Genomic DNA, 56,490 nt, shown 5'->3' with positions numbered 1-56,490 from the left:
GCCGACCGCGTCTACCGGGCGACGTACGCGCGCATGGCGGCCCGCAACGCCGAGTACTTCGACCGGTACCCGGCCGACCGGGCGGCGCTGGACCGCGTCGTCGGGCACGTGCGGTCCGGCCACGCGGAATCGCTGCCGGACGGGCGTCCCGTCACCGTGGGCGTGGTCCAAATGCTGGGCCAATACCTCGGCGGCAACCTGCGCATCGACACCCTGCACCACGTGCTCGAGTCCGCGTTCGTCGACACCCCGGCAGGGCCCCGGCTCTCGGACGCGTTCCTCGCGGCCCTGCAAGCGCAGGCCTCCCGGCTCGCCAACCCCCTCTACGCCCTGATGCACGAATCCATCTACGCCCAGCACGCCGCGACCGGCTGGGCGGCCGCCCGCCTCCTGGACGAGTTCCCGGGGTTCTCCCCCACCGCCGAGCAGCCGCTGCTCACCGGGGAAATGGTCTACCCCTGGTACTTCGACGAGGATCCGGCCCTGCGGCCCCTGCGCGGGACGGCGCACCTGCTCGCCCAGCGCGCCGACTGGCCGGACCTGTACGACCCGGAGCGGCTCGGCGCGAACACCGTGCCCGTCGCCGCCGCCGTGTACGCGGACGACGTCTACGTGGACCGGGCGCTCTCGATGGAGACCGCCGGGCGGGTGCGCGGGCTGCGCGCCTGGGAGACCCCGGAGTTCCACCACGACGGGCTCGCGGAGGACGGCGCCGGGATCTTCGCGCGGCTCCTGGCCCTGTCGGGCTTCCACGAGGAGGCGCGGGGGCGCTAGCGCCGGCTGCCTCACCGGCACGGCACGCGCCGCCGGCGGCCCCGGAGGCAACGAAGCGGCGCAGCGGCCCCGGGTGGGGTGCGCTGCGCCGCTCCGTCGTGCTCCGCGTCCGGCCCGCCCGGCGGGACGGGCGGGCGGGCTACTCGGCGTCCGTGTGCGCCCGGCGCTCGTCGTCCAGCAGGCGCTGGTCGACGGCGGCCCGCTTGCCGGCGGGGCTGAGCAGGCTCGCGACGGTGGCGATGACGATCGTCGCGAGGATCACGCCCAGGGACAGCTGGGTCGAGATCACGGGGACCCACTCGATATGCTGGCCGCCGTTGATGAACGGCAGCTCGTTCTCGTGCATCGCGTGGAAGACCAGCTTGACGCCGATGAAGGCGAGGATGACGGACAGGCCGTGCTTGAGGTAGACGAGGCGGTCCATGAGGCCGCCCAGCAGGAAGTACAGCTGCCGCAGGCCCATCAGGGCGAAGATGTTGGCCGTGAACACGATGAACGCGCTCTGGGTGAGGCCGAAGATCGCGGGGATGGAGTCGACGGCGAACAGCAGGTCGGTCATGCCGATGGTGATGAAGACCATGACCATCGGGGTGAAGACCTTGCGGCCGTCCACGACGGTGCGCAGCTTGTTGCCGTCGTACGCGTCGCTGACCGGCAGGCGCTTGGTGAGGCGGGCGATGAGGCCGTTGTTCGAGCCCTCCTCCTCGTCCTCGCCGGAGTCGGTGGCCTGCTTCCAGGCGGTCCACAGCAGGAACGCGCCGAAGACGTAGAAGACCCAGCTGAAGTTCTCGATGATGGCGGCGCCGACGAGGATGAAGATGCCGCGCAGGACCAGGGCGATGATGATGCCGAACATCAACACTTCCTGCTGGTACTTCCGGGGCACCGAGAACCGCGCCATGATCACGATGAACACGAACAGGTTGTCCACGCTGAGGCTGTATTCGGTGATCCAGCCCGCCAGGAACTCCTGGCCGTAGTCGGGGCCCGCCTGCCAGAACATCAGTCCCGCGAAGACGAGGGCGAGGAACACGTAGAAGCCGACCCAGAGGCCGGCCTCCTTCATGGACGGCTCGTGCGGCCGCTTGACCACATAGAGCAGGTCGAAGAGCAGGACAAGGCCGAGGACGACGAACGTCACGACCTCGAATTGCAGGGTCAGCTGATCAGACACCTAGGTCCTTTCGCGTGGCGGCGCCGGGAAGGGCGACCGCGGTGGGGTACGGGTCGAGCCGCAAGTCTCTCCGCCGCCCGGTCCGGGATCGGCCACTGCGCCCGGCCCGGCCCCGTTGCCCGGCGTGCTGACGTCCACAGTGTTTGGGATACTCCCCTACGCTCGGACCAGTGTACCGCAGCGGGGGTCCCGGACCGCCCGTGGCGGGGCCCCGCCGTCGCGCCCCTAGGCGTGTCCCGCCTGCTGCATCTGGCGCAGCTCCTTCTTCAGGTCGGCGACCTCGTCGCGCAGCCGGGCAGCGAGCTCGAACTGCAGTTCGGCGGCCGCGCCGTGCATCTGCTCGGTCATTTGCTCGATCAGGCCGACCAGGTCCTCGGCCGGCGCTGCGGCCAGGCCGTCGCGCCGGACGGTGTCCTCGGCCTTGCGCACCGTGGAGGTGCGCCGGCCCCCCTTGGCCATCCGGTTGTTCTCCAGCAGCTGCCGCGTGTCCTCGTCCTCGCGGGCGAGCTGGTCCGTGATGTCCGCGATCCGCTTGCGCAGGGGCTGCGGGTCGATGCCGTGCTTGAGGTTGTGGGCGACCTGGATCTCGCGGCGCCGGTTCGTCTCGTCGATCGCGTGGGCCATGGAGTCGGTGATCCGGTCCGCGTACATGTGCACCTGCCCGGACACGTTGCGGGCGGCGCGGCCGATGGTCTGGATCAGCGACGTCCCGGAGCGCAGGAAGCCCTCCTTGTCGGCGTCCAGGATGGCCACCAGGGACACCTCCGGCAGGTCGAGGCCCTCGCGGAGCAGGTTGATGCCGACCAGCACGTCGAAGACGCCCAGGCGCAGCTCGCGCAGCAGCTCGACGCGGCGCAGGGTGTCGACGTCGGAATGCAGGTACTGCACCTTGACGCCGTGCTCCGTGAGGTAGTCGGTGAGGTCCTCGGCCATGCGCTTGGTCAGCGTGGTGACGAGGACGCGCTCGTCGCGCTCGGTGCGGACCCTGATCTCGTCGAGCAGGTCGTCGATCTGCCCCTTCGTCGGCTTCACGACGATCTCCGGGTCGACCAGGCCCGTCGGGCGGATGATCTGCTGGACGACGCCGTCGGACTTCGACAGTTCGTACTTGCCCGGCGTCGCCGACAGGTACACGGTCTGCCCGATCCGCTCCAGGAACTCGTCCCACTTCAGCGGGCGGTTGTCCATGGCGGACGGGAGGCGGAAGCCGTGCTCCACGAGCGTGCGCTTCCGCGACATGTCGCCCTCGTACATCGCACCGATCTGCGGGATCGTCACGTGGGACTCGTCCACGACCAGCATGAAGTCGTCGGGGAAGTAGTCGAGCAGGCAGTGCGGGGCCGTGCCGGGCCCGCGCCCGTCGATGTGCCGCGAGTAGTTCTCGATGCCGTTGCAGAAGCCCATCTGCTGCATCATCTCGAGGTCGTACGTCGTGCGCATGCGCAGGCGCTGGGCCTCGACGAGCTTGTTCTGGTCCTCGAGCTCCTGCAGGCGCTCCCGCAGCTCGTCCTCGATCGCCGTGATCGCCCGGTTCATGCGTTCGGGGCCGGCGACGTAGTGGCTCGCGGGGAAGACGTACATCTCCTGCTCCTCGCGCACGATCTCGCCGGTGAGCGGGTGGAGCGTGTGGATCCGTTCGATCTCGTCGCCGAAGAACTCGACGCGCACCGCCTGCTCCTCGTACATGGGGATGATCTCGACGGTGTCGCCGCGGACGCGGAACGTCCCGCGGTGGAAGTCGGTGTCGTTGCGCGTGTACTGCATGGCCACGAACTGGCGCAGCATGTCGTCGCGGTTGAGCTCCATGCCCTGGCGGAGCGTCACCATGCCCGCCACGTACTCCTCCGGCGTCCCGAGGCCGTAGATGCAGGACACCGTGGCCACGACGATGACGTCGCGGCGGGTGAGCAGCGCGTTCGTGGCCGAGTGCCGCAGCCGCTCGACCTCCTCGTTGATGGAGGAGTCCTTCTCGATGAACGTGTCCGTCTGCGGGACGTAGGCCTCCGGCTGGTAGTAGTCGTAGTACGAGACGAAGTACTCGACGGCGTTGTTCGGCAGCAGCTCCCTGAACTCGTTCGCCAGCTGGGCCGCCAGCGTCTTGTTCTGCACCAGCACCAGGGTGGGGCGCTGCACCTGCTCGACCAGCCAGGCGGTGGTCGCGGACTTGCCGGTGCCGGTGGCGCCCAGCAGCACGACGTCCTTCTCCCCGGCCTTGATGCGCGTGGCCAGCTCCGCGATGGCCTGCGGCTGGTCGCCGGCGGGCTGGAACTCGCTGACGACCTGGAACGGGGCAACGACGCGCTTGATGTCCTGGGCAAGGCTCATGGGTCTAGGCTACGCCGAGCCCCGGGGCGAGTCGCCGCCGGTCGCCGACGGCTTAATCCGGGCCTCCGCGCCGCAGGAGCGGCCCGCCCGCGGCCCGGCCGAGCAGGGCGTGCGCCAGCGCGCGCAGGAAGAAGACCGACGCGGCCAGGCCCGCGGCGATGCCGGCGAGGCCCAGCCACGCGGGGATCCAGACGGCCGCGCCGTACGGGCCGTCCCCGCCGACGAACTCGGCGCGCCCGCCGCAGCCGAGCCAGACGCCGACCGCGGCGGCCCAGAGCGCGGCCATCGCCAGGAACAGCCACCGCGCCGTCCGCAGCCCGGGGCCGAACGCGAAGGGCACGGCGGGGCGGCGGTCCGTCCCGTGCCGGTTCCCGGACGGTCCCCGCGGCGGGCCCGGGGTGCTCACGACCGGTCGGCCCCGTCGCGGAACCCGCCCGCCTGGCCGTCGCGGGCGGCGCGCAGCGGGTCCACGCGCGCGGACCAGAAGCGGTCGACGGCGGCGCGCAGGTCCTCGCGGCTGCCCGCGTTGTGGAGGACCGCGTCGGCGGCCGCGGCGCGCTCCGCGTCGCTGGCCTGGGCGGCGATCCTCGCGCGCGCGTCGGCCTCGTCCATCCCGCGGTCCTCGACCATGCGCCGCACCCGCTCCCCGAGCGGGGCCTCGACGACGAGCACGAGGTCGAACCGGCCGGCCTGGCCGGTCTCGACGAGCAGGGGGATGTCCTCGACCAGCACCCCGTCCGCCGGGGCCTCGGCGGCGAGGCGCTCGGCCTCGGCCCGGACGAGCGGGTGGACGATCCCGTTGAGCCGCTCGCGCTGGGCGGGGTCCGCGAAGACGAGGGCGCCGAGGGCGGGGCGGTCGAGCGCGCCGTCGGGAGTGAGGATGCCGGGTCCGAACGCCTCGACGACGGCGGCCAGGCCGGGCGTGCCCGGCTCGACGACGCGCCGCGCGATCGCGTCGGCGTCGACCAGCGTGGCGCCGAGCTCGACGAGCCGGCGCGCGGCCAGCGATTTCCCCGCGGCGATGCCGCCTGTCAGACCGATGGTGAGCACCCGACCAGTCTAGACAGGCGCGGGTTCCCTAGACTGTCTCGGGTGACTGACAGCCCCGGCGGGCCCACCCGCTACACCACGCTGGCCGCCGACCACCGCCACGAGACCGAGGTCAAGCGGTCGCGGTTCATCGCCGTGCTGCGCCGCGTCGAGTCGGAGGAGGCGGCCCGGGCGCTCGTGGCGGAACTCCGCCGCGAGTTCCACGACGCCCGGCACCACTGCAGCGCCTTCGTCATCGGCCCGGACCGCTCCCTGCAGCGCTCGAACGACGACGGCGAGCCCTCCGGCACGGCGGGCCTGCCGATGCTGGAGGCGCTCGTCAAGCGGGAGACCGTGCCCGGGGCGGCGGACCTCAGCGACACGGCCGCCGTCGTCGTCCGCTACTTCGGCGGCGTCCTGCTCGGGGCCGGCGGACTGGTCCGCGCGTACTCGGAGTCGGTGGCGCGGGCCCTGGACACGGCCCGGACCCTGCAGCGCCGCCGGCTGCGCCTGTTCGCGGTCCCGGCCGGCCACGCGGAGGCCGGGAGGCTGGAGAACGACCTGCGGGCGGCGGGCACCACGGTGCTGGGAACGGACTACGGTGCCGGCGGCGCCGACATCCGGGTGGCGCTGGACGACGACGCCGACGTTGTCGACCGGTTCCGGCACCAACTGGCGGCCCTGACCTCGGGCGGCGCCGAGGCCGCCCCGCTGGGGACGGAGTGGGTCGATGTCCCCTGACGCGACGCCGCTGGACCTGTCCGCGCTGCGCCGGTGGCCGGACGTGGAGGCGCCGAACCTGTTCGCGGCCGACGCCGCGGACCGGCTCCTGCTCGACACGGCCGCCGGCCTGTGGACGGGCCTCGATGGCGGAGACATCGCCGTCGTCAACGACCACTACGGCGCGCTGGCCCTCGGGATCGCCGCAACGGGGCGCCGGGGCGTGCGCGTGCACCAGGACCCTCTGGTCGCCGAGCTGGCCCTGGAGCACAACGCGGCCGCCCTCGGCCTCGGCGGGCACCGGAGCCTGCCGCTGGGACCGGGGCTGTTCGACGGCGTCCGCCTGGTCCTGATGCAGCTCCCGCGCTCCCTCGACGCCCTGGAGGAGACCGCGCACCACATCGCCGCCGCCGCGGCCCCCGACGTCACCGTCCTCGCCGGCGGCCGGGTGAAGCACATGGCGCGGGCCATGAACGACGCCCTGGGCACCGCGTTCGACACGGTCGCCGCCGGGCTCGCGCGGCAGAAGGCCCGCGTGCTCACGGCCACCGGCCCGCTCCCCGTGGGGACGTCGAGGTTCCCCCTGGCCGCGGCGCACGACGTCGGGCTGCCGGCCCCGCTGCGGCTGCGCGCGTACGGGGCGACGTTCGGCGGGCCCCGCCTGGATCCGGGGACGCGGTTCCTGCTCCCCCACCTGGCCGGCGCCCCGGACGCCGACCGGGCCGTGGACCTCGGCTGCGGCAACGGCACCGTGGCCGCCTACCTGGCCCTCGCCCGGCCCCGGCTGCGGGTGTTGGCCACGGACCAGTCGGCCTCCGCCATCGAGTCCACACGGGCCACGGCCGCGGCCAACGGCGTCGCGGACCGCATCGAGGCCCGACGCGCCGACGGCCTGGCCGGCCTGCCGGACGCGTCCGAGCGGCTCGTCGTGCTCAACCCGCCGTTCCACATCGGCAACGCCGTGCACACCGGGGCGGCGCACCGCCTGTTCGCCGACGCCGGCCGCGTGCTGGCCCCCGGCGGCGAGCTGTGGGCCGTGTGGAACAGCCACCTGGCGTACAAGCCGGAGCTGCGGCGCCTCGTGGGGCCCACGCGCGAGGTCGCCCGCAACCCGAAGTTCACGGTCACGGTCTCCACGCGCCGCTGAGGACCAGGCGGCGCGCGCCTCCCGGAAACGACGGAACCCCGCCCCTCCCGTGGGAGGCGCGGGGTTCCGTGCGGTGGCGGCCCGTCGCCGGGCCGCCGGTGGCGGCTAGTTGCCGGTCAGCTTCTCGCGCAGTGCGGCGAGGGCCTCGTCGGAGGCCAGCGTGCCGGCGTCCGTGGCCGGGGCCTCGGAGGAGTAGCTGGTCGGGACCGACGCGGCCGTGGCGCCGCTGGCGGCCTCGGTGTCCTCGTTGATCGCCTGGGAGACCTGCTTCTTGTGCGACTCCCAGCGGGCCTGGGCCTCGGCGTACTGCTGCTCCCACGCGGCGCGCTGCGTCTCGTAGCCCTCGAGCCACTCGTTCGCCTCCGGGTCGAAGCCCTCGGGGTACTTGTAGTTGCCCTCCTCGTCGTACTCGGCGGCCATGCCGTACAGCGCCGGGTCGAACTCGGTGCCCTCGGGGTCGACGCCCTCGTTGGCCTGCTTCAGGGACAGCGAGATGCGGCGGCGCTCCAGGTCGATGTCGATGACCTTCACGAACAGCTCGTCGCCCACGGAGACGACCTGCTCGGCCAGCTCGACGTGGCGCTGCGCCAGCTCGGAGATGTGCACCAGGCCCTCGATGCCGTCCTCGACGCGGACGAACGCGCCGAAGGGCACCAGCTTGGTGACCTTACCCGGAACGACCTGGCCCAGCGCGTGCGTGCGGGCGAAGGTCTGCCACGGGTCCTCCTGCGTGGCCTTGAGCGACAGGGAGACGCGCTCGCGCTCCAGGTCGACCTCGAGGACCTCGACCGTGACCTCCTGGCCGACCTCGACAACCTCGTTCGGGTGGTCGATGTGCTTCCAGGACAGCTCGGAGACGTGCACCAGGCCGTCGACGCCGCCCAGGTCCACGAAGGCACCGAAGTTGACGATGGAGGAGACGACGCCCGGACGGACCTGGCCCTTCTCCAGCTTGTTGAGGAAGGAGGAGCGGACCTCGGACTGGGTCTGCTCGAGCCAGGCGCGGCGGGACAGGACCACGTTGTTGCGGTTCTTGTCCAGCTCGATGATCTTCGCCTCGAGCTCCTGGCCGATGTACGGGGCCAGGTCGCGCACGCGGCGCATCTCGACGAGAGAGGCCGGGAGGAAGCCGCGCAGGCCGATGTCCAGGATGAGGCCGCCCTTGACGACCTCGATGACGGTGCCGGTGACGACGCCGTCCTCTTCCTTGATCTTCTCGATGTCGCCCCAGGCGCGCTCGTACTGCGCGCGCTTCTTGGAGAGGATCAGGCGGCCTTCCTTGTCCTCCTTGGTGAGGACGAGGGCCTCGACGTTGTCGCCTACGGCCACCACCTCGCCGGGATCGACATCGTGCTTGATCGACAGCTCGCGCGAGGGGATGACGCCCTCGGTCTTGTAGCCGATGTCGAGGAGGACTTCGTCGCGGTCGACCTTGACGACGGTGCCCTCGACGAGGTCCCCATCGTTGAAGTACTTGATGGTGGCGTCGACGGCGGCGAGGAAGTCTTCAGCGGTACCGATGTCGTTGATCGCGACCTGCGGGGTACCGGTCTTCTCGTGGGAGGTGATGGTCATGTAGTAGGGGCTCCGATGTGGATTGTTTTCTAGGTCGGGCCACCGGAAGTCCCGGCACGCCCGAAGGTGTTCATTGGCGCGTTTCCGGGCACGATAGTGCCACGGACACGCCGTACTAGTTTAGGCACCCGCGCGGCACCCGGTCAAAGCCGGTGGCGTGTCGCGTGTCGCGCCCGTCGGGGGCGCGGGGCCCCGGGGCGGGAGGGCCGCCCCGGCGCCCTCAGAAGACCGTGCGGCAGTAGGGCGCGCGCGACGTCGCGAAGAGCCGGGCCGCCGCCTCGACCGCCGCGGGCCGCCCGTGGATGCGCCCGGCCGCGGCCAGCACCGCGGCGGACGTCCCGCCCAGGTACAGCTCGGCCAGCGCGGAGACACCGAGGCCGATCCGCGGCAGGCCGGCCGGGGCGGGGCCGCCGTCGAGCGCCGTCGCGGTCGCGGAGCCGCCGGCGGCGGAGAGCAGCACGGGGCCGCCGGCCAGGCCGCCCGGGTCGTCGACGTCGAGCAGGAGGGTCCCGTCGCCCGTGTAGGTCCGCGCGGCGAGGGCGGCCGGCGCGTCCAGGATCCGCAGCCACAGCGAGTCGGCGGTGCCGGTGGTCTCGAGGCGGCGGGCGTCCCGCAGGGCCGCGGGCAGCTCCGAGTCGACCGGCTCGTGGTCCCACTCGACGCGCCCGATCAGGTCGTGGTCGGCCAGGTTCGCCCACAGGGCGATCCGCGCCCCGGGCGTGGCGGCCAGCAGGTCGCGGACGCGCAGGGCGGGCGGCTCGCTCCCCCATCCGCCGAACTCGTACGTCGCGAACCCGTCCGCGCGCCCGTCGGCGTCGAGGTGGACCACCGCGCGCAGCGCCGGGTTCGGCTTCGGCCCGTCGAAGGACCAGACGCCGGTGGCCCGGAGGCGGTAGGCGGCCTGCCGGCCGATGGACCCGTGCCCCGCCGCGTGGAACGCGGCGAAGACGGCATCGTGGGTGTCCCCGAGCGCGGCGGGGTCGACGGCGACGACGCTGCCGGTGGGCCGCTCCCGGAGCCCGGAGCCGTCCCGCGCGTCGAGGCGCACCTTCGCCTCGCGGGCCGCGATCCCGAACCCGAAGCGCCCGTAGATCGTCGCCTCGGAGGCCATGAGGGCCGCCACGGGCACGCCCGCGTCGCGCGCGGCCCGCAGGTCCTCCCCCATCATCCGGCTCAGGACCCCGCGGCGCCGGTGCGACGTGCGGACGGTGACGGCGGTGACGAGGTGGGCGGGCACCTGGGCGCCGCCGGGCACGGTCAGCGGCTTGCGGAAGGTGGCGTACGTGGCGACCGGGAGGTCCGCCGGCAGCGATGCGTCCGGCTGCGCGTCGTCGTACACCGCGGTCGCGGTCCGGCCGTCTGCGGCGTAGACGCGAACCATCTCGTCGATCCGCTCCGGGGACGGCGCGTCGTAGAAGCCGTGCCCGACGGCGCGCATCCACGCCGTCGCGCGGGCGTCGGGGGCGCCGTCGGGGCCGGACCCGAGCGGGAACCGCTCGAGCCGCAGGCCGTCGGCGCCCCGCGTCATCAGTGCCCGGCCTCGTGCCAGCTGGCCCCGGTTCCCACCTGGACGTCCAGCGGCACGGCGAGTTCCGCGGCCGCGCCCATCCGCTCGCGCACCAGGTGCTCCATGGCGTCGAGCTCGCCGGGGGCGACCTCGAACACGAGCTCGTCGTGGACCTGGAGCAGCATCCGGGAGCGGAACCCGCCCTCGCGCAGGCCGGCGTCGACGCCGATCATGGCGCGCTTGATGATGTCGGCGGCCGACCCCTGGATGGGGGCGTTCAGCGCCGCCCGCTCGGCCATCTCGCGGAGCTGCCGGTTGTCGCTGGCCAGGTCCGGCAGGTAGCGCCGGCGGCCCTCGATGGTGGACGTGTAGCCGTCGCGGCGGGCCTGTTCGACCACGCCGCGCAGGTAGTCGCGCACGGCGCCGAACCGGGCGAAGTAGTCCTTCATGAGGGTGCGGGCCTCGTCCACCGGGATCTTCAGCTGCTTGGAGAGCCCGAACGAGCTGAGCCCGTAGGCCAGCCCGTAGGACATCGCCTTGACCTTGGCCCGCATCTCGCCCGTCACGTCCTCCGGGGCCACGCCGAACACGTGCGAGCCGACGAACCGGTGCAGGTCCTCGCCGTCGCGGTACGCCTGGATCAGCCCGGGGTCGCCGGACAGGTGGGCCATGATCCGCATCTCGATCTGCGAGTAGTCGGCCGTCAGGAGCGTCTCGTAGCCGGGGCCGACGACGAAGGCCTCGCGGATCCGCCGGCCCGCCTCGGAACGGATCGGGATGTTCTGCAGGTTGGGGTTGAGGCTGGAGAGCCGGCCCGTGGCGGCGACGGTTTGGGCGTAGGTCGTGTGGATCCGCCCGTCGGGGGCGACCGACTTGCTGAGCCCCTCCACCGTCTGGCGCAGCTTGGACGCGTCCCGGTGGGCCATGAGGTTCGCCAGGAAAGGGTGGTCGGTCCGCTCCAGCAGGTCCGCCAGCGAGTCCGCGTCCGTGGTGTATCCGGTCTTGATCTTCTTGGTCTTCGGCAGCCCGAGCTCCTCGAACAGCACGACCTGCAGCTGCTTGGGCGAGCCGAGGTTCACCTCGTGGCCGATCGCGGCGTACGCGTTGCCGGTCGCCGCGTCGATCGTGGCCGTGAAGTCGTCCATCAGCGTCTGCAGGGAGGCGGAGTCGACGGCGATGCCCGTGCGCTCCATCCCGGCCAGGATCTCCGCCAGCGGGAGCTCCATGTCCCCCAGCAGGGTCGAGGCCCCGCGCTCGAGGACCTGGCCGGTGAGGTGGTTGCTCAGCAGCCGCACCACGTGGGCGGTCCGCGCGCACGTGGCGGCGCCGTCGACGTCCAGCGGCAGCTGCCCGGAGTCCGGGGCCCCCTCCCCGAGCGCGATCCGCAGGTGGTGCTGGGCGACGTCGGCCAGCTCGTGGCTGCGCCGGTCCGGCTGGATCAGGTAGGCCGAGACCATGGTGTCGTCGACGACGCCCCCGAGTTCCAAGCCCCGGTCCGCGAGCAGCTTGTAGCCGGCCTTGACGTCGTGCAGGGCCTTCTTCAGGTCGTCGGAGGCCAGCGCGTCCGCCAGGACACGCTCGGTCTCCTCGCCCAGCGCGGAGAGGTCCGCGTACGCCGTGGCCCCCTCGGAGGCGAACGCGACCCCGTCGGCCTCCACCCCGCCGGCGGCGGCGGGAACCGTGTGCAGGGCGACACCGAGCGTGTGCGTGCCGTGGTCGGCGAACCAGGCCGCGACGGCCTCCGGGGTCTCGAGGCGGGTGGGGTCCGGGAGCTCGAGTTCGGGGGCCTCCGGCCCCTCCTCCTCGCCGAAGAGGTCGAAGAGGCGCTTGCGCAGCGTATTGAACTGCAGCGCGTCGAACAGCTCCTCGACCGCGTCCCGGTTCGGGTGCTCGAGTTCGAGGGCCTCGAGCGTGACGGGCAGGTCGAGGTTGCGCAGGAGCCGGTTGAGCCGGCGGTTGCGCTCGACGTTGGCCAGGTTCTCCCGCAGCGAGTCCCCCACCTTGCCCTTGATGGCGTCGGCGTTCCGCAGGATCCCCTCGAGGCCCCCGTACTGGGTGATCCACTTCGCGGCGGTCTTGGGCCCCACCCCCGGAACGCCGGGCAGGTTGTCCGCGGACTCCCCCACGAGGGCGGCGAGGTCCGGGTAGAACTCCGGCCGGACGAAGTACTTGGCCTCGACGGCGTCCCCGTCCATGGGCGGGATGTCGGAAACGCCCTTCTTCGGGTAGAGGACCCGGGTGCGGTCGCTGATGAGCTGGAACGCGTCGCGGTCGCCGGACACGACGAGCACGTCCCAGCCGGCGCCCTCCCCGCGGGCGGCCAGGGTCGCGATGATGTCGTCGGCCTCGTACCCGTCCACCGTGATGGAGGGGATGTTCATGGCCTCCATCACCTTCTGGATCAGGTCGATCTGGCCGTGGAACTCCTCCGGGGTCTTGTTCCGCCCGGCCTTGTACTCGGTGTACTCCTCGGAGCGGAACGTGGGGGTGTCCAGGTCGAAGGCCACGCCGACGTGCGTCGGGCCGTGGTCGACGATCATGCGGATCAGCATGGAGACGAACCCGTACACGGCGTTGGTGTGCTGTCCCGTGTCGGTGGCGAAGTTCTCCGCGGGCAGCGCGTAGAAGGCGCGGAACGCCATGGAGTGGCCGTCGATGACAAGCAGGCGCCCGGCGTCGCCGGACGTTTTGGTGGATTCGCTCACGGGTGCCAGCCTAATGGCCATGACTGACAATTCCACAAGCACGCAGGCCCCCGCGGGGGCGCCCGGGGCGGGGCCCGCGGGGACCGCCGGGGCGGCGGCCGGGGCCGCCGGCCAGGCCGCGAACCCCTACGCCGCGGAGCTCGCCGCGCACGGCGTCCCGGAGGACCTGCACCCCCGCTTCGCCTCGCACGGGCTCGGCCCGCTCGCGGTCAAGCTCGGGATCGTGTTCACGGAGCTGTCGGCGGAGCGGGTCGTCGCCACCATGCCGGTGGAGGGGAACCAGCAGGTCGCCGGGATCCTGCACGGAGGCGCCTCCGTCGCCCTCGCCGAGACCCTGGGCTCGGTCGCGGCCGCGCTGCACGGCGGCGAGGCCAAGAAGCCGGTCGGCGTGGACATCTCGGCCACGCACCACCGTGCCGGCGTGTCCGGGCTCGTGACCGGGGTGTGCCTGCCCCTGCACCTGGGCCGGAAGGTGACCACGCACGAGATCGCCATCACCGACGAGGCCGGCCGCCGACTCTGCTCGGCGCGGATCACCAACATGCTGCTGGACGCGTAGCCGCGCGGGCGCCGCCGTCGTCCGCCGCGGGCACCCGGGGCCGCCCCGGAAACCTGGGGCCGCGCGGTCAGTGCACGCGGTCGGAGCGCGGCGGCGGGAGCACGGCGTAGCGCGTCTCGCGCACGCCTCGCCCGAACTCGCGGCTCCCCAGCGACTCGAGCCCCAGGTGCCCGACCATCGCGAAGAGGGGCCGCCCCCCGGCGAGCAGGACGGGCACCGTGGTCAGGATCAGCTCGTCCAGGTGCCCGCCCTCGGCCAGCTGCCCCGCGAGGGAGCCGCCGCCGAGGACCCAGACGTTGCGGGCGCCGGCGTCGGCCGCGATGTCCTGGACCCACTCGGAGACCTCCCCGCGGATGAACGTCACGTCGGCGCCGGGCGCGGCCGGCAGCTCGCGGTGCGTGAAGACCCAGGTGGGGATCGTCCCGTAGGGCCACTGCCCCCGCTGGTGCCGCCGCAGCCACGAGTACGTGTCGGCGCCCATGACGATGGACCCCACGGACTCGGTGAACTCCGCGATCGCCTCCGCGACGCCCTCGGCGTCGTCGAAGGCCGTCAGCCAGTCCAGGGAGTCGTGCTCGTCCGCGATGTACCCGTCCACCGAGGCGGCCACGTAGTAGAGGAAGCGTGCCATGCGGCCCATCCTAGGCACGGCCCCGGGGAATGCCACCCGCTCCAGCGGGGCACCAGGCACGCCAAAGGCCCCGCACCCCTGGTGCTCCAGGGGCGGGGGCCTTGGTGGTGCCCGAAGTGGGACTCGAACCCACACGGTTTTACCCGCCGCATTTTGAGTGCGGTGCGTCTGCCAATTCCGCCATTCGGGCCGGGCGTGCCGCCCGTCCGGGCACCCGGCGGGCGCCAGTGGCGCCTTCACACTCTACCTGCCGCTAGGCTGGGTGCGGAATTCCCCCGCCAGACCGACGCCCGGGACGACCGGGCAGCAGGAGCCGCGCATGACCCCCGAAAACACCACGGACGCCCCGCGCCCGGAGCCGGCGGACGCCGCCACCGCTCCCGCCCGCCGGGTCGTCGTGGCCGAGGACGAGACCCTGATCCGCCTGGACATCGTCGAGATCCTCCGCGGCGAGGGCTTCGACGTCGTCGGCGAGGCCGACAACGGGGAGCGGGCCCTCGAGCTGGCCCGCGACCTGCGCCCGGACCTGGTCCTCATGGACGTGAAGATGCCGGTCATGGACGGCATCACCGCCGCCGAGACCATCGCGAAGGAGCGCATCGCGCCCGTGGTGCTGCTGACCGCCTTCAGCCAGAAGGAGCTCGTCGAGCGCGCCCGCGAGGCCGGCGCCATGGCCTACGTCGTCAAGCCGTTCGGCCCCAACGACCTGATCCCCGCCATCGAGATCGCCCTGTCCCGCCACGAGGAGCTCACCGCCCTGGAGAAGGAGGTCGGGGACCTCAAGGAGCAGTTCGCCACGCGGAAGCTGGTCGAGCGGGCCAAGTCCCTGCTCACGACGCGGATGGGCCTGAGCGAGCCCGAGGCGTTCCGGTGGATCCAGAAGACGTCGATGGACCGCCGCCTGAGCATGCGCGAGGTCGCCGAGACCATCATCTCGCAGGTCCAGTAGGGACACCGGTCCCGGGCCGCCGGCTGCGGGGCGCCCGGGGAACACGACGACGGCGGCGGGGCACCAGGTGCCCCGCCGCCGTCGCGCTCCGCCGTGCTACTGGCGCTCGCCGCGCATCCGCGCGACCATCTCGTCCAGCGCCTGCTCGCGAGTCCGCCACGGCCCGATCTTCTCGCGCGGGGGCGCCTCCTGGCCGTCCAGGAGCTGGCCGGCGTCGGCGATGTCCCCGACCCGGTGGATCCGCAGCGAGTTCGTGGAGCCGGCCTGCCCGGGGGGCGACCCGGCGGCGATGCACACGAGGTCGTTGACCTTGGCCAGGCCCTCCTCCTGGAGCGCCCAGTCCACCTGCGCCGTCATCTTGTCCGTGTGGTCCGCGTACTCGACCAGCCGCGGCTGGATGCCCCAGTACAGGGCCATGATGTTGAAGGTCTGCTTCAGCGGCGTGAACGCGAGGATCGGCTTCTGCGGGCGCAGCCGGCTCAGGCGCCGGGCCGAGTCGCCGGACTGCGTGAACGCGACGATGAACTTCGCGTCCAGCTGCTCGGCGATCTCCACGGCCGCGCGGGTGATGGCCCCGCCGCGCGTCTTGGGCTTGCTGCCCAGCGGCGGGATCCGGCCCAGGCCGTGGTCCTCGGTGGCCTCGATGATGCGGGCCATGGTCTGGATGGTCTCGATCGGGTACTTGCCGACGCTGGTCTCGCCGGAGAGCATCACCGCGTCGGCGCCGTCGATGACGGCGTTCGCGCAGTCGGAGGCCTCGGCCCGGGTCGGGGTCGGCGAGTCGATCATCGACTCGAGCACCTGCGTGGCGACGATGACCGGCTTCGCCCAGCGGCGCGCGAGCTCGATGGCCCGCTTCTGCACGAGCGGGACCTCCTCGAGCGGCAGCTCGACGCCGAGATCGCCGCGGGCGACCATGATCGAGTCGAACGCGTCGATGATCTCCTCGAGCGCGTCGACGGCCTGCGGCTTCTCGATCTTGGCGATGACCGGCATGCGCCGGCCCTCCTCGTCCATGATCTCGTGGACGCGGTCGATGTCCGCGGCGTTGCGCACGAAGGACAGCGCCACCATGTCGACGCCGGAGCGCACGGCCCAGCGCAGGTCCTCCTCGTCCTTGTCGGACAGGGCGGGGACGCTGACGGCGACGCCGGGGAGATTGATGCCCTTGTTGTTGGACACCTCCCCGCCGACGACGACCTCGGTGACGACCTTCGTGTGGTCGACGTCGATGGCCCGCAGGACGACGCGGCCGTCGTTGACGAGCAGCCGGTCGCCCGGGGCCACGTCGGCGGGGAGCCCCTTGAACGTGGTCGAGCACAGCTCCCGCGTGCCCTCCACGTCCTCGGTCGTGATCGTGAACGCGTCCCCCGGCTCCAGGTGGTGCGGGCCGTCGGCGAAGCGGCCCAGGCGGATCTTGGGACCCTGCAGGTCCGCGAAGACGGCGAGGGGGCGCCCGAGCTCCTCCGCGGCCTGGCGCACGTTGGCCAGGTTCTCCGCGTGGGTCGAGTGCTCGCCGTGGCTCATGTTGAGCCGGGCCACGTCGATCCCGGCCTTGACTGCGGCCACGGCCGCCTCGTACGTCCCCAATGCCGGGCCGAAGGTTGCAACAATCTTCGCGCGTCTCATATCGAGAGCCTAACCGCCTTTCCGTTCCGTGCGGCCGGGCCGGCCGCGTCCGAGGTCAGGGCAACCCGATGGCTCGGTCGGTCGGGGCCACGGGGGCCGGCAGCCGGGTCTCGCCCATCAGGTACCTGTCCACCGCGGCGGCGCACGCGCGCCCTTCCGCGATGGCCCACACGATCAGCGATTGCCCGCGGCCGGCGTCGCCGGCAACGAACACGCCGGGCGTGTTGGTCATGTAGTAACCGTCACGGGCGACGTTGCCCCGGTCGTCGAACTGGGTCCCGGCCTGATCCCCGAGCCCCGCGGGCTCGGGCCCGGTGAAACCGAGGGCCAGGAAGACGAGGTCGGCCTTGATGACGCGCTCGGTGCCGGCCTTCGGCAGACGCTTTCCGTCCACGAACTCGGTCTCGGCGACCATGACGCCCGTCACACGGCCGTCCTCCCCCACGAACTCTACCGTAGACGCGAGGTAGGTGCGCTCCCCGCCCTCCTCGTGGGCGCTGGCCACCTCGAACAGGGTCGGGAACATGGGCCACGGCTGGTGTCCGGGGCGCTCGCCCGGCGGCTGCTTGCCGATCGCCAGCGTCGTCACGGAGGCCGCCTGCTGGCGGTGCGCGGTGCCGATGCAGTCCGCGCCCGTGTCGCCGCCACCGAGGATGACGACGTGCTTGCCGGCCGCGTCGATCCGCCCCGGGACCGGCTCGCCGGCGACGGAGCGGTTGGACTGCACGAGGTAGTCCATCGCGAAGTGCACGCCGTCCAGGTCCCGCCCGGGGATGGGCAGGTCGCGCGGCACCGTGGCGCCGGTGGCGACGACGACGGCGTCGTAGCGGCGCCGCAGCTGGTCCCAGGAGATGTCCTTGCCCAGCTCCACGTTGGTGCGGAACCGGGTCCCCTCGGCCTCCATCTGCGCCAGGCGGCGGTCCAGGACGGACTTCTCCATCTTGAAGTCCGGGATGCCGTAGCGCAGCAGGCCGCCGACGCGGTCGTCCCGCTCGTAGACGGCGACCGTGTGCCCGGCGCGGGTGAGTTGCTGGGCGGCGGCCAGGCCCGCGGGGCCGGAGCCGACGACGGCGATCGTCTGGTCGGTGTGCCGCTGCGGCAGGACCGGCTCGATGAGCCCGTCCTCGAACGCCGAGTCCGCGATCTCCGCCTCGACCTGCTTGATCGTCACGGCGGGCTGGTTGATGCCCAGCACGCAGGACGACTCGCAGGGGGCCGGGCAGAGCTTGCCGGTGAACTCGGGGAAGTTGTTGGTCGCGTGCAGCCGCTCGGACGCCTCGGGCATCCGGCCGCGCCAGACCAGGTCGTTCCACTCGGGGATCAGGTTGCCCAGCGGGCAGCCCTGGTGGCAGAAGGGAACGCCGCAGTCCATGCAGCGCCCGGCCTGCTCCTTGAGCGTGCCGGCGTTCTGGCGTTCGTAGACCTCCTTGTAGTCCATGATGCGCACCGGCACGGGCCGGCGCGGCTGGGTCACACGTTCGCGTACGGTCAGGAATCCACGGGGATCAGCCACGGGTCGCCTCCAGAATCCGGGTCCAGACGGCGTCGCCGTCCGGGTCGAGCCCCTCCGCCTCGGCGGCGGAGCGGGTGGCCACAACGGCCTCGAAGTCGCGGGGCACCACCTCGGTGATGCGCGCCGCGGTGTCCTGGAAGTCCAGGAGCAGGGACGCGGCGAGCCGGGATCCGGTCTCCTCCGCATGGCGGGCCAGCAGGGCGCGCACGGACTCGACGGCGTCCCCGGCCAGGGGCCGCAGGACGAGTTCGCCGGACGCCAGCGCCGCCGTGTTGACCTGGGCCGGGTCCAGGTCGAGCACGTAGGCGTGCCCGCCGGACATGCCGGCCCCGAAGTTGCGGCCCGTCGGCCCGAGCACCAGGGCGGTGCCGCCGGTCATGTACTCGCAGCCGTGGTCGCCGATGCCCTCGGCGACCGCCGTGGCCCCCGAGTTGCGGACCAGGAACCGCTCCCCCACCATGCCGCACAGGAACAGCTCGCCGCTCGTCGCGCCGTAGCCGATCACGTTGCCCGCGATCGTGTTCCGGGCCGCGTCCAGGACGCTGTTGCGGTCCGGGCGGACGATCACGCGGCCGCCGGAGAGGCCCTTGCCGACGTAGTCGTTCGAGTCGCCGAAGAGCCGCAGGGTGATGCCCTCCGGCAGGAACGCGCCGAGAGACTGCCCGGCGTTTCCGGTGAGCGTCACGTCGATGGTGTCCGGGGCGAGCGTCTCGAGCCCGAACCGGCGGGTGGCCTCGTGGCCGAGCATGGTCCCGACGGAGCGGTCCGTGTTGACCACGTCGAGGCTGATCCGCACGGGCTCGCGCCGCTCCAGCGCGTCGGCGCTGAGCTCGATGAGCCGGTTGTCGAAGTGCGCGTCCAGCTCGTGGTTTTGGCCCGTGGTGTGGGCCAGCGGGGACTCCGCCCCCACGTGCCCGCGCAGGACGGGCTCGAGGTCCAGCCCCTCCGTCTTCCAGTGGTCGACGGCGGCCTGCCGCTCGATCAGCTCCGAGTGGCCGACGGCCTCCGCGAGGCTGCGGAAGCCCAGCTCGGCCAGCAGCTCGCGGACCTCCTCGGCCAGGAACTCGAAGAAGTTCACGACGAACTCCGGCTTGCCGGTGAAGCGCCGGCGCAGCTCGGGGTTCTGCGTCGCGACGCCGACCGGGCAGGTGTCCAGGTGGCACACGCGCATCATGATGCAGCCCGAGACCACCAGCGGGGCGGTCGCGAAGCCGTACTCCTCCGCGCCGAGCAGCGCGGCGATGACGACGTCGCGGCCGGTCTTGAGCTGGCCGTCCACCTGGACGACGACGCGGTCGCGCAGCCCGTTGAGCATCAGCGTCTGCTGGGTCTCGGCCAGCCCCAGCTCCCACGGCGCCCCCGCGTGCTTGAGCGAGTTCATCGGGGACGCCCCGGTGCCGCCGTCGTGGCCGGAGACCAGGACGACGTCGGCCTTCGCCTTCGTCACCCCCGCGGCCACCGTGCCGACGCCGACCCCGGAGACCAGCTTGACGTGGACGCGGGCGCGCGGGTTGGCGCGCTTGGCGTCGTAGATCAGCTGGGCGAGGTCCTCGATGGAGTAGATGTCGTGGTGCGGCGGCGGCGAGACCAGCGAGACCCCGGGCGTGGAGTGCCGGGTCCGGGCGACCCACGGGTAGACCTTCTGCCCCATGAGCTGGCCGCCCTCGCCCGGCTTGGCCCCCTGGGCCATCTTGATCTGGATGTCGTCGGCCTGCGTCAGGTACAGGCTCGTGACACCGAAGCGGCCGGAGGCGATCTGCTTGATGGCGCTGCGCCGCTCCGGGTCCATGAGGCGCTCCGGGTCCTCGCCGCCCTCGCCGGTGTTCGACTTGCCGCCGAGCCGGTTCATCGCGATCGCGAGCGTCTCGTGGGCCTCCTGGGAGATGGAGCCGTAGCTCATGGCGCCGGTGGAGAAGCGCTTGACGATCTCCGCGACGGGCTCGACCTCCTCCAGGGGCACGGGGGGCCGCTCCCCCGTCTTCAGGCCGAGCAGGCCGCGCAGCGTCATCAGGTCGCGGGCCTGCTCGTCGACGCGGCTCGTGTACTCCTTGAAGATGTCGTAGCGGCGCTCGCGCGTGGCGTGCTGGAGCCGGAACACGGTTTCCGGGTTGAACAGGTGCGGCGGGCCCTCCCGGCGCCACTGGTACTCGCCGCCGGTCTCGAGGGCGCGGTGCGGCTCCGGGTTGCCGTCCGCCGGGTAGGCGGAGGCGTGGCGGGCCCCGGTCTCGGTGGCCAGCACGTCCAGCCCGACCCCGCCCAGCTGCGACACGGTGCCGGTGAAGTACTGGTCGACGACGCGCTGGGACAGGCCGAGCGCCTCGAACGTCTGGGCTCCCGTGTAGGAGGAGACCGTGGAGATGCCCATCTTGGACATGATCTTCAGGACACCCTTGCCGAGCGCCTTGATGAGGTTGGCGTGGGCCTGCGGCGCCGTCGTCGCCCCCAGCTCCCCGTTCTCGGCCATCTCCTCGACGCTCTCGAGGGCCAGGTACGGGTTGACGGCGGAGGCGCCGTAGCCCAGCAGCACGGCCACGTGGTGGACCTCGCGCACGTCGCCCGCCTCGACGACGAGGGACGTGCGGGTGCGGTTCGCGCTCTTGAGCAGGTGGTGGTGGACGGCCGAGGTCAGCAGCAGCGACGGGATGGGCGCCCACTGGGCGTTGGAGTCGCGGTCGGAGAGCACCACGAACTGGACGCCGCGGTTGATGGCCCCGGACACCTTCTCGCAGATCTCCTGGATGCGCCGGCGCAGCTCGGCCTCTCCGCCCTCCGGCCGGTACAGGCCGCGCACCTTCAGCGCCGCCTTGGTCCCGTCCGGGGTGCGGATGTTGGCGATTTTTGCCAGCTCGTCGTTGGTGATCACCGGGTAGTCGAGGCTGACGTGCCGCGCGTCGACCTTGCCGGCGGCCAGCAGGTTGCCGTCCGGGCCGATCGACCCGTGCATGGAGGTCACGAGCTCCTCGCGGATCGAGTCCAGCGGCGGGTTGGTGACCTGTGCGAACGCCTGCACGAAGTAGTCGAAGAGCAGCCGCGGGCGCTTGGACAGGACCGCGATCGGGGTGTCGGAGCCCATGGCGCCCAGCGGCTCGGCGCCGGTGGCCGCCATCGGGGCAAGCAGGATCTTCAGCTCCTCGTGCGTGTAGCCGAAGGTGCGCTGGCGCAGCCGGACCGAGCCGGGGTTGTGGCTGACGTGCTCGCGCTCGGGCAGGTCCTTGAGCGAGATGACGTTCTCGTCCACCCACTGCCGCCACGGCTGGGCGGCGGCGGCCTCGGCCTTGATCTCCTCGTCCTCGACGATCCGCCCCTCGACGGTGTCGACGAGGAACATCCGGCCCGGGGAGACGCGGCCCTTGCGGGCGATCCGCTCGGGGGCGATGTCGACGACGCCGACCTCGGACGCGAGGACGACCAGGCCGTCGTGGGTCTCCCAGTAGCGGGCGGGGCGGAGGCCGTTGCGGTCCAGGACCGCGCCGACGCGGCGGCCGTCGGTGAAGGAGATCGCGGCGGGGCCGTCCCAGGGCTCCATGAGCATCGAGTGGTACTCGTAGAAGGCGCGCCGGTCGGGGTCCATGTCGGGCTGGTTCTCCCAGGCCTCGGGGACCATCATCATCACGGCGTGGGTGATCGGCCGGCCGGCCAGCGTCAGCAGCTCGGCGACCTCGTCGAAGGACGCGGAGTCGGAGGCCCCGGGCGTGCAGATGGGGAACAGCTCCTCGGGAACCTCGCCGAGGATCTCGCCGGCCAGCTGCGACTGCCGGGCGCGCATCCAGTTGCGGTTGCCCTTGACGGTGTTGATCTCGCCGTTGTGGGCGATCGTGCGGAAGGGCTGGGCCAGGGGCCAGGACGGGAACGTGTTCGTGGAGAAGCGCGAGTGGACGATGCCGAGCCGGGTCGCGAAGCGCTCGTCGGACAGGTCGGGGTAGAACGGCTCGAGCTGCGCCGTCGTGAGCATGCCCTTGTAGACGATGGTCTGGGAGGACAGCGAGGGGAAGTACACGCCGTGCTTGTTCTGGGCGCGCTTGCGCAGGCGGAAGGCGCGGGCGTCGAGGTCGTCGGCGCCGCCCTCGGCGGCCACGAAGAGCTGGACGAAGCGCGGCATGCAGGCGCGGGCCATGGCGCCGACGATCTCGGCCTGGATGGGGACGTCGCGCCAGCCGAGGATCTCGAGGCCCTCCTGGGCGGCGATCTCGGCGATGCCCTCGCGGGCGGCGGCCTCGAGCTCGGGCTCGGTCGGGAGGAACGCGGTGCCGGCGGCGTACTCGCCGGCCGCGGGCAGGTCGAACCCGACGACGGCGCGGAAGAACGCGTCGGGGATCTGGGTGAGGAGCCCGGCGCCGTCGCCGGTGCCCTCGTCGGCGCCGACGGCGCCGCGGTGTTCGAGGTTGCGCAGGGCGGTCAGGGCCGCGTCGACGATCTCGTGGCTGGGTTCGCCGCGGAGGGTGGCGACGACGGCGAGGCCGCAGGCGTCCTTCTCGTTCTCGGGACGGTAGAGGCCGGTGGCCTCGGGCATGCTGGCGAAGCGGGTGAAGGGCGAGGCCGGGACCCCGCCCTGCGTGCGCGAGGCGTTCTGCTGGTCTCCCAAGAGGTAGGTCATGGCGTCCTTTCGATCTCCAGGCATGCCTGGTCCCGGCGGGCCGGGGCGGAGGGGGTAGGGGGACGACGCTGGCCCCGGTGGGCGTCCGCGTCGGAGCGCGGCGCGGCACGGATCGGCCGCCTGGCGCTGGGCGTCTCGGGCGGCCGGTGACTGGCCCGCGGGGTAGGCGGGCCGCCTCATCGGTACCCCACGACGTCGTGGCCGGCCCCCTGCGGGGCGGCTCCCCCGGGCGGCCGTGTGGTTGACGGACGGCGGCACGGAAGCGGGTGTTGAGAGCCTAGCACCGGTCAGAACGCCGAAACCGGCAGGACGGCAATCCGTAACGAGGTTTTAACATCCGGAAACGTGCGTGACACGCGCCTCCGCCGCCCCGTGGCGCCCGTCACGCACTCGCCGTAACATTCGCGGACACCGCCCCCATCCGCCCGCCGGGGCACGTCGCGGTGCGGGCCAACGCGAAGCGCCCCCGCTCGGTCGGAGCGGGGGCGCTGGGCGTCTACGGGTCGGGAGGCTCAGCCGTCGGAGCGGTGCTTGGCCTCCCCGGCGGGCTTCGGCGCGTCGGCGTGCTTGCCGTCGGCGGCGGGGTTCCCTCCGTCGCCGGACGCCGCGTGCTTGCCGCCGCCCGTGCCCGGGGTGGTCGCCTTCTTCGCCTTCCGTTCCCGGGTGGGTGCCTCGACCGTGCGGGGCGTCCGCCCCGGCAGGGCGACGCCGGGATCGGGGGTCCCGCGGTAGCGCAGGAGCAGGAACACGAACGCGCCGATGGCCACGCCGAGCAGCAGGATGCTGGTCCACACGTTGAGGCGCTCCGTGATGCCGAAGAACGTCACGAGCTCCGCCTCGTCGATGCGCAGGGCCTCGATCCAGACCCGGCCCAGCGTGTAGTAGGCGACGTAGAGCCAGAACATGGTGCCGCGGCGGAACCGGAAGCGCCGGTCGAGCAGCAGCAGGATCGCCACGCCGGCGAGGTTCCAGAGGGACTCGTAGAGGAACGTCGGGTGGAACAGCGTCCCGGGTTCGGCGCCGGCCGGGAAGTTCGGATGGGCGGGGTCGATCTCCAGGCCCCAGGGCAGCGTCGTGGGCCCGCCGAACAGCTCCTGGTTGAACCAGTTCCCCCAGCGGCCGATCGCCTGGGCCAGCAGGACCCCGGGGGCCGCCGCGTCCGCGAAGGAGGTCAGCCGCACGCCGTAGCGCCGGCAGGCGATCCACGCGCCGACGGCGCCGAGGGCCACGGCGCCCCAGATGCCGAGCCCGCCGCGCCAGATCTGCCACGTCAGGGACAGGTCGCCGGTCCCGTCGAACCCGGGCCCGAAGTAGGCGTCCGGCGAGGAGAAGATGTGGTAGAGCCGCCCGCCGATGATGCCGAAGGGGATGGCCCAGATGCAGATGTCCCAGACGAGGCCGTCGGGCCCGCCCTTGGCCTTCCAGCGGCGCGCCGTCAACCACATGGCGACGACGATGCCGGCGAGGATGCACAACGCGTACGCGTGGATGGTCAGCGGGCCGATCGGGAAGGAGGCCCACTCCGCCGGCGGGCTCGGGATGGAGGCCGGCAGCGCCATCACGCGGTGTCCCCCCGGCCGCTCAGGTCGGCGGTGAGGCGGGCGACGGCGGGGACGCCGCCGTCGCGCAGCGCCGCGACCAGCGCGGTGCCCACGATGACCCCGTCCGCGTACGCCCCGATCTCCTCGACGTGGCCGCGGGTGGAGACGCCGAGCCCGACGCAGGCGCGCGGGGCGCCGGCGTCGTGGGCGGCGTCGACGACGGCCTGCGCCGTCGTCGCGACGTTGGCGCGGGCGCCGGTGACGCCCATGATCGAGACGCAGTACACGAAGCCGCGGCTCGCCTCGACCGTGGCGCGCATCCGCTCCGGCGTGGAGCTGGGCGCCACGAGGAACACGCGGTCCAGCCCGTACTTGTCGGACGCGGCGAGCCACTCGTCCGCCTCGTCCGGGATGAGGTCGGGGGTGATGAGCCCGGCGCCGCCGGCCTCGGCGAGGCGGCGGGCGAACTCGTCGACGCCCAGGCGCATCACGGGGTTCCAGTACGTCATCACGAGCACGGCCGCATCGCAGCGCGCCGTGATCCCGGCGACGATGTCGAAGACCTGGGCGACGCGGAACCCGTTCGCGAGCGCCTCGACGGTCGCGGCCTGGATGACGGAGCCGTCCATCACGGGGTCGGAGTACGGGATGCCGACCTCGATGACGTCCGCGCCGTTCTCCGCCATGGCGACGGCGGCGTCGATGGTGGCCTGGGCGTCCGGGTAGCCGGCCGGCAGGTAGCACACGAGCGCGGGGCGCCCCTCCGCCCGGGCCCGCTCGATGGCGGCGCCCGACTTGCTCTGGACCTCGGTTGCGTCCACGGCCACTACTCCTGCCCCTCGGCGTTCTCGATGATGTCGAACCACTCCGCGGCGGTGCCCACGTCCTTGTCGCCGCGGCCGGAGAGGCTGACGACGACGACGGTCTCCGCCGGGTCGGCCCCGGCCTCGACCTTGCGGCGGCCGACCTTGATGGCGCCGGCCAGGGCGTGCGCGGACTCGATCGCCGGGATGATGCCCTCGGTGCGGCACAGCAGGCTGAACGCCTCCATGGCCTCGGCGTCGGTGACCGGCTCGTAGTTCACGCGCCCGATGTCGTGCAGGTGGGCGTGCTCCGGGCCGACGCCCGGGTAGTCCAGGCCGGCCGAGATCGAGTGGGACTCGATGGTCTGCCCGTCCTCGTCCTGCATGAGGTAGCTGCGGGCGCCGTGGAGGACGCCGGGCCGGCCCAGCGTGATGGTGGCGGCGTGGCGAGGGGTGTCGACGCCCTCGCCGCCGGCCTCGAAGCCGTAGAGCTCGACGCCGGCGTCGTCCAGGAACCCGTGGAAGATCCCGATCGCGTTGGAGCCGCCGCCGATGCACGCGCACACCGCGTCGGGCAGGCGTCCGGCCTGCTCGAGGATCTGGGCGCGGGCCTCCTCGCCGATGACCTCGTGGAAGTAGCGGACCATGGACGGGAACGGGTGCGCCCCGGCCGCGGTGCCGAGCAGGTAGTGCGTCGTGGCGACGTTCGTGACCCAGTCGCGCAGCGCCTCGTTGATGGCGTCCTTGAGCGTCCGGGACCCGGCCGTGACGGGGACGACCTCCGCGCCGAGCAGCTTCATGCGGGCCACGTTGAGCGCCTGCCGGCGGCAGTCCTCCTCGCCCATGTAGACGACGCACTCGAGGCCGAGCAGGGCCGCGGCGGTGGCGCTGGCGACGCCGTGCTGGCCGGCGCCGGTCTCCGCGATGACGCGGGTCTTGCCCATGCGCTTGGCGAGCAGGGCCTGGCCGAGCACGTTGTTGATCTTGTGGCTGCCCGTGTGGTTCAGGTCCTCGCGCTTGAGGAACACCCGCACGCCCCCGGCGTGGGCCGAGAATCGCTTCGCCTCGGTGAGCAGGGAGGGCCGGCCGGAGTAGTTCCGGTTCAGGTCCTCGACCTCGGCCCGGAAGGCCGGGTCGTTCTTCGCCGCCTCGAAGGTCGCCTGCAGCTCGTCGAGCGCCGCGATGAGCGACTCGGGCATCCAGCGGCCGCCGTAGGCGCCGAAGTAGGGGCCGGGCGCGTGGCGCAGGCTCGCGCCGCCGGCCAGGAACGCGTCGGCCGCGGAGTCCGCGGCGCCGGGCGTGGGGTTCTCGGTCATGTGGTGCCGTCCTGTTCTGCGGTGGGCGGGGGGCGTCTGCGCGGGACCGCCGCGGCCTGGGCCGCGGCGGCGTGCGTCAGGCGCGGCGGGCCGCGGTGCCGGCCTCGATGAACGCCCGCACGGACTCCTCGGGCGTGTTGTGGCGCACGAGGGCCTCGCCGACGAGGATCGCGTCGGCCCCGTGGCGCCCGTACTCGGCGACGTCGTCCGCGTCGCGGACCCCGGACTCGGCCACGACGACGGCCTCCGCCGGGATCCCCCCGGCGAGCCGGGCGAACGTGGAGCGGTCGACGTCGAGGGTCTTGAGGTTGCGGACGTTGACGCCGATGATCCGCGCGCCGGCGGCGACGGCCCGCGCCACCTCCTCCTCGGTGTGCGTCTCGACGAGGGCGTTCATGCCCAGCTCGTGGGTCAGCGCGAGCATCGAGGCGAGTTCGGCGTCGTCGAGCGCGGCGACGATGAGCAGCACCAGGTCGGCCCCGTGCGCGCGGGCCTCGTGGATCTGGTAGTCGTCGACCGTGAAGTCCTTGCGCAGCAGGGGCAGGTCGACGGCGGCGCGCACGGCGTCGAAGTCGGTCAGGGAGCCGCCGAAGCGGCGCTGCTCGGTGAGGACGGAGACCACGGAGGCGCCACCGTCGCGGTACCGGGCCGCCAGCGTGGCGGGCTCGGGGATGTCGGCCAGGGCCCCCTTCGACGGGCTCTTGCGCTTGACTTCCGCGATGACGCGCAGCGTGCCGTCCCGCGGCGTCCCGGCCGCCGCGCCGCCGAGCGCTGCGTAGGCGTCCCGGGCGGCCGGGGCGGCGGCGGCGAGGCGGCGGATCTCGGCGTCGGGCACGGCCCGGCGGCGCTCCTCGAGGTCCTCGCGGACCCCGGCGATGATGTCGTCGAGAACCGTCACGCTAGTGGTGGCCGTTGTCCTTGGACTTGCTGCCGCCGACGCCGTAGCCGGCCTTGCGCAGCAGGGCGCCGACGACGAGGCCCCCGAGGATGACGACGGACCCGATGGCGAACCAGAGCGTGCTGGCCAGCGCGAAGCCGACGCAGGCGACCAGGCAACCCACGAGCATGATGCCCACGGCCGACCACGCGGCGACGCTGTTGCCGTGCCCCACGGGCTCGGCGTGCATCGGATCGATACCCTGCGGGGTCTTCACGGTGGTGGACATCGCGTCTCTACTCCTCTGGTGGCGATTCCGGGCCGCGGCCCGGGCGGAACTGCTGTCCATTCTGCCATTCTTTTGGCGGCGGACGCGCCATGGTGACGCCGCGCGGCGGGGGCCCGGCGGCGCGCGCCGCCGGTCCCCCCGGGGGGCCGTCAGTCGGTGGGGTCCTCGCCACGGGAGAGCCGGTCCCAACCGTCGATCTCGTCGATCGAACCGTCCCGGGCGGGCGTTCCGGCCTCCGCGGCGCCGCCGTCGTACTTGCGGCTCGCGGCCCAGCCCCGCCCGGCGACGGCGAGGACGACGGCGGTGGCGGCGATCCAGGCGCCGGCGGCGGCGGCGACCCACGGCCACGCGGCGGTGTCGTAGGTCCCGTCGACGCGCGGCATGCCGGCGGCGGCGCCCACGGCGGTCGCGGCGGCGCCCACCGGGTCGGCCAGGACGGCCAGCGCGGACGCGGCGATCCCGACGCCGGCGGCGGCGAGCAGCACGGCGATCACCCAGCGCGCGACGCGGCCGGCGATCGCCGCGGCGACGCCCGCGGCCAGGGCGACGACGGCGAGGGCCGCGACGGCGGTGGCGGCGTCGGACCCGGCGACCTCGATGGTCCCCGACACCGGGTTGCCGGCGGCGGGAACCACGGTGATCCAGGTGCGTGTCGTGCACGCGAGGGCGGCCACGGCGCCGGCCACCGCGGCGAGGATCGTGGCCCGGCGGGTGGGGCGGCGTCCGGCGCGGGCCGCCACTAGGCGTCCTCCCCCGTGCCCGTGGCCGGGGCCAGGGTGCCGGCGGCCCAGACGGCGCGCAGCGGGGCGGCGCACTTGTTCACGCTCTCCAACGCCTCCGCGTCGAGCTGCGAGTCGGCGACGATCCCGCCGCCGGCCTGCACGTACGCGCGGCCGTTCTTCAGCAGCGCGGAGCGGATCGCGATCGCCAGGTCCATGTCCCCGGCGAAGTCCAGGTAGCCCACCACGCCGCCGTACACGCCGCGGCGGTGCGGTTCGTACTCGTCCAGCAGCTGCAGGGCCCGGGGCTTCGGCGCGCCGGAGAGCGTGCCGGCCGGGAACGTCGCGGCGAGGGCGTCGTAGCTGGTGGCGTCCGCGGCCAGCCGGCCGACGACGTTGGAGACCAGGTGCATGATGTGGCTGAAGCGCTCGACCTCCATGAACTGGGTGACCTCGACCGTGCCGGGCTCGCAGACCTTGGAGAGGTCGTTGCGGGCCAGGTCGACCAGCATCAGGTGCTCGGCCTTCTCCTTCTCGTCCTCGAGGAGGTCCTTCTCGTGGAGCAGGTCCTCCTCGTACGTGGCCCCGCGGGGGCGGGACCCGGCGATCGGGTGCGTGACGACGTGGCGGTCGTTGACGGTGACGAGCGCCTCGGGCGAGGAGCCGACGATGGAGTAGGGCGCGCCGTGGGCGTCCTCGAACGTGAACAGGTACATGTACGGGCTCGGGTTCGTGGTGCGCAGGATCCGGTAGACGTCCAGCGGCCGGGCCTGGGTCTCGAGCTCGAACCGGCGCGAGACGACGACCTGGAACACCTCGCCGTCGACGATCGCCTCCTTGCCGCGGAGGATGGCCCGCCGGTACGAGTCCTCGTCCCAGCTGTGGGTCACGGCCCGCATCAGCACGTTCCGGTCGACGTCGGCGCCGTGGAAGACCGCGGCCGGGGCGACGGCGGCCTCCTGCAGCTTGTCGAGCATCGCGTCGAGGCGCTGGACGGCGTGCTCGTACGCCCCGTCGACGCCGGTGTCCGCGCCGTCCTGGTTGATCGCGTTGGCGATGAGCGTGACGGTCCCGTCCGTGTTGTCGTGCACCGCCATGTCCGCGACGAGGTTCATGGCCAGCTCGGGCAAGCCCAGGTCGTCCTGGGGCGGGTGCGGCAGGCGCTCCCAGTGGCGGACGGCCTCCCACCCGACGAAGCCGACCATGCCGGAGGTGAACGGGGGCAGCCCGGCCAGCGGCTCGGTGCGCAGCATGGCGACCGTGTCCCGCAGGACGTCGACCGGGCTCCCCCCGGTCGGGACGCCGGCCGGCGGGTGGCCGACCCAGAAGGCCTCGCCGTCGCGCGAGGTCAGCGTGGCTGGCGAGCCGCACCCGATGAACGAGTAGCGGCTCCAGACGCCGCCGGCCGCCGCGCTCTCCATGAGGAACGTGCCGGGGCGCCCCCCGGCCAGGCGCTGGTAGATGGCGACGGGCGTCAGGGAGTCGGCGAGCACGCGGCGGGAGACCGGGATGACGCGGCGGGACGCGGCGAGCGTGCGGAACTCTTCGAGGGTGGGGCTGGTGGTCCCGAGGGGCTGCATGGCGTGCTTTCGTGGTCGGGGCGCCGGGCGGGTCCGGCCGCGGTGCGGCGGTTCCGACGGGCCGGGGTCTAGGGCGCCCGGGGTGCGGACGCCGCGGTCTGGGGCACCGGGGTCTAGCCGGTGGCGTCGGTGACGGCGGGCAGGTCGCGGCCGTCGAAGCAGGTGCGCGTGCCGGTGTGGCACGCCGGACCGACCTGGTCGACGCGCACGAGGAGGGCGTCGCCGTCGCAGTCCAGGGCCACGCCGCGGACGAGTTGGATGTGCCCGGACGTATCGCCCTTGCGCCAGTATTCGCTCCGGGACCGGGACCAGTAGGTCGCCCGGCCGGTCGTGAGCGTGCGGCGCAGGGCCTCCTCGTCCATCCAGCCGAGCATGAGCACCTCGCCGGTGTCGTGCTGCTGGACGACGGCGGCGACCAGTCCGTCGGGGGTCTTCTTCAGGCGCGCCGCGAGGGCCGGGTCGAGCTTCTCGGCGGCGTCCGGCGCGGGCGCTGGTGGGTTCTGGTTCTCGGGCATCGCGGCCAGTCTACCGGCCGGGCACCGTCACGATCCGACACACGCCCCGGGGTCCGGGGCTCCGTGCTAGTTTCGGGATTGATGAGATTCGTACCGCCCTCACGCGAGGTTCTGGCCGAGGTCCTGCTGGCGGCAGGGCCGGATGCGCCGACGCTGTGCGAGGGATGGCGGACCCGCCACCTGGCCGCCCACTTGGTCCTGCGCGAGCACTCCCCGCTCGTGGTGGGGATGGTCGTGCGTCCGCTCTCCGCGGGGTACCGCCGCTCGCTGGCGCGCCTGGCCGCCGAGTCGGCGACCCCGGAGGGCTACGCCGCCACGGTCGAGCGGTTCCGCTCGGGCCCGCACCGGCTCTCCCCGTTCGCCCTGCCGCCGGTCGAGCGCGCGGCGAACCTCGTCGAGTTCTTCGTCCACACGGAAGACGTGCGCCGCGCCGGGGACCGTTGGGCGCCACGGATCCTGGACGAGGAATACGCCGAGGACCTCTGGGGTGCGCTGCTCCGCTCGGCCGGGACCATGTACCGCCGGGCCGGGGTCGGCGTGATCCTGCGTCGGCCCGACGGCGTGCGCCACGTGGCGCGCCGCGCCGACGACTCCGTCGCCGTGACCGGCGATCCGGGCGAGCTGCTGCTGCACGCCACCGGCCGGACCGGCCACGCGCTGGTCACCTTCGAGGGCTCCGACGAGGCCATCTCCCACCTCTCCGGGACGCGCCGCCCGTTCTAGCGGCCTGACCGCGCGCCGCCCTCTTCCACGGCCGCGGCCGCCCCCGCCTACGGGCGCCCGACGCGGTAGTGGTACGAGCTCGTCGTGCTGAACCCCAGGGAGTGGTAGAGCAGGATCGTCTGCGTGTTGGCCTCGCGCACCTGCAGCCAGACGCCGTCGAGCCCGCGCGCATCGGCCTCGGCCAGCAGCGCGCGGACGACGGCGCTGCCGTACCCGCGGCGCCGGGCGTCCGGGCGGGTCGCGACGCAGTACAGGCCGCCGTAGCCCTCCGCCAGCGCGAGCCGTGCCGTCGCGACGGTGCGGCCGTCGACGCGAAGCGACGCGTACACGGCCTCGCACGCGCGCAGGATGGCGCGGGACACCGCCCGCTCGTCGGCGGCGCCCGGGCCCTCCTGCGCCCAGTAGACGTCGAGCCACTCGTCGTCGGGCGCTCCGTCGAAGGACACGCGGGGGTCGGGCGGGCCGGCGAAGCGGTGCAGGTCCGCGCCCCCGGCAGTCTGCACCAGCGTCGGGGACTCGATGCGGTAGCCGCGCTCCCCGAGGAACGCGTCGAGGCCCTCCGGGACGGCCGGGCTGATTTGGAACGCGGGCTCGAGCCAGCGCGCGGCGCTGCGGCGTTCGACCTCCGCGACGGCCGCGCCCAGGTCGTCGGGCTCCCCCAGCGGCAGCACGGAGTTGGCGCGCCGGCTCACCCCCGCCGAGAAGCGGATGTCCCAGCCATCGACCCGGCCGCGCTCGAGCGCCGGCCAGGCGGCGTCCATGAGACGCTCGAGGCGGCCTGGCTCAGCGAACGGCATGCCCGTCCTGACGGATCGCCTCCTTGACCCGGCCGATCATGTCGACGGGGCCAAAGTGGAAGATCGAGGCCGCGAGCACCGCGTCGGCACCGGCGCGGATCGCCGGCGGGAAGTGCTCGGGCGCCCCGGCCCCGCCGGAGGCGATGAGCGGAACCCTCACGGCCTCGCGCACGGCCCGGATCATCTCCAGGTCGAAGCCCTCCTTCGTGCCGTCGGCATCGATGGAGTTCAGCAGGATCTCCCCCACGCCGCGCTCGGCGGCCTCGCGGGCCCAGGCGACGGCGTCGATGCCCGTCCCGGTCCGCCCGCCGTGGGTCGTGACCTCGAAGCCGGACGGCAGGCCCGGGGAGGCGCTGCGGCGCGCGTCCAGGGACAGCACCAGCACCTGGGAGCCAAACCGCGAGGTGATGTCGCTGATCACCTCGGGCCGGGCGACGGCGGCCGTGTTGATGGAGGCCTTGTCCGCGCCGGAGCGCAGCAGGCGGTCCACGTCGTCGGGCGTGCGCACGCCGCCGCCGACGGTCAGCGGGATGAAGACCTCCTCGGCCGTGCGGGCGACGACGTCGAACGTCGTCTCCCGGTTGCCGGAGGACGCGGTGACGTCGAGGAACGTGATCTCGTCGGCGCCCGCGGCGTTGTACCGCTTGGCGAGTTCGACCGGGTCCCCGGCGTCGCGCAGGCCCTCGAAGTTGACGCCCTTGACGACGCGCCCGGCGTCGACGTCGAGGCAGGGGATGACACGGATGGCGACACTCACGGCAGGCCCTAGATGCGGCAGGCGTGGATGTTCGTCACGAGGATCGCCCGCGCACCCAGCGTGTACAGCTCGTCCATGATGTTGTTGGTCTGGCTCTTGCGCACCATGGCGCGCACGGCCACCCAGTCCCCGTCCTGGAGCGGCGAGACCGTGGGCGACTCCAGCCCCGGGGTGAGGCGGCTGGCCTCGTCGACGAGTTCGCGGCGGATGTCGTAGTCGAGCATCACGTACCGGCGGGCGACGAGCACGCCGGTCAGGCGGCGCTTGAGGACCTCCAGGCCGGCCGGGTGCTCCCCGGTCCGGCCGATGAGCACGGCCTCGGAGTGCAGGATCGGGTCGCCGAAGATGTCCATCCCGGCGGCCTTGAGCGTGTTGCCCGTCTCGACGACGTCGGCGATCGCGTCCGCGACGCCGAGGCGCACGGAGGACTCCACGGCGCCGTCCAGGCGCACCGTCTGCGCGTCGATGCCGTGCTCGGCCAGGTAGCCGCGTAGCAGCCCGTCGTAGCTCGTGGCGACGCGCTTGCCGTTGAGCTGCGCGACCGAGTCGAACGTGCCGGCGGGGCCGGCGAAGCGGAACGTGGAGGAGCCGACGCCCAGGGGCAGCAGCTCCTCGGCGTCGCCGTTGACCTCGGCGTCCAGGAACAGGTCGCGGCCGGTGATGCCGACGTCCAGGATGCCGCGGCCGACGTACACGGCGATGTCGCGGGGGCGCAGGTAGAAGAACTCGATGTCGTTGTCGGGGTCGACGATGACCAGCTCGCGGTTGTCGCGGCGCTGGAGGTAGCCGGCCTCGCGGAGCATGGCGGTGGCGACCTCGGAGAGGGATCCCTTGTTCGGGACGGCGACGCGCAGCATGAAGGGCTCGATTCTGTCGGGGTGTCTGCTCGGGGAGTGGTGCGGCGGCGCCGCCCGCCGGCCCTGGGCCGGCCGGGCGGCTACAGGTGCTTGTACACGTCCTCGAGCGTGAGCCCCTTGGCCAGCATGAGGACCTGCAGGTGGTACAGCAGCTGCGAGATCTCCTCGGCGGCGGCCTCGTCGGACTCGTACTCCGCGGCCATCCACACCTCGGCGGCCTCCTCGACGACCTTCTTGCCGATCCCGTGGACGCCCGAGTCGAGCTCCGCGACGGTGCGGGAGCCCTCCGGGCGGGACGCGGCCTTGTCGGCCAGTTCGGCGAAGAGGGAGTCGAAGGTTTTCACGCCTCCAAGGGTAGCGGCTGGCCCAGCGGCCCCCTCACCGGACCCCGGCAATGTGACGAAGGCCGCGTTCACCGGGTCGCGAGCGCCAGGGCCGTGAGCAGGGCCGCGGACATCGCCTCGTGACCCTTGTCCTCGGCCGAGCCGGGCAGTCCGGCCCGGTCGATCGCCTGATCCTCCGTGTCGCACGTCAGCACCCCGAACCCGACGGGCGTGCCCGTGCGGACGGAGACGTCCGTGAGCCCCGCCGTCGCGCCCTGGCACACGAACTCGAAGTGCGGCGTGCCGCCGCGGACGACCACGCCCAGGGCGACGACCGCGTCGTGCGTGTGCGCGAGCCGCGCCGCGGCGACGGGCAGCTCGAACGTGCCCGGCACCCGGACGACCTCCGGGGCCTTGATCCCGGCCTCGGCGGCGGCGCGCAGCGCCCCGTCGAGCAGGCCGCCCATGACCTGCTCGTGCCAGCTGGCGGCCACGATCACGGCGCGCAGGCCGGCGGCGCCGGCCGCGGCGAGGGTCTCGGTCTGGGTGGTGGGGGCTCCGTGGCCGCTCATGCGTTCTCCTCCTGGTGCTGTGCGGTGGCCGCCTCGAGGACGGCCGGGTCGATGCGGTGGTTCAGGCGCTCGCGCTTGGTGCGCAGGTAGCGCGTGTTCTCGGGGCGCGCCGTGATGGTGCTGGGCACGGATTCGACGACGTCGATGCCGCCCTGGCGCAGCCACTCCTCCTTGCGGGGGTTGTTGGTGAGCAGGCGGACGCGCTCCTGGCCGAGGCTGTGCAGGATCGCGGCGGCCGCGTCGTAGCGGCGCGCGTCCACGGGCAGGCCCAGCTGCTCGTTGGCCTCCACGGTGTCGGCCCCGCCGTCCTGCAGCGCGTAGGCGCGGATCTTGTTGCCGAGCCCGATGCCGCGGCCCTCGTGCCCGCGCAGGTAGACGACCGTTCCCCCCTCGGCGGCGACGGCGGCCAGCGCCGCGTGGAGCTGCTCGCCGCAGTCGCAGCGGTAGGAGCCGAACACGTCGCCGGTGAGGCACTCGGAGTGCAGGCGCACCAGTGGGGCGCCTGCCGGCGCCGTCGGCGCGGTCAGCGTCAGGTGCTCGTCGCCGGTGGCGCGCTCCGTCCAGGCGCGCACGGAGAACGTGCCGAACGGGGTCGGCAGCGCCACGGCGGGTCCGCCGACGACGGCCTCCGGCTCGGGCGCCGTCGCGCGCTCCGGGCCGCCGCCCGCCAGGTAGGCGGAGAGGTCCTCGATGCTGACGAGCGGGATCTCCCACCGGTCGGCGAACTCACGCAGGGCGGGCAGGCGCATCATGGTGCCGTCGTCGTGGGTGAGCTCGGCGATGACGCCGACCGGCTCGAGCCCGGCCAGACGGCACAGGTCGACGGACGCCTCCGTGTGCCCGCGGCGGGCCAGGACGCCGGCGTCGACGGCGCGCAGCGGGAACATGTGGCCGGGCCGGTTGATGTCGGCCGGCCGGGCGTGGGGGTCGGCGAGGACGCGGGCCGTGGTGGCGCGGTCCGCGCCGGAGATGCCGGTGGTGGTGCCGGCGGCGGCGTCGCAGGAGATCGTGTACGCCGTGCCCTTGGCGTCCTCGTTGACCTCCACCATGGGCGGCAGGCCGAGCGCGTCGGCCCGCTCGCCGGTGAGCGGGACGCAGATGACGCCCGAGGAGTGGCGGATCGTCCAGCCCATGAGCTCGGGGGTGGCGAACTCCGCGGCGAAGATGATGTCGCCCTCGTTTTCGCGGTCCTCGTCGTCGACGACCACGACGGGGCGGCCCGCGGCGATGGCGGCGACGGCGTCGGCGACCGGGTCCAGCAGGCTCATGCCGTCCCCTCCCCCGCGCCGAAGGCCACCAGCCGCTCGGCGTACTTGGCCATGACGTCCACCTCGAGGTTGACGCGGTCCCCGGCGGCGCGCCGGCCCAGGACCGTGTCGCGGAGGGTGGCGGGGATGAGCGCGACCTCGAACCACTGCTCGGGGTCGGCGGCGGCGGACACGGCGGTGACGGTCAGGGAGACGCCGTCGATGGCGATCGATCCCTTGCGGGCGACGTACCGGGCCAGGTCCCGCGGCAGCGCGAAGCGCAGGCGCTCCCAGTTGCCCTCGGGGACCCGCTCGAGCAGCGACCCGGTCCCGTCGACGTGGCCCTGGACGACGTGGCCGTCGAGCCGCCCGCCGGCGGGGACGCACCGCTCGAGGTTGACCTCGTCGCCGGGGGCGAGCGTCCCGGTCGTGGTCAGGTCGAGCGTCTCGCCCATGACGTCCAGGTCCACGGCGTCGCCGTCGATGGAGATGGCGGTCAGGCACACGCCGTTCACGGCCAGGGACCCGCCCAGGCCGAGGTCGGCCGCGTGGCCGGGGGCGGTGACGGTCAGGACGGCGGCGGCGCCGTCCGGGGTGGGGCGGAGGCCCTCGACGCGGCCGAGGCCGCTGACGATTCCGGTGAACATGGCTACTTCCTGGTTTCTGCCGCGGGTGCGGGCTCGAGGTGGAGGACGGCGTCGCCGCCCAGGAGCTGGTGGGCGGGGCCGCCGGCGGGGTCGGCGCGCCACCGCGGTGCGGCGGCGAGCGTGCCGATGCCGAGGTCCCCGACGGCGCCGCGTCCGGCGCCGAGGAACAGGGGCGCCTGGTAGAGCCAGACCTCGTCGACGAGCCCGGCGGCCAGGAACGCGGTGGCCACGGAGGCGCCGCCCTCGACCATCGCGTGGTCGACGCCCTCGGCCGCGAGGGCGGCGAGGACCTCGGCGGGGTCGTGGGTGCGCAGGTGCCGGAAGCGCCCGTCGGTGCCGCGGACGGCGGCGTCCGCCGGCACGTCGCGGGTGCCCATGGCGACACGCAGCGGCTGTCGGTGGAGCGGCCCCTCCGGGCCGCGGGCGGTCAGGCGGGGGTCGTCCGCGAGGATCGTGCCGGTGCCGGCGATGATCGCCTCCGCCCGGGCCCGCACGCCGTGGCTGTGCTGCCGCGACTCGGGCCCGGTGATCCACTGGCTGGTCCCGTCCGCGGCGGCGATCCGCCCGTCGAGGCTCTGCGCCAGGTGCAGGCTGGTGAAGGGCCGCCCGGCGGCGCGCGCGGCGAACCAGCGGTGGTTCAGCTCGAGCGACTCGGCCTCCAGCAGGCCGCCGACGACGTCGCGGCCGGCGGCGCGGAGGCGGGCGGCGCCGCCCCGGGCGCGGTCGGTGGTGTCGGAGGCGGCGTAGACGATGCGCCCGATGCCGGCCTCCTCGATCGCCCCGGCGCACGGCCCGGTGCGGCCGGTGTGGTTGCAGGGCTCGAGCGTGACGACCATCGTGAGTCGGGCCGCCTCGTCGGCGGGGACGGGGCCCAGCGCCGCCAGCGCGGCGGCCTCCGCGTGGGGGGTCCCGGCGCCGGCGTGGTGCCCCGTGGCCAGGACCCGGCCCTCGGCGTCGACGACGGCGGCGCCCACGAGCGGGTTGGCGCCGCGGTGCCCGTGGCGCGCTGCGTCGAGGGCCAGGCGCATGGCGCCGGCCTCGATCTCGGTGGGGGCCGCGGGGCTTCGCCGCCGCTGGTCTTCCATCGTTCCTCCTTGTCGGCCGCACGGGCCCCGGGGGTAACGACGGTTCGGCCCGGTGCGCGTCGGCACCGGCCTACTGTGTACGTGCTTCTCCCATCCAGACTTTAACTGTCGGTACCGGAATTCCACCGGTTCAACCTCGGCGCCTTGCGGCGCCTCGGGTCGCGGACTTTGACCGCCGGTTCGGACTTTCACCGACCCCGGAGCACGTGAAGTGTTTCGTTGATTAAAGCACAAGGCCCGCCGGGGCATTCCCCCGCCGGGCCCGCGTGCGCGTCGGGCGCGTCACATCGCGTCACGTGGCCCCGCGGCGTCGCGCAGCGCGCCGATGGCGGCGGCCGCGTCGTCCGTGCCGTAGACGGCGGAGCCGGCGACGAACACGTCGGCACCGGCCTCCGCCGCGCGGACGATCGTCTCGCGGGTGATGCCGCCGTCGACCTGCAGGGCCACCGGCACGCCGGCGCCGTCGATGGCGGCCCGGGCCCGCCGGATCTTGGGCAGCACCACGTCGAGGAACGCCTGCCCGCCGAAGCCCGGCTCGACGGTCATGAGCAGCAGCATGTCCAGCTCGGGCAGCAGGTCAAGGTAGGGCTCGACCGGGGTCGCGGGCTTGAGCGCCATCGACGCCTTGGACCCGCGGGCGCGCAGCTCGCGGGCGAGGCGGACCGGGGCGCCGGAGGCCTCGGCGTGGAAGGTCACGGACGCGGCGCCGGCGTCCGCGTACCCGGGGGCCCACCGGTCAGCGTCGGAGATCATCAGGTGCACGTCCAGCGGCAGCGCGGTGACCTCGCCGATCCGCTGGACGACGGGCGGCCCGAGCGTCAGGTTGGGGACGAAGTGGTTGTCCATGACGTCCACGTGCACGGCGTCCGCGGTGTCGATGCGCCGCAGCTCGGCCTCGAGGTTGGCGAAGTCGGCGGAGAGGATGCTCGGGTGGATGCGGCAGGTCACGGGGCGGGCCTTTCGTCGACGGTCAGCAGGGCCAGGAACATGGCGTCGGTGCCGTGCAGGTGCGGCCACAGCTGCACGGTGGACCCCCCGGCCGCGGGGCGCGCCGCCCCGGGGACGCGGCCGTCGACGCTGGCCGCCGCGGCCGCGGCCCCGGCGTCGAGCAGCCGCGCCCCGGGGTGGCGGCGGAGGGCGTCCTCGACTACGGCGACGGTCTCCGCCGGGTGGGGCGAGCAGGTGACGTATGCGACCACGCCGCCGGGCCGGACCGCCGCGAGGGCCGCGTCGAGCAGCTCGCCCTGGAGGGACGCGAGCTCGGGGATGTCGTCGGGGCGCTTGCGCCAGCGGGACTCGGGACGGCGGCGGAGGGCGCCGAGCCCGCTGCAGGGGGCGTCGACCATGATCCGGTCGAAGCGCTGGTCGGCCGGGACGCCGGCATAGCGGCGCCCGTCGCCCTCGACGACCGACCAGGTCCCCTCCGGCAGGGCCGAGAGGGCCCGCTCGACGAGGTCGGCGCGGTGGGTGGCCGGCTCGTTCGCGGTCAGCTCCCCGCCGCGCTGGCCGACGAGGGCCGCGAGCAGGGCGGCCTTGCCCCCGGGGCCAGCACACAGGTCCAGCCAGTCGGTGTCCCGGCCCTGCAGGGGCGCGGCGGCGAGGGCCCGGGCGACGAGCTGGGAGCCGGCGTCCTGGACGCGGGTCGTGCCCGCCCGGACCGACTCGAGCCGCGCCGGGTCCCCGGCGGCGTAGGTGGCGGAGCCGGGCACGAGCGCCCCGGGCTCGGCGCCGGCGGCGAGGGCCTCGCCGAGGTCGCCTGCCCCGGGCAGGGCGACGAGGTTGACCACGGGCGCCAGGTTGTCGGCGGCCAGCAGGTCCTCGATCTCGGCGGCCGGGCGGCCGTGGGCGGCGAGGGCCTGGCGCAGGGCCCGGACGACCCACTCGGGGTGGCTGTGCACGAGCGCGTCGCGGGCGGCGTCGTCCTCCACCCCCTCGAGCAGCTCGGCCTGCCACTGGCCGAGGTCGCGCGCGGCGACCTTGCGCAGGACGGCGTTGACCAGGCCGGAGGCGCCGGCGCCGACCCGTTCACGGGTCAGGGCGACGGTCTCGTCCAGGGCCGCGTGCGAGGGCACGCGCATGGCGAGCAGCTGGTGGGCGCCCAACCGGAGCACGTCGAGCACGGCCGGGTCGAGCTGGTCCAGCGGCCGGTCGACGCAGCGGGACAGGACGGCGTCGTAGAGGCCCTGGCCGCGCAGGGCCCCATAGGCGAGCTCGGTGGCGAAGCCGGCGTCGCGCCGGTCGAGCCGGTGGGCCCGGATCCGGCCGGGCAGCACCAGGTTCGCGTAGGCGTCCTCGCCCGTGACGGCACGGACGGTCTCGAAGGCCGCCAGCCGGGCCGCGTCGGCCCGGCGCTTGCGCTGCGAGGGCGCAGCCTGGCTGAACCGCCGCGGGGCCGCCCCGCCGCGGTTGCGCTCGCGGCCGGCCTCGTTGCGGCGGGGCCCGCGCCCGCCCCCCTGCTCCGGACTCACTCGAAGACCACCTCCGCGCCGCCGAGGCCGCGCGCCCAGTCGGCGGCGGCCATCTCCTTCTTCCCGGCGGGCTGGATCCGGCGCAGCTCGAGGGCGTGCGAGCCGGTGCCGACGAGCACCCGCGGCGGCTTGCCGGGCACGGTGCGCACCTGGCCGGGGGCCAGGTCGGTGGTGCTGGGGTCCGCCGCGGGCGGGCCGAGCTTGACTCGCTGGCCGCCGGACGTGGTCCAGGCGCCGGGCTCCGGGGTGGTCCCGTTGATGCGGCGGCGCACCGCCAGAGCGGGCTGGCTCCAGTCGATGCGCCCGTCGGCGAGGCCCAGCTTGGGGGCGTAGGTCGGCTCGCCCCGCTGCGGCTCGGCGACCAGCCGCCCCGCCCCGAGCCCGGCCAGTGTCTGGGAGAGCAGGACCGAGCCGCTGTGGGCGAGCCGCGTCAGCAGGTCCCCCGCCGTGTCGTCGGGGCCGACGGGTTCGGTCAGGCTTCCGAAGACGGGGCCGGTGTCCAGGCCCTCCTCGAGGCGGAACGTGACGGCGCCGGTGATGTCGTCTCCATGGATGACGGCGTGCTGGACCGGGGCCGCGCCGCGCCAGGCCGGAAGCAGGGAGAAGTGGAGGTTGATCCAGCCGTGCCGGGGCACGTCGAGGGCCGCGGGCGGAACGAGGCCGCCGTAGGCGACGATCGCGGCCGCGTCGGGGGCGGCCGCGCGGATCGCCGCGGTCGCCTCGCCGTCGATGCGGTTCGCCTTAATGACGTGGAGGCCGAGTTCCCCGGCCCTGCGGGCCACCGGGGAGGGGGTGGGGACGCGCTTGCGGCCGACGGGGGCGTCCTCGCGCGTGAGGACGGCGGCGATCTCGAATCCGTCCGTGGCGAGGCGGTCGAGGGAGGGGACCGCGACCTCGGGCGTGCCGGCGAAGAGGATCCTCATCGGGCGCCCCCGAAGCTGGTCCCGAGGCTCGCGGAGCGCTGGGTGACGGTGGAGGAGGCGACGCGGTCGTAGCCGGCGGAGCGGATGGAGCGGAGCGCCTCGCGCTTGGCCTCGCCGCGGAGCCGGTCGACGTAGAGCCGTCCGTTGAGGTGGTCGGTCTCGTGCTGGAGGCACCGGGCGAGCAGGCCCTCGCCCTCGACCCGGACCGGACGGCCGTGCGCGTCGGAGCCGCTGACGCGCGCCCACGTGGCGCGGGGGGTGGCGAAGCCCATGCCGGGGACGGAGAGGCATCCTTCGGAGCCCCCGGTGTCCAGCTGGTCCCCGGTCTCCAGCACGGGGTTGACCACATGGCCGCGGGACCCGTCGATGTCGTACGTAAAGACGCGCAGGCTGATCCCGACCTGCGGGGCGGCCAGGCCCACGCCGCCGACGTCGGCCATCGTCTCCTCCATGTCCCTCACGAGCCGCCGGAGCGCGTCGTCGAAGTCCACCACCTCGTCGGCGGGGGTGCGGAGGACCGGGTCCCCCACGATGCGGATCGCCATGACGGCCATGTGTGTTTCGCTCCTCCCGCCGGTGCCCGGCAATGTGCTGTGCGTCTCAAGGTGCGCACCGGGGAGTCGTCCGGGGCGCGGCCCCAGTCTACGGGGAGGAGGTGGCCGCCGCCTGGTCCAGCCCCGCGGCGCCGCGGGCGGGCGGCGGCGGGACGGGACGCAGCGGGACGCCGGCGTCGGCGCTGCGCATGGTCGCGTCCCAGACCTGGCGCAGCGCCCAGAACCGCCGCCAGTACACGGGCAGGACGGCGGGGTTCGCCATCATGGGCACCGCCTCGGTCTCGCCGATGGCCACGGCGAGCAGCATGGGGTCCTCTCCGAACCCCCAGGGTTCCCAGGTCCCGGCCTCGGCGTCGACCACGACCTCCTCGGCCTTGTAGCCGGCGGCGAGCTGCATGACGACCTTCGGGTCCAGCGGCTTGGCGCGCCCGTCCCGCGTGGTGCCCTTCGTCTTGTAGTCGATGACGCACAGCCGCCCGCCGATCCGCGCGACGAGGTCCAGGGTGCCCGCATAGCCGACGGTGTGGTTCCAGATGGTGACCTCGGCGGCGAGCGGCTCGACGCCGTAGGCCTCCCACCACTCGTCGAACCGGGCCGCGAACGCCGACTCGCCGCGCTCCTTGAGCGCATCGAGCGCCTCCCCCATGCGGTGCGGCTTGCCCAGGGCGCGCAGGGCCACCTGTTCGCAGTAGGTGTGCACGCGGTCGCCGCGCGCGGCGGCGGCGTCCCGGTAGGCCTCGGCCGCCGAGGACGCGTCGCGGGCGACGGACCTCAGCTTGGCGGGGCTGGCCAGCGCCTCCGGGAGCCGGCCGTCGCTGACGACGGCGGTCGCGGCCATGTGGCCGACCCAGCCGTCCATGCCCGAACTTGCCTGCCCGATCACGGTCGTGATCGAGGGGACCTCCGGCAGGCCCCCCACGCGCCGGGAGTACATGCGTCCGAAGTCGGTCTGGTGGGCGAGTGCTGGGCTGGTCATGGCGAAGATTCTGGCACGCGGCCCCGACGGTTCGGCCCACCGGACCCCCGCCGCCGTGGTCCCTGTCACACTTAGGGCGCCGGGGACCGCAAACAGACCCCTCCGCCGCGCCCCCGCCGCCCGGCGATGCCCGGCCCTTCCCCGGGATGGCGCGGTTTTCGGCACCCTTGCACCCCCCGCGAACACGCCCACCCACCCCCGATTTGGAACTTTCGGCGAACGTCCGATAGAGTTTTACCTCGTTGGAACGGAGCGGGAACGAAGCCGAGAGGCCGAGTGAACGGTCCGGGACCATCACGCGGACATAGCTCAGTTGGCTAGAGCGCCACCTTGCCAAGGTGGAGGTCGCGGGTTCGAATCCCGTTGTCCGCTCGCAAGCCAGGGCCGGCTCGCCGGTCCAACCGGTACAGGGCAACCTGTTCTGGTGGGGTGGCCGAGAGGCGAGGCAGCGGCCTGCAAAGCCGTATACGCGGGTTCGAATCCCGTCCCCACCTCGCAGTACGGTTGGCTTGCAACCCAGCAATGGGCGATTGGCGCAGCGGTAGCGCGCTTCCCTGACACGGAAGAGGTCACTGGTTCGATCCCAGTATCGCCCACCAAAGGATCCCCGCCTCGGCGGGGTTCTTTCATGTGGCACCCCCGGTGCCGCACGCGGACATAGCTCAGCTGGCTAGAGCGCCACCTTGCCAAGGTGGAGGTCGCGGGTTCGAATCCCGTTGTCCGCTCCACTGGACCCCGGCGCGGCGCGCCGGGGTCTTTTTGCCGTCCCCTGTCTTGGGGCGGCCAGGATGCGTCGGAGGGCGGTGTGCGGTGGGCACTGGTCGGGAGACGACCGCGGGGCGCTGGTCCCAGCCATTGCTGGCGGGGGCGACGACGGCGCTCGTCGGTTTCTCGTCCTCGTTCGCGGTGGTGCTGGCCGGACTGGCCGCCGTGGGCGCGACGCCCGCGCAGGCCTCCTCCGGCCTGTTGGCCCTGACCCTCTCCGTCGGCTTGTGCACGCTCGCGCTGTCGGCCGCGACGCGGCTGCCGGTGACGGTGGCGTGGTCGACCCCGGGCGCCGCGCTGCTGGTCGCCGCGGGCGGCTCCGGACTGTCCTGGAACGAATCCGTCGGCGGGTTCCTGGCCGCGGCCGCGCTCATCGCGGCGACGGGCGCCGTCCCGGCCCTGGGCCGGCTCGTGTCGGCGATCCCGGTGCCGATCGCGCAGGCGATGCTGGCCGGGGTGCTGTTCGAGCTGTGCCTGGCCCCGGTGCTCGCGCTGCCGGAGCACCCCTGGCTGGTCGGCCCCGTCGTCCTGGTGTGGCTCGCGGCCCTGCGCTGGGTTCCGCGCTGGTCCGTCCCGGCCGCGATGGCAACGACGCTGGTTGCCGTCGCCTGGCACGTGGCCGCGACCGGCGCCCGCCTCCCACAGGCCGCTCCCCCGGCGCTGGAGTTCACGGCCCCCGCATTCACGGCCGCATCGTTCACGGCCGTGGCGCTGCCCCTCTTCGTGGTCACGATGGCGTCCCAGAACGTTCCGGGGGTGGCCGTCCTGTCCGGGTTCGGGTACCGGGCCCCCTGGACGGCGGCGATGCTGGCCACGGGCGCGGGCACCGCGGCCGCCGCCCCCTTTGGCGGGCACGCCGTGAACCTGGCCGCGATCTCGGCCGCGTTGGCCGCCGGCGACGAGGCCGGACCGGACCGCTCCCGCCGTTGGATCGCCGCGGCCGCCTCCGGCGTGGGCTACCTGTTGCTCGGGCTCGGGGCGGCGGCCGTCGCGGCGCTGGCGGGGGCCGCACCCGAGGGTGTGCTCGCGGCGGCGGCCGGCCTGGCCCTGCTCGCGACGCTCGGCGGGGCCGCGTCCTCGGCGCTGGCCGACCCCGCATCGCGCCTCGGGGCGCTGGCGACCTTCCTGGTCACGGCCTCGGGCCTCGCGGTGGGTGGGATCGGCGCCGCGTTCTGGGGCCTGGTGGCCGGACTCGTGGTGCGCCTTGCCGTCGAGCGCCGCTAGGGCGGGCCGCCGCCCCGCCAGCTAGCGACAAAGGGCACTACATTGAACCTTCCAGAAAAAATTGCGGTGAGCCGCGCCACGTCGGCGGACTGGAACAAAGCGGCCGGGTGCCGCGGCCGCGCCGCGCGGGGCGCGTCGGAGGACTAATACCAACAGCCGGTGCGGCGTTCACGCTGGCAGGATCCGAGTTGCGCTCAGGTAACGAATCCGTATCGTTGTGTAACGTTCTGGTCACGGAGGGGTAGGCACCCCGTTCCCGTCTCCCCGCTCTCCGGACCCGATGCCGTGCACATCCCACGTCTATCCCGAAGGTTTTCCATGTCTTACCCCACCCGCCGTTCCCGCATCGAGGCCGAGAAGCAGGGCCGCCGCTCCCATCGCCTCCGCTCCGTTGCCCTGGGCGCGGCCGGACTCGCCACGATCGCGGGAGCCGCCGCCGCGGGCGCCGCGCCGGCCTCGGCCCACGATGGCGCCTACTCGGCCCCGAGCGGCTCCAGCTCGCAGGGCTGGACCTGGGAGGGCTCCACCTCGGGCACCGGGACCTCGGCCACCGGCGGCGCCACCTACTCCTCCACCGCCTCCACCGGTCAGGCCGAGCTGGCCTCGTACTCCTCCACCGCCTCCACCGGCTGGGGCGCCGCCGTCGATTGGGCCACCGCCAAGGCCGCCGATCCGGGCGTCTACTACTCGTGGGGCGGCAACGGCCCGAACGCCTACGACTGCTCCGGCTTCACGCAGAATGCCTTCGCCCAGGCCGGCATCGACCTGCCCCGGAACTCCGCGGCCCAGTACTCGGCCGCCAGCCAGTACGTGTCGCTGGACAACCTGCAGGTCGGCGACCTGGTCTTCTGGTCCAACAACGGCAGCGCCTCCGGCATCTACCACGTGGCCATGTACATCGGCGACGGCAAGATCGCCCACGCGCGCAACCCGGAGATGGGCGTGTCGGTCACCAACGTCGACTACAGCCCGTACAACATGCTGGGCACCGCGGCCCGCTACTGATATGTAGTGGTTTCCTGTCAAGTGGCAGGGTGCGGCGCCCGTTCCTGATCTTGGGAACGGGCGCCGCTGCTTCGTCCTGGAGGTGTCCGGTGTGCGTGTCGGTACGCGACGCGCGGTCAGACTGATATGCGCGGGTTGGTTACCGCAGGACGGGTGTTCGGCAGAAGCGGGTCCGCATGTCTAGGGTCGAGCGTGGCCCGTGGTCGACGGGTTGCTCATAGTAGCTTCGCGGATCGCTCCTCGCGCTGCCACCAGCCACCACGGCAGGGCGAAGCGGTCTGTGGGGGTCAGTCGTCCATCACGGCTAGTGACCAGCACCAGCCGGCCAGCTCCCGGGCGATGGCCACGTTGGCCACGGTGCCGCGTTTCTCACGGGACAGGAACCTCACCCACCGCTCGTGCAGTCGCCGATTGCCGGCGTCACCGCGTAGTCGCGCTTCGGCCGGGGCGAGGTCCCACCGGTCACGCATGGTCTTGCCGATGGTGTAGCGGGCGCGGTGGTGCCAGGCGGCCTCGACCAGCAGCCTGCGGGCGTGCGTGTTGCCGGCCTTGGTGATCGGCCCCTGAGCCCTGGACTGGCCCGAGGAGTGCTCGGAGGGAACCAGGCCGACGAAGGAGCCGATGCTGTTGCCGGTGAACCGGTGCCAGTCCCCGATCTCCACCGCCAGGCCGAACCCTGTCAGGGTGGAGACTCCGCGCAGGCATCCCAACCGGTGCACCAGGGGCGTGTACTCGGAGTCGGCGGCCATCTGCCCGATGGCGGCATCGAGGCGGTCGCGGCGGGCCAGGGTAGCCATCACGGTTTCGTAGTCGGAGTCGAAGGCCACCAGAGTCGCCGGCTGCACCATGCGGTGCCTGGCATCACGCAGCAGCCAGGTGTGGTGGGGCCCGGTCCAGGCCTGGCCGCCGGCATAGACGATGCCCTGACGCAGCAGCAGCTTGGACAGCCGGTGCCGGGCTCGCATCAGATCCCCCCGGCAGTCCTCCCGGGCCCGCATGAGATCCCTGGCGGCCTCCTGGTCCACCGAGGGGACGGACACGGAGACGACTTCGTCCAGGCGCAGCAGCCTGGCCAGATGGACCGCGTCCTTGGCATCGGTCTTGACCCGGTCACCGGCCGGACGCTGCAGCTTCGACGGGGCCACGACCTCGCACCGGATCCCCGTGCCGGTCAAGGTCCGGTAGAGCCCGAACCCGGTCGGGCCCGCCTCGTAGGCCACTGCCACCGGACCGGGCAAATCCCCCAGCCAGGACAGGATGTGCTCGTGAGACGGGGTCAGTCTGGCTTGGAAGAGCTCTCCCGTGACGCCGTCGATCGCCGCTGCGGCGACGGATCGTGCGTGCACATCGAGCCCGACACTCGTACGCTCGGTAAACACCGGGGCCTCCCACAAATGTTGGCAAGGCCGGGCACGGGGCGCCGTGTCCGGTAACCCACGAATATCTGTGAGTGAGGCCCCGGCCCGCAACCCCTCGCAAACCGCAAGGGGTCACTACATACCGTCTAGGCCGCACCGGCCTCCCGCAGTGGTCCCCCGCACGGCATTCGCCGGTCGGGGGACCACTGCGTTGCAGGCTCGGGCAAGGGCGCCGCGGCGGCGATCGCCCGGTCCGTCACTGGTCGGCCCCGGGCGCCGCGGGGACCCGGGCCGGGGGCCAGGTGGAGCCGTCCAGAAGCGCCCGCTCCCCCCATGGCCGCTCGAGCCGGATGGTCCGTTCCGCCCGGGGCCCGCCGGGGCAGGTCGCGGCGCCCTCGACCTCCTCGGTGGCCCAGTAGACGACCACTTCGTCGTTGGACTCGACGACCACCGGCTCGCCGGCCAGGTGGGGACCCGGAGGGCGGGCACTGGCGCATTGGCGCTCGAAGACCAACACCTCGAGGGTCTGACCGTCTCCCGCGTCGGCGTCCCGCGGCAGTTCGATCCCGGCCCACGCGCGCCCGGCCGGCAGGGCCGGCTCCGCCCGGCACGAGTCGGCCCAGCCCCCGGCCCTCAGCGCGCCGTCGCGGCGGTCGAGCTCGACGTGCCAGTCGTCCACCGAGAAGTCCGTGGGCCCCGGAGGGGCCAGCAGCAGGCCCGCCGCGTCGGCGCCGGAGTCTCTCCACCAGAGCACCGCCCATTCGACCTCGCCGGCGTCCGCACGCTGCAGCGGGGCCGGCGCGTCGATTCCCGCCCCCTCCTTCAGGTCGGCGAGCGCGGCCACGATCCGGTCTGCTTGCTCCGGTGGGACGTCGAGGCCGCCGTCGCCGACCCTGGCCGCCGGAAACGCGGGGCCGCCGCCACAGGTGACGAGGGTGTCGCCCCCGGGCGTCTGCCAGGGCTGCACGGTGGGGGCGGCGCCGCCGCCGCCCCCGGGCCCCGGGGGCGCGCCGCAGCCAACCAGCGGAACCAGCACGATCGATCCCGCGCCGAGCCACCGGGCCACCCGCCCCGTTCCGCCCCCCATGGTTTCCTCCCCCCGGCGCGCGCACCCCTGCCCGCCCCAGTGCCCCCAGTCTCGCAGGGAAGGCCCCGGACCACACCGATCCACCGCGTTCGACGCGCAACCGTGATCCGGCGGGCCGCCGGGCCGCCCCCGGTGGAGGCCCCGCACATTCAGGGCCAGTACGTTTCGGAGACGTCGCCGTCGCCCGGCGGCAGCGCGACGGCGGCGGCATACCCCTCCATGGGCGCCTCCACGGCCCGCACGGCCAACCGGGTCGCCGGAGCGAGGGACCGGGCCTTGAACAGCGCCTCGCGCCGCACCCACTCGGGCCCCTCGGCGGCGTCCCGGAGGTCGGCGAGCCGCTGCACGTCCACCCCGACGGGGCCGCGCCCGCCCAGCACCACCGCGACGAGCAGCCCGGAATGCGAGACGGACACCCACGTCGGGCGCACGCCGGGGTTCGCGATCCGGGGAGCCCCGTGGGGCGCCCCGCACTCGGCGCAGGACCGGTCGACGACGACGGCGCCCGGCTCCAGGCCGGTGTGGCGGGCTACGGCGACCCGCAGCAAGGCGGCCCCGACGAGCGAGCGCCCCCGATCCGCCGCCCGGTCCAGGTCCTCCAGCCGGGCCCGTTCGGTGCCGTCGAGCAGGTCGAGGAGCCCGTGGCCCGCCGCAGCCAGTGATGACCACCATATTTGCGCCAAAGATTACCTCGTCCTACCGTTGGCTATTTCGCTTAGGCTAACCTTAACGCTCGTGACCCAGCTTCCCGTGGGGCGCCTGACGGCGCCGGCCCCCCGCCCCGCCTCCCTGCTCGACCCGGCGGGAGACCGGGCGCGCGCGGGACGCCCCGCCCTGCTGGCCCCCGACGGACGCGCGATGACCCACGGCGAGCTGCGCGCCGCCGTCGCGGGGCTCGCCGCCCGGCTCCCGGACCCGGCCGCCGGCCGTCGCCTCGTCCACATCGCGCCCCGGCCGGACCTGCAGAGCGTCACCGCCTACCTGGCCATTCTCGAGGCCGGCCACGTGGCCCTCGTGACCTCCGACGAGGCAAAGACCGCGGCGATCCTCGAGCGCTACCGGCCGGACGCCACGGCGACCGGCGACCGCGACCGTCCCTTCGAGCTCGATTCCGCCACCCCGCGGCACCTCCTCCACCCGGACCTCGCGCTCCTGCTGAGCACGTCCGGCAGCACGGGCTCCCCCAAGCTCGTCAGGCTCTCGCACCGCAACGTCACCAGCAACGCCGCTGCCATCGCCAAGGCCCTGCGCCTCACCGAGGACGACCGCGCCATCACCAGCCTGCCCCTGCACTACTGCTTCGGGCTCTCCGTCCTCCACTCGCACCTCGCCGCCGGCGGCTCCGTGGTGCTCCAGGAGGGGTCCGTCCTGGACGGGGCGCTCTGGGACGCCATCGACGGCCTCGGCGTCACCACCCTGGCCGCCGTGCCCCACATGGTGGAGCTCATGGAGTCCACCGGCGTCCTGGAGCGCGGGCACCCGTCGCTGCGGCTGCTCGCGCAGGCCGGCGGGCGCCTGCATCCGGACCGGGTGAAGCGCACGGCGGACCTGGGCCGGGCCCACGGCTGGGGCCTGTCGGTCATGTACGGCCAGACGGAGGCCACCGCGAGGATCTGCGTCCTCGATCCCGAACTCGCGGCCGCCAACCCGGACTCCGTGGGACGCCCCGTCGCCGGGACCTCGCTCCACCTGGACCACGGCGTGCCCGAGGCGGCCGACGGCGCCGGAGAGGTCGTCGTGCGCGGCCCCGGCGTCATGATGGGCTACGCCGAACACCCCGACGACCTGGCCCTCGGGCCCATGCTCACCGAACTGCGCACGGGGGACCTCGGCCGCATCGGCCCCGACGGCCTGCTGCGGATCGTCGGCCGGCGCTCCGGGTTCGTCAAGGTCATGGGCGTGCGGATCGACGTCGCCGCCGTCGAGCAGGCCCTCGAGTCGGCCGGCCACGCCGCGTGCGTGGGCGGCGACGGCGGGCGCCTCCTCGTCGCCGTCGAGCCGCGGCCGGGCCTGCCGGCGGACGCGACGGCCGCCGACGCGCGGCGCATCGCCGGGCGGGCCTCGGGGCTCGGCGGGGCCGCGGTGTCCGTGGCCGTCGCGGACTTGCCCCGGCTCGCCAACGGCAAGGTCGACCGCCCCGGCAGTGCCGCGCTCGTACGCACGCAGGACGCGGCGGACAGCCGCCGCTCCGCCGCCGGGCCCGCCGCCGCGGACGTCGCCAAGGCCGTGTCCGACGTGCTCGGCACCGGATCCGTCGACCTGGGGCGCACGTTCGTCCAGCACGGCGGCGATTCGCTCAGCCACGTCCAGGCCTCGCTCCGGCTCGAGGCCGTCGCGGGACCGTTGCCCCGGGGCTGGCACCACCGCCCCCTGTCCGAGGTCGCCGACCTGGCCGAGTCCCGGCGCGCGGTCCCCGCCGGGTCCGGGGACGGGGCCGCCGGGGCGCGGGGCCGCCGGCGCGTGCCCTGGCGCGGCGTCGAGACGTCCGTGGTGCTGCGCGCGTTCGCCGTCGTGGCGATCTGCGGCTCCCACGCGGACCTGATCGACGTGATGGGCGGCGCGCACCTGCTGCTTGCCGTCGCCGGGTTCAACACGGTCCGGTTCGGTTTCTCGGCGCCCGACGTCGCCGGCCGGTGGCGGGCGGCGGCGCGGATCCTCATCGGCGTCGCCGTCCCGACTATGCTCGTCGCGCTGTTCGGGATGCTCACCACGGGCCGGTACGGGTGGTCCAACATCCTCCTCAGCCACTGGCTGATCGGCGACACCACGGAGGGCTCGACCCGCAACGAGTACTGGTTCATCGACGCCCTCGTCGCCAGCGTCCTGCTCCTCGCCGCCCTGCTCTCCATCCCCGCGCTGGCCCGGGCCTGGCGGCGGAACCCCTGGCGGGTGGCCGCGTGGCTGGCCCTGGCGGCCCTGGTGCCCCGCTTCGCGATCCTGGCCGCGACGGACGACTCGATGGCCCCGTCGATCATGCCGACGACGTTCTGGCTCGTCGCCGTCGGGGCCGCCGCCGCGCACGCGGACACGCGCCTGCGCCGCTGGGCCACGCTGGCCCTGGCCGTGGCGGGCGGCGCCACGTTCTTCCCGGACCAGCCGCTGCGCGACGCCGTCATCGTCGCCGGCCTGGCCGTCCTGATCCTCGTCCCCCGGCTGCGGCTCCCCGCCTGGCTCGTTCCCCTGGTCGGCCTGCTGGCCGCCGCGTCCCTGTACATCTACCTGGTCCAGTTCATGGTGCTCTCCTCGTTCGAGAACGACGTCGTGGAGACGGTCGCCGCGCTGGCGGTCGGCTGCCTCGTCTGGCGCCTCGCCGACCGTCCCATGCGCCGGCTCCAGGCCCTGGTCCCCCTTCCCACCCGATGAAACGAAGGCACCCCATGTCCCATCACCGCCGTCCCCTGGCCGCACTCGCGCTCGCCCTGCCGCTGGCCCTGACCGCCTGCTCGGGCACCGGCACCGCCGGCGAGGAGGCGTACGAGCCGCAGGCCGACACCCTGCAGGTCTACTCCGCCCAGCACATCGAGGTGACCGAGGCCGTGGCCGCCGCGTTCACCGAGGAGACCGGCATCCCGACCCAGGTCCGCGACGGCCAGGACTCCTCGATGGGGCACATGATCGTCGAAGAGGGCGAGGCGTCCCCGGCGGACGTGTTCCTCACCGAGAACTCCCCGGCCATGACGCTCGTCGAGCGGGAGGGGCTCCTGGCTCCCGTCGACGACGCGACCCTGGGGCAGGTCCGCGGGGGGCTGGCCCCGTCGTCGGGCCTCTGGTCCCCGATCGCCGCCCGCTCCACGGTGCTCGTCTACAACACGGACCTGATCAGCGAAGACCAGCTGCCGCAGTCGATGATGGATCTGGCCGATCCGCAGTGGGCCGGGAAGTGGGGCGCCGCCCCGGGCGGCGCCGACTTCCAGGCGATCGCCGCCGGGATGCTCGCGGAACGCGGCGAGGCCGAGACCCGCGCCTGGCTGCAGGCCCTGGCGGACAACGCCGAGATCTACCAGAACAACATCGCCACGATGAAGGCGGTCAACGCCGGCGAGGTCCCGGTCGGCATCATGTACCACTACTACTGGTACCGCGACCAGGCCGGCGACCGGCAGGGCAGCGCGACCACGAAGCTGCACTATTTCGGCGGCGAGGATCCCGGGGCCTTCGTGAGCCTGTCCGCCGGGGGCGTGCTGGCCTCCTCGGACATGCCTCAGGAGGCGCAGGAGTTCCTGGCGTACGCGACCGGGCCGGAGGGCCAGCGGGCCCTGGTCGAGAGCGGTTCGATGGAGTACGCCGTGGGCACCGGCACCGAGTCGGATCCGGCCCTGCCGTCCCTGGAGGAACTCGAGGCCCCCGCCGTCGACGTCTCCTCGCTCAACTCCGACCGGGTCATCGCGCTGATGACGGATGTCGGGATCCTCTAGCCCGCGCGGCGTCGTGGCGGCCGCGGCCCTGGTCGCGGCCCTCACGGTGCTGCCCCTGCTCGTCGCCCTGCCCAGCGCGCTGTCGGAGGGCACGGCCCGCGCGGCCGCGTACCTGTTCCGGCCCCGCATCGGGGACCTGCTGGCCAACACCGGCCTGCTCGTGGCCGTCACCGTGCCCGCAGCCGTCGTGCTCGGGACGGCCGCCGCGTGGCTCGTCGAGCGCACGGCCCTTCCCGGCGCGGCCTGGTGGCGGACGCTCCTGCTCGCGCCGCTGGCCGTCCCCTCGTTCGTCAGCGCGTACGCCTGGGTGACCGTCGCGCCCGGCCTGACCGGCTTCGCCGGCGCGGCCCTGGTGACGACGCTGGCCTACTACCCCTTCGTGTTCCTTCCGGTGGCGGCGCTGCTGCGCGCCCTGGACCCCGGCGACGAGGAGGCGGCCCGCTCGCTCGGCCTGGGCCCGGCCGCCGCCGTCGCCCGCACTGTGCTTCCCCGGCTGCGTCCCGCGCTCAGCGGCGGAGCGCTGCTGGTCGCCCTGCACCTGCTCGCCGAGTTCGGCGTCCTGGAGATGATGCGCTTCCAGACGTTCACGACGGCGATCATGCAGCAGTACGCCGTCGGCTTCAGCGACGCGCACGGCAGCCTGCTCGCCTCCGTGCTGGTGGGCCTGTGCCTGCTGGCCCTGCTGCTGGACCTGGTCGCCCGGGGGCGGCGCCGCGTGGCCCGCATCGGGTCCGGCGCGCCGCGCCGCGCGGTCCCCCACCGGCTGGGCCCGTGGGCGGGGCCGGCCCTGTTGTTCCTGGCGGCCCTCGTCGGCGGCGCGCTCGTCGTCCCGGTCGCCAGTGTCGCCCGCTGGCTCGCCGCCCCCGGCGCGTGGGCGGGCCTGCTCGACGGCGGCCTCGCCGCAACCACGCTGGGCACCGTCGGCCTCGCCGTCCTGGGCGCAGCGGCCGCGACCGCCGCGGCCCTGCCCGGGGCCTGGCTGCTCAGCCGCCACCACTCCGGGCTGACCCTCGCCCTGGAGCGCGTCACGTTCGTCGCCAGCTCGCTGCCCGGCGTGGTCGTCGGCCTCGCCCTCGTGACCCTGGCCGTCGGGTGGGCCCGCCCGCTCTACCAGACGGTCGCACTCACGGTGCTCGCGTACGCGATCCTGTTCGTCCCGCGCGCCATGGTCTCCCTGCGGTCCGGCCTGGCCGCGGCCCCGCCCGAACTGTCCGAAGCCGCGCGGTCGCTCGGCAGTGGCGGGACCGGCACGCTGGTGCGGGTCGTCGTGCCGCTCATGGCGCCGTCCGTACTGACCGGGTTCGTGCTCGTCGCCCTCGCGGTCGGCACGGAGCTGACGGCGACGCTGCTGCTGGCGCCCACGGGCACCGAGACGCTCGCGCTGGCCTTCTGGCGCGAGGCCAGCCAGCTCGACTACGCCGCCGCGGCGCCCTACGCGGCCGTCATGATCGCACTGTCCGTGCCCCTGACCCTGCTGCTGCGGCGGCAGATCCTGGAGGAGAAATGACCGAACTGAGGATCCGCGCCGCCACGGCCGGCTACGGGCGCGACGCGGTGCTCGACTCCGTCGACCTGACCGTTCCGGCCGGCACGACGACGGCGGTGCTCGGCGGCTCCGGCAGCGGCAAGACCACCCTGCTGCGCCTTGTCGCGGGATTCCTCCGGCCCACGGAGGGCGAGGTGTCCGTGGGCGGCCGCCTCGTCGCCGGGCCCGCGGCGTGGGTTCCGCCCGAGCGGCGAGGCGTGGCGTACGTCCGCCAGGAGGGTGCCCTGTTCCCGCACCTGACGGTCGCCGAGAACATCGCCTTCGGGCTGCCGTGGCCGCGCCGCCGCCACCGGGACAGGGTGCTGGAGCTGCTGGACCTGGTCGGCCTGCCCGCCGCCATGGCGGACCGCCGGCCGGACCGGCTCTCGGGGGGCCAGCAGCAGCGCGTGGCCCTGGCCCGCGCCCTCGCCCCGCGCCCGGGGCTGATCCTGCTCGACGAACCGTTCTCCGCCCTGGACAGCGGGCTGCGGGCCGCCACCCGCGAGGCCACGGCACGGGCGCTGCGCGCGGCCGGGGCGACCGCCGTGCTCGTGACGCACGACCAGGGCGAGGCCCTGTCCTTCGCGGACGAGGTCGCGATCCTCACGGCGGGCCGGTTCCGGCAGGTCGGACGGCCGGCGCAGGTGTACCGGGAGCCGGTCGACGAGGAGGTCGCGGGGTTCCTCGGCGAGGCCGTCCTGTTCGGCGGCCTGGCCGCCGGGGGCACCGTCACCTGCCCGCTCGGGACGCTGCCCGTCCAGGACGGGACCGCGGACGGCGACGTCGAGGTCATGGTCCGGCCCGAGCAGATCGCCCTCGTCCCGGCAGGCGCCGGCGAGTTGGACGCCACGGTCCGGGCCGTCTCCTACTTCGGACACGACGCGGTGGTGGAGCTGGACGGCGGCGTGGAGCGGGAGGGGTCCGTGGCCCCGGTCCGGCTGGTGGCGCGCGTCCTCGGGCACGACGCGCCGCGCGAGGGGGAGCTCGTGGGCCTGAGGGTCTCCGGGCCGGTGCGGACGTTCCCGCGGCGGACCCCTTCCCGTCCCCTGGCCCAGGCCGCGCCGCGGTAGGGGTCCCCCGGTCCGCCGGGGCCGGCCGGCCCCGTGCGGGCCGGCCGCGCCCCACGCCCTCCCCGAAAGGCGCCCCGGCCTCGGCGGCCGGGGCTTCCCCAACGGTTTTCGGGAGACGTCCCTAATGGGGGTGTACCGGTCCCTCTGAATTGGTGAGACTTGGTATCCGAGCCGCTGGCGGCTGAGCACTCTGCGTCCCCGGGTCTTTTGAGCCCTAGGTCTAGATCGTGCCGCTGTCGGCCGGTGAGGAAGGCTGGCCAGAGCTCTGGTGGGATGTCGTGCCCTGTGGGAGCACTGATCCATTAGGTCGTGCGGGTTTGCCTTTCTCCCCGAGGAGGCCCGGAGCGGAGGCCCAAGGACAGGGGAGGAATCGGCGATGTTGTTCGTTGGAGACGATTGGGCAGCGAACCACCACGACGTGGCGGTTCTCGATGCCGCGGGACAGGTGGTGGCGCACAAGCGCCTGACGGAAGGCGTGGCCGGGATCGCCGGTTTCCACGCCCTGGTCGCGGAGCACCTGCCCGAGGACGCGGATCCCGCAGAGGTGGTGGTCGGCATCGAGACCGACCGCGGACCCTGGGTGCAGGCCCTGCTGGCCGCCGGCTACCACGTGTACGCGATCAACCCGGCGCAATCGGCGCGGTACCGCCAACGGTACGGGACTGCCGGGGCGAAGTCGGACAAGGGCGACGCCCAGGTCCTGGCCCGGATCGTGGCCGTGGACCGCAGCGAGCACCGCCCCGTGGTCCCGGACAGCGACGTGGCCGAACAGGCCAAGGTGCTCGCCCGGGCCCACCAGTCGCTGGTGTGGGCGCGCACCCGGCAGGCGAACGTGCTGCGCTCGGGATTGCGCGAGTACTACCCTGCCGCCTTGGCCGCGTTCGGACAGGACCTGCACGGCGCGGACGCGTTGGCCGTCCTTGCCGCCGCTCCCGGCCCACAGGCGGGGGCCCGGCTGAGCGTGTCCCGGGTCAAGGCCCTGCTCGTGCGCGGCGGGCGGCAGCGCAACCTGCAGTCCAAGGCCGAGGCCATCGTCCAGGCCCTGCGTTCGGAGCAGCTCACCGCCCGGCCCGGCATCCAGGAGGCCCACGCGGCCGCCACTGCGGCGCTGGTGGCCGTGCTCGGGGCCCTGAACACGCAGATCGAGCAGCTCCAGGGGCAGGTGGAGCGGTGTTTTGGCCGGCACCCGGACGCGGGGATCTACCTCAGCCAACCGGGCCTGGGGCCGGTCCTGGCGGCCCGGGTACTTGCTGAGTTCGGGGACGCCCCCGACCGGTACGCCGATGCCCGCGCCCGGAAGAACTACTCCGGGATGAGCCCGATCACCCGGGCCTCCGGCCAGAAACGGGCCGTGCTGGCCCGCCACGCCCGCAACCGCAGACTCGCCGACGCCCTCTATCTGCAGGCCTTCTCGGCCCTGACACACTCGCCCGGGGCCCGGAAGTACTACGACCGGCAACGGGCCAAGGGATCCACCCACAACCAGGCCCTGCGCGCCCTGTCGAACCGGCTCGTGGGCATCCTCCACGGCTGCCTACGCCACCACACCACCTATGACGAAGCCACAGCCTGGCACACCGCAGAGGACACTCCCACACTCCAAGCAGCCGCTTGACAAGTTACGTCCGTGGGATATCTAGA

Annotated in this window: 48 protein-coding genes, 5 tRNA genes and 1 riboswitch (1 of these 54 only partly in view); of the genes, 17 read left to right on the top strand and 36 right to left on the bottom strand. The window is 73.7% G+C overall.

Annotated features, from left to right (window positions below; all coding sequences use genetic code 11):
- Positions 1-774, top strand: partial view of an alpha/beta fold hydrolase gene (locus AC1Q5D_RS14770; RefSeq protein WP_481739247.1) — the 3' portion only. 501 nt of this gene lie to the left of the window's left edge; only the last 774 of its 1,275 coding nucleotides appear in the window; its start codon lies beyond the left edge, outside the window; its stop codon occupies positions 772-774.
- A gap of 139 nt (positions 775-913) precedes the next feature.
- On the opposite strand, the gene AC1Q5D_RS14765 is transcribed toward AC1Q5D_RS14770, so the two are convergent.
- The 4 genes from AC1Q5D_RS14765 to coaE all read right to left on the bottom strand — a co-directional run bounded on the left by AC1Q5D_RS14765 (position 914) and on the right by coaE (position 5,323).
- Positions 914-1,948: a TerC family protein gene (locus AC1Q5D_RS14765; RefSeq protein ID WP_481739220.1), complete on the bottom strand. Its 1,035-nt coding sequence runs from the start codon at positions 1,946-1,948 to the stop codon at positions 914-916.
- Between the two features lie 225 nt (positions 1,949-2,173).
- Positions 2,174-4,273, bottom strand: coding sequence for an excinuclease ABC subunit UvrB (uvrB, locus tag AC1Q5D_RS14760; protein WP_481739219.1), 2,100 nt, complete (start codon positions 4,271-4,273; stop codon positions 2,174-2,176).
- Positions 4,274-4,325: 52 nt separating this feature from the next.
- A complete protein-coding gene (locus AC1Q5D_RS14755; protein WP_481739218.1) occupies positions 4,326-4,679 on the bottom strand; it encodes a hypothetical protein in 354 nt (117 codons plus the stop codon).
- A complete protein-coding gene (coaE, locus tag AC1Q5D_RS14750; protein ID WP_481739217.1) occupies positions 4,676-5,323 on the bottom strand; it encodes a dephospho-CoA kinase in 648 nt (215 codons plus the stop codon). Before coaE ends, AC1Q5D_RS14755 begins: the two co-directional genes overlap by 4 nt.
- Before the next feature lie 42 nt (positions 5,324-5,365).
- Between coaE and AC1Q5D_RS14745 the strand changes: the two genes are divergently transcribed.
- Entirely contained in the window at positions 5,366-6,043 is a 678-nt protein-coding gene (locus AC1Q5D_RS14745) for an IMPACT family protein (RefSeq protein WP_481739216.1), read from the top strand.
- Positions 6,033-7,169, top strand: coding sequence for a class I SAM-dependent methyltransferase (locus AC1Q5D_RS14740; RefSeq protein ID WP_481739215.1), 1,137 nt, complete (start codon positions 6,033-6,035; stop codon positions 7,167-7,169). Before AC1Q5D_RS14745 ends, AC1Q5D_RS14740 begins: the two co-directional genes overlap by 11 nt.
- Before the next feature lie 105 nt (positions 7,170-7,274).
- Here the strand turns inward: AC1Q5D_RS14740 and rpsA are convergent, their stop codons facing one another.
- From rpsA to polA, 3 genes are all read right to left on the bottom strand, one after another.
- Positions 7,275-8,744, bottom strand: coding sequence for a 30S ribosomal protein S1 (gene rpsA, locus AC1Q5D_RS14735; RefSeq protein ID WP_481739214.1), 1,470 nt, complete (start codon positions 8,742-8,744; stop codon positions 7,275-7,277).
- Positions 8,745-8,964: 220 nt separating this feature from the next.
- Positions 8,965-10,272 (bottom strand): GNAT family N-acetyltransferase, encoded by a 1,308-nt coding sequence (locus tag AC1Q5D_RS14730; RefSeq protein ID WP_481739213.1) that lies wholly within the window; start codon positions 10,270-10,272, stop codon positions 8,965-8,967.
- Positions 10,272-12,893: a DNA polymerase I gene (polA, locus tag AC1Q5D_RS14725; RefSeq protein WP_481739246.1), complete on the bottom strand. Its 2,622-nt coding sequence runs from the start codon at positions 12,891-12,893 to the stop codon at positions 10,272-10,274. The genes AC1Q5D_RS14730 and polA overlap by 1 nt, the downstream gene beginning before the upstream one ends.
- 82 nt (positions 12,894-12,975) lie before the next feature.
- On the opposite strand from polA, the gene AC1Q5D_RS14720 reads away from it, so the two are divergent.
- The gene (locus AC1Q5D_RS14720; protein WP_481739212.1) at positions 12,976-13,515 is read left to right on the top strand and encodes a hotdog fold thioesterase; all 540 of its coding nucleotides are present in this window, start codon (positions 12,976-12,978) and stop codon (positions 13,513-13,515) included.
- Between the two features lie 67 nt (positions 13,516-13,582).
- On the opposite strand, the gene AC1Q5D_RS14715 is transcribed toward AC1Q5D_RS14720, so the two are convergent.
- Together AC1Q5D_RS14715 and AC1Q5D_RS14710 are read right to left on the bottom strand one after the other, a co-directional pair.
- Complete coding sequence (locus AC1Q5D_RS14715; RefSeq protein ID WP_481739211.1) at positions 13,583-14,146, bottom strand: dihydrofolate reductase family protein; 564 nt, start codon at positions 14,144-14,146, stop codon at positions 13,583-13,585.
- A gap of 105 nt (positions 14,147-14,251) precedes the next feature.
- Positions 14,252-14,336, bottom strand: a tRNA-Leu gene (locus AC1Q5D_RS14710).
- 129 nt (positions 14,337-14,465) lie between these two features.
- Here AC1Q5D_RS14710 and AC1Q5D_RS14705 point away from each other — a divergent pair.
- Entirely contained in the window at positions 14,466-15,095 is a 630-nt protein-coding gene (locus AC1Q5D_RS14705; protein ID WP_481739210.1) for an ANTAR domain-containing response regulator, read from the top strand.
- Between the two features lie 96 nt (positions 15,096-15,191).
- On the opposite strand, the gene pyk is transcribed toward AC1Q5D_RS14705, so the two are convergent.
- The 11 genes from pyk to hisI all read right to left on the bottom strand — a co-directional run bounded on the left by pyk (position 15,192) and on the right by hisI (position 30,471).
- Positions 15,192-16,724 carry a pyruvate kinase gene (gene pyk, locus AC1Q5D_RS14700; protein WP_481739209.1) on the bottom strand — a complete coding sequence of 511 codons (1,533 nt, stop codon included), beginning with the start codon at positions 16,722-16,724 and terminating at the stop codon, positions 15,192-15,194.
- 55 nt (positions 16,725-16,779) lie between these two features.
- Positions 16,780-18,237: a glutamate synthase subunit beta gene (locus AC1Q5D_RS14695; protein WP_481739208.1), complete on the bottom strand. Its 1,458-nt coding sequence runs from the start codon at positions 18,235-18,237 to the stop codon at positions 16,780-16,782.
- Positions 18,230-22,831 carry a glutamate synthase large subunit gene (gene gltB, locus AC1Q5D_RS14690; RefSeq protein ID WP_481739207.1) on the bottom strand — a complete coding sequence of 1,534 codons (4,602 nt, stop codon included), beginning with the start codon at positions 22,829-22,831 and terminating at the stop codon, positions 18,230-18,232. Before gltB ends, AC1Q5D_RS14695 begins: the two co-directional genes overlap by 8 nt.
- 512 nt (positions 22,832-23,343) lie before the next feature.
- Positions 23,344-24,390 (bottom strand): prolipoprotein diacylglyceryl transferase, encoded by a 1,047-nt coding sequence (gene lgt / locus AC1Q5D_RS14685; protein ID WP_481739206.1) that lies wholly within the window; start codon positions 24,388-24,390, stop codon positions 23,344-23,346.
- Positions 24,390-25,193: a tryptophan synthase subunit alpha gene (gene trpA, locus AC1Q5D_RS14680; RefSeq protein ID WP_481739205.1), complete on the bottom strand. Its 804-nt coding sequence runs from the start codon at positions 25,191-25,193 to the stop codon at positions 24,390-24,392. Before trpA ends, lgt begins: the two co-directional genes overlap by 1 nt.
- A 5-nt stretch (positions 25,194-25,198) precedes the next feature.
- Positions 25,199-26,491 carry a tryptophan synthase subunit beta gene (gene trpB / locus AC1Q5D_RS14675; protein WP_481739204.1) on the bottom strand — a complete coding sequence of 431 codons (1,293 nt, stop codon included), beginning with the start codon at positions 26,489-26,491 and terminating at the stop codon, positions 25,199-25,201.
- Positions 26,492-26,567: 76 nt separating this feature from the next.
- A complete protein-coding gene (gene trpC, locus AC1Q5D_RS14670) occupies positions 26,568-27,389 on the bottom strand; it encodes an indole-3-glycerol phosphate synthase TrpC (protein WP_481739203.1) in 822 nt (273 codons plus the stop codon).
- Position 27,390: 1 nt separating this feature from the next.
- Positions 27,391-27,657: an HGxxPAAW family protein gene (locus tag AC1Q5D_RS14665; protein ID WP_481739202.1), complete on the bottom strand. Its 267-nt coding sequence runs from the start codon at positions 27,655-27,657 to the stop codon at positions 27,391-27,393.
- A gap of 149 nt (positions 27,658-27,806) precedes the next feature.
- The gene (locus AC1Q5D_RS14660; RefSeq protein ID WP_481739201.1) at positions 27,807-28,397 is read right to left on the bottom strand and encodes a Trp biosynthesis-associated membrane protein; all 591 of its coding nucleotides are present in this window, start codon (positions 28,395-28,397) and stop codon (positions 27,807-27,809) included.
- Positions 28,397-29,956, bottom strand: a complete 1,560-nt coding sequence (locus tag AC1Q5D_RS14655) for an anthranilate synthase component I (RefSeq protein WP_481739200.1) — start codon at positions 29,954-29,956, stop codon at positions 28,397-28,399. Before AC1Q5D_RS14655 ends, AC1Q5D_RS14660 begins: the two co-directional genes overlap by 1 nt.
- A 113-nt stretch (positions 29,957-30,069) precedes the next feature.
- Positions 30,070-30,471, bottom strand: coding sequence for a phosphoribosyl-AMP cyclohydrolase (hisI, locus tag AC1Q5D_RS14650; protein WP_481739199.1), 402 nt, complete (start codon positions 30,469-30,471; stop codon positions 30,070-30,072).
- 81 nt (positions 30,472-30,552) lie between these two features.
- Between hisI and AC1Q5D_RS14645 the strand changes: the two genes are divergently transcribed.
- Positions 30,553-31,194 carry a TIGR03085 family metal-binding protein gene (locus AC1Q5D_RS14645; RefSeq protein WP_481739198.1) on the top strand — a complete coding sequence of 214 codons (642 nt, stop codon included), beginning with the start codon at positions 30,553-30,555 and terminating at the stop codon, positions 31,192-31,194.
- Positions 31,195-31,241: 47 nt separating this feature from the next.
- On the opposite strand, the gene AC1Q5D_RS14640 is transcribed toward AC1Q5D_RS14645, so the two are convergent.
- From AC1Q5D_RS14640 to AC1Q5D_RS14580, 13 genes are all read right to left on the bottom strand, one after another.
- Entirely contained in the window at positions 31,242-31,991 is a 750-nt protein-coding gene (locus AC1Q5D_RS14640) for a GNAT family N-acetyltransferase (protein ID WP_481739197.1), read from the bottom strand.
- Positions 31,978-32,748, bottom strand: coding sequence for an imidazole glycerol phosphate synthase subunit HisF (gene hisF / locus AC1Q5D_RS14635; protein ID WP_481739196.1), 771 nt, complete (start codon positions 32,746-32,748; stop codon positions 31,978-31,980). Before hisF ends, AC1Q5D_RS14640 begins: the two co-directional genes overlap by 14 nt.
- Positions 32,749-32,756: 8 nt before the next feature.
- Positions 32,757-33,605 carry an ATP phosphoribosyltransferase gene (gene hisG, locus AC1Q5D_RS14630; protein ID WP_481739195.1) on the bottom strand — a complete coding sequence of 283 codons (849 nt, stop codon included), beginning with the start codon at positions 33,603-33,605 and terminating at the stop codon, positions 32,757-32,759.
- A gap of 80 nt (positions 33,606-33,685) precedes the next feature.
- Positions 33,686-33,949 (bottom strand): phosphoribosyl-ATP diphosphatase, encoded by a 264-nt coding sequence (locus tag AC1Q5D_RS14625; protein ID WP_481739194.1) that lies wholly within the window; start codon positions 33,947-33,949, stop codon positions 33,686-33,688.
- 68 nt (positions 33,950-34,017) lie between these two features.
- Positions 34,018-34,500, bottom strand: coding sequence for a 6,7-dimethyl-8-ribityllumazine synthase (gene ribH / locus AC1Q5D_RS14620; RefSeq protein WP_481739193.1), 483 nt, complete (start codon positions 34,498-34,500; stop codon positions 34,018-34,020).
- Positions 34,497-35,768, bottom strand: coding sequence for a 3,4-dihydroxy-2-butanone-4-phosphate synthase (gene ribB, locus AC1Q5D_RS14615; RefSeq protein ID WP_481739192.1), 1,272 nt, complete (start codon positions 35,766-35,768; stop codon positions 34,497-34,499). The genes ribH and ribB overlap by 4 nt, the downstream gene beginning before the upstream one ends.
- The gene (locus AC1Q5D_RS14610) at positions 35,765-36,394 is read right to left on the bottom strand and encodes a riboflavin synthase (protein WP_481739191.1); all 630 of its coding nucleotides are present in this window, start codon (positions 36,392-36,394) and stop codon (positions 35,765-35,767) included. The genes ribB and AC1Q5D_RS14610 overlap by 4 nt, the downstream gene beginning before the upstream one ends.
- A 2-nt stretch (positions 36,395-36,396) precedes the next feature.
- Positions 36,397-37,479, bottom strand: coding sequence for a bifunctional diaminohydroxyphosphoribosylaminopyrimidine deaminase/5-amino-6-(5-phosphoribosylamino)uracil reductase RibD (gene ribD / locus AC1Q5D_RS14605; RefSeq protein WP_481739190.1), 1,083 nt, complete (start codon positions 37,477-37,479; stop codon positions 36,397-36,399).
- A gap of 77 nt (positions 37,480-37,556) precedes the next feature.
- A riboswitch (FMN riboswitch) is annotated at positions 37,557-37,689 on the bottom strand.
- Positions 37,690-37,761: 72 nt separating this feature from the next.
- Positions 37,762-38,427 (bottom strand): ribulose-phosphate 3-epimerase, encoded by a 666-nt coding sequence (gene rpe, locus AC1Q5D_RS14600; protein ID WP_481739189.1) that lies wholly within the window; start codon positions 38,425-38,427, stop codon positions 37,762-37,764.
- Positions 38,424-39,947, bottom strand: coding sequence for an RsmB/NOP family class I SAM-dependent RNA methyltransferase (locus AC1Q5D_RS14595; protein WP_481739188.1), 1,524 nt, complete (start codon positions 39,945-39,947; stop codon positions 38,424-38,426). Before AC1Q5D_RS14595 ends, rpe begins: the two co-directional genes overlap by 4 nt.
- Entirely contained in the window at positions 39,944-40,870 is a 927-nt protein-coding gene (fmt, locus tag AC1Q5D_RS14590) for a methionyl-tRNA formyltransferase (protein ID WP_481739187.1), read from the bottom strand. The genes AC1Q5D_RS14595 and fmt overlap by 4 nt, the downstream gene beginning before the upstream one ends.
- Positions 40,867-41,424, bottom strand: a complete 558-nt coding sequence (def, locus tag AC1Q5D_RS14585; protein ID WP_481739186.1) for a peptide deformylase — start codon at positions 41,422-41,424, stop codon at positions 40,867-40,869. Before def ends, fmt begins: the two co-directional genes overlap by 4 nt.
- 88 nt (positions 41,425-41,512) lie before the next feature.
- Positions 41,513-42,400 carry a PD-(D/E)XK nuclease family protein gene (locus AC1Q5D_RS14580; RefSeq protein WP_481739185.1) on the bottom strand — a complete coding sequence of 296 codons (888 nt, stop codon included), beginning with the start codon at positions 42,398-42,400 and terminating at the stop codon, positions 41,513-41,515.
- 298 nt (positions 42,401-42,698) lie between these two features.
- Between AC1Q5D_RS14580 and AC1Q5D_RS14575 the strand changes: the two genes are divergently transcribed.
- The 6 genes from AC1Q5D_RS14575 to AC1Q5D_RS14550 all read left to right on the top strand — a co-directional run bounded on the left by AC1Q5D_RS14575 (position 42,699) and on the right by AC1Q5D_RS14550 (position 45,394).
- Positions 42,699-42,772, top strand: a tRNA-Gly gene (locus AC1Q5D_RS14575).
- A 51-nt stretch (positions 42,773-42,823) separates the two neighbouring features.
- Positions 42,824-42,894 (top strand) — tRNA-Cys (locus AC1Q5D_RS14570).
- Between the two features lie 30 nt (positions 42,895-42,924).
- Positions 42,925-42,999 (top strand) — tRNA-Val (locus AC1Q5D_RS14565).
- A 52-nt stretch (positions 43,000-43,051) separates the two neighbouring features.
- A tRNA-Gly gene (locus AC1Q5D_RS14560) sits at positions 43,052-43,128 on the top strand.
- A gap of 82 nt (positions 43,129-43,210) precedes the next feature.
- Positions 43,211-44,389, top strand: a complete 1,179-nt coding sequence (locus AC1Q5D_RS14555; RefSeq protein ID WP_481739184.1) for a benzoate/H(+) symporter BenE family transporter — start codon at positions 43,211-43,213, stop codon at positions 44,387-44,389.
- 318 nt (positions 44,390-44,707) lie between these two features.
- Positions 44,708-45,394, top strand: a complete 687-nt coding sequence (locus tag AC1Q5D_RS14550) for a C40 family peptidase (RefSeq protein ID WP_481739183.1) — start codon at positions 44,708-44,710, stop codon at positions 45,392-45,394.
- 287 nt (positions 45,395-45,681) lie between these two features.
- On the opposite strand, the gene AC1Q5D_RS14545 is transcribed toward AC1Q5D_RS14550, so the two are convergent.
- From AC1Q5D_RS14545 to AC1Q5D_RS14535, 3 genes are all read right to left on the bottom strand, one after another.
- On the bottom strand, positions 45,682-46,773 hold the full coding sequence (locus AC1Q5D_RS14545) for an IS110 family RNA-guided transposase (protein WP_481739182.1): 1,092 nt from the start codon (positions 46,771-46,773) through the stop codon (positions 45,682-45,684).
- Between the two features lie 235 nt (positions 46,774-47,008).
- The gene (locus AC1Q5D_RS14540; RefSeq protein ID WP_481739181.1) at positions 47,009-47,839 is read right to left on the bottom strand and encodes a hypothetical protein; all 831 of its coding nucleotides are present in this window, start codon (positions 47,837-47,839) and stop codon (positions 47,009-47,011) included.
- Positions 47,840-47,988: 149 nt separating this feature from the next.
- Entirely contained in the window at positions 47,989-48,522 is a 534-nt protein-coding gene (locus AC1Q5D_RS14535; protein ID WP_481739180.1) for a 4'-phosphopantetheinyl transferase family protein, read from the bottom strand.
- Positions 48,523-48,574: 52 nt separating this feature from the next.
- Between AC1Q5D_RS14535 and AC1Q5D_RS14530 the strand changes: the two genes are divergently transcribed.
- The 5 genes from AC1Q5D_RS14530 (at position 48,575) to AC1Q5D_RS14510 (ending at position 56,464) form a co-directional block, all read left to right on the top strand.
- Positions 48,575-51,202, top strand: a complete 2,628-nt coding sequence (locus tag AC1Q5D_RS14530) for an AMP-binding protein (RefSeq protein WP_481739179.1) — start codon at positions 48,575-48,577, stop codon at positions 51,200-51,202.
- 14 nt (positions 51,203-51,216) lie between these two features.
- Positions 51,217-52,254, top strand: coding sequence for an extracellular solute-binding protein (locus AC1Q5D_RS14525; protein ID WP_481739178.1), 1,038 nt, complete (start codon positions 51,217-51,219; stop codon positions 52,252-52,254).
- 13 nt (positions 52,255-52,267) lie between these two features.
- A complete protein-coding gene (locus tag AC1Q5D_RS14520; RefSeq protein ID WP_481739177.1) occupies positions 52,268-53,761 on the top strand; it encodes an ABC transporter permease in 1,494 nt (497 codons plus the stop codon).
- Positions 53,758-54,849: an ABC transporter ATP-binding protein gene (locus AC1Q5D_RS14515; RefSeq protein WP_481739176.1), complete on the top strand. Its 1,092-nt coding sequence runs from the start codon at positions 53,758-53,760 to the stop codon at positions 54,847-54,849. The genes AC1Q5D_RS14520 and AC1Q5D_RS14515 overlap by 4 nt, the downstream gene beginning before the upstream one ends.
- Before the next feature lie 376 nt (positions 54,850-55,225).
- The gene (locus AC1Q5D_RS14510; RefSeq protein ID WP_481736784.1) at positions 55,226-56,464 is read left to right on the top strand and encodes an IS110 family RNA-guided transposase; all 1,239 of its coding nucleotides are present in this window, start codon (positions 55,226-55,228) and stop codon (positions 56,462-56,464) included.
- The last annotated feature ends 26 nt before the right edge of the window (positions 56,465-56,490 follow it).

The organism is Arthrobacter paludis (assembly GCF_056782315.1).
Note: the sequence above shows the minus strand (reverse complement) of the source record. Positions and strands in the feature narration are given on the sequence as shown.

Excerpts from the sequence above, each read along its gene's own strand:
- uvrB (WP_481739219.1), bottom strand. The coding sequence starts at position 4,273 with ATGAGCCTTGCCCAGGACATCAAGCGCGTCGTTGCCCCGTTCCAGGTC.
- AC1Q5D_RS14740 (WP_481739215.1), top strand. The coding sequence starts at position 6,033 with ATGTCCCCTGACGCGACGCCGCTGGACCTGTCCGCGCTGCGCCGGTGG.
- rpsA (WP_481739214.1), bottom strand. The coding sequence starts at position 8,744 with ATGACCATCACCTCCCACGAGAAGACCGGTACCCCGCAGGTCGCGATC.
- AC1Q5D_RS14730 (WP_481739213.1), bottom strand. The coding sequence starts at position 10,272 with ATGACGCGGGGCGCCGACGGCCTGCGGCTCGAGCGGTTCCCGCTCGGG.
- polA (WP_481739246.1), bottom strand. The coding sequence starts at position 12,893 with ATGGCGTTCCGCGCCTTCTACGCGCTGCCCGCGGAGAACTTCGCCACC.
- AC1Q5D_RS14720 (WP_481739212.1), top strand. The coding sequence starts at position 12,976 with ATGACTGACAATTCCACAAGCACGCAGGCCCCCGCGGGGGCGCCCGGG.
- AC1Q5D_RS14715 (WP_481739211.1), bottom strand. The coding sequence starts at position 14,146 with ATGGCACGCTTCCTCTACTACGTGGCCGCCTCGGTGGACGGGTACATC.
- AC1Q5D_RS14705 (WP_481739210.1), top strand. The coding sequence starts at position 14,466 with ATGACCCCCGAAAACACCACGGACGCCCCGCGCCCGGAGCCGGCGGAC.
- pyk (WP_481739209.1), bottom strand. The coding sequence starts at position 16,724 with ATGAGACGCGCGAAGATTGTTGCAACCTTCGGCCCGGCATTGGGGACG.
- gltB (WP_481739207.1), bottom strand. The coding sequence starts at position 22,831 with ATGACCTACCTCTTGGGAGACCAGCAGAACGCCTCGCGCACGCAGGGC.
- lgt (WP_481739206.1), bottom strand. The coding sequence starts at position 24,390 with ATGGCGCTGCCGGCCTCCATCCCGAGCCCGCCGGCGGAGTGGGCCTCC.
- trpB (WP_481739204.1), bottom strand. The coding sequence starts at position 26,491 with ATGACCGAGAACCCCACGCCCGGCGCCGCGGACTCCGCGGCCGACGCG.
- AC1Q5D_RS14665 (WP_481739202.1), bottom strand. The coding sequence starts at position 27,657 with ATGTCCACCACCGTGAAGACCCCGCAGGGTATCGATCCGATGCACGCC.
- AC1Q5D_RS14655 (WP_481739200.1), bottom strand. The coding sequence starts at position 29,956 with ATGCAGCCCCTCGGGACCACCAGCCCCACCCTCGAAGAGTTCCGCACG.
- hisI (WP_481739199.1), bottom strand. The coding sequence starts at position 30,471 with ATGCCCGAGAACCAGAACCCACCAGCGCCCGCGCCGGACGCCGCCGAG.
- AC1Q5D_RS14645 (WP_481739198.1), top strand. The coding sequence starts at position 30,553 with ATGAGATTCGTACCGCCCTCACGCGAGGTTCTGGCCGAGGTCCTGCTG.
- AC1Q5D_RS14640 (WP_481739197.1), bottom strand. The coding sequence starts at position 31,991 with ATGCCGTTCGCTGAGCCAGGCCGCCTCGAGCGTCTCATGGACGCCGCC.
- hisG (WP_481739195.1), bottom strand. The coding sequence starts at position 33,605 with ATGCTGCGCGTCGCCGTCCCGAACAAGGGATCCCTCTCCGAGGTCGCC.
- ribH (WP_481739193.1), bottom strand. The coding sequence starts at position 34,500 with ATGAGCGGCCACGGAGCCCCCACCACCCAGACCGAGACCCTCGCCGCG.
- ribB (WP_481739192.1), bottom strand. The coding sequence starts at position 35,768 with ATGAGCCTGCTGGACCCGGTCGCCGACGCCGTCGCCGCCATCGCCGCG.
- AC1Q5D_RS14610 (WP_481739191.1), bottom strand. The coding sequence starts at position 36,394 with ATGTTCACCGGAATCGTCAGCGGCCTCGGCCGCGTCGAGGGCCTCCGC.
- ribD (WP_481739190.1), bottom strand. The coding sequence starts at position 37,479 with ATGGAAGACCAGCGGCGGCGAAGCCCCGCGGCCCCCACCGAGATCGAG.
- fmt (WP_481739187.1), bottom strand. The coding sequence starts at position 40,870 with ATGAGGATCCTCTTCGCCGGCACGCCCGAGGTCGCGGTCCCCTCCCTC.
- def (WP_481739186.1), bottom strand. The coding sequence starts at position 41,424 with ATGGCCGTCATGGCGATCCGCATCGTGGGGGACCCGGTCCTCCGCACC.
- AC1Q5D_RS14580 (WP_481739185.1), bottom strand. The coding sequence starts at position 42,400 with ATGACCAGCCCAGCACTCGCCCACCAGACCGACTTCGGACGCATGTAC.
- AC1Q5D_RS14550 (WP_481739183.1), top strand. The coding sequence starts at position 44,708 with ATGTCTTACCCCACCCGCCGTTCCCGCATCGAGGCCGAGAAGCAGGGC.
- AC1Q5D_RS14540 (WP_481739181.1), bottom strand. The coding sequence starts at position 47,839 with ATGGGGGGCGGAACGGGGCGGGTGGCCCGGTGGCTCGGCGCGGGATCG.
- AC1Q5D_RS14525 (WP_481739178.1), top strand. The coding sequence starts at position 51,217 with ATGTCCCATCACCGCCGTCCCCTGGCCGCACTCGCGCTCGCCCTGCCG.
- AC1Q5D_RS14515 (WP_481739176.1), top strand. The coding sequence starts at position 53,758 with ATGACCGAACTGAGGATCCGCGCCGCCACGGCCGGCTACGGGCGCGAC.
- AC1Q5D_RS14510 (WP_481736784.1), top strand. The coding sequence starts at position 55,226 with ATGTTGTTCGTTGGAGACGATTGGGCAGCGAACCACCACGACGTGGCG.